The 47,104-nt window shown below is 41.5% G+C and carries 39 protein-coding genes and 1 pseudogene; 17 read left to right on the top strand and 23 right to left on the bottom strand.

Features of this window, described 5'->3' with window-relative positions:
• Window positions 1–30: 30 nt before the first annotated feature.
• Complete coding sequence (gene csrA / locus B3S93_RS13530) at window positions 31–186, top strand: carbon storage regulator CsrA (protein ID WP_292749073.1); 156 nt, start codon at window positions 31–33, stop codon at window positions 184–186.
• Window positions 187–250: 64 nt separating this feature from the next.
• On the opposite strand, the gene B3S93_RS13525 is transcribed toward csrA, so the two are convergent.
• Window positions 251–700 (bottom strand): NIF family HAD-type phosphatase, encoded by a 450-nt coding sequence (locus B3S93_RS13525; RefSeq protein WP_292398708.1) that lies wholly within the window; start codon window positions 698–700, stop codon window positions 251–253.
• A gap of 147 nt (window positions 701–847) precedes the next feature.
• Window positions 848–1,558: a restriction endonuclease subunit S gene (locus B3S93_RS13520; RefSeq protein WP_292398706.1), complete on the bottom strand. Its 711-nt coding sequence runs from the start codon at window positions 1,556–1,558 to the stop codon at window positions 848–850.
• Window positions 1,559–1,669: 111 nt separating this feature from the next.
• Here B3S93_RS13520 and B3S93_RS13515 point away from each other — a divergent pair, with 111 nt between their 5' ends.
• The 8 genes from B3S93_RS13515 (at window position 1,670) to B3S93_RS13480 (ending at window position 12,154) form a co-directional block, all read left to right on the top strand.
• Window positions 1,670–2,365 carry a TnsA endonuclease N-terminal domain-containing protein gene (locus B3S93_RS13515; protein ID WP_292398704.1) on the top strand — a complete coding sequence of 232 codons (696 nt, stop codon included), beginning with the start codon at window positions 1,670–1,672 and terminating at the stop codon, window positions 2,363–2,365.
• Window positions 2,362–4,281 (top strand): integrase catalytic domain-containing protein, encoded by a 1,920-nt coding sequence (locus B3S93_RS13510; RefSeq protein ID WP_292398701.1) that lies wholly within the window; start codon window positions 2,362–2,364, stop codon window positions 4,279–4,281. The genes B3S93_RS13515 and B3S93_RS13510 overlap by 4 nt, the downstream gene beginning before the upstream one ends.
• The gene (locus B3S93_RS13505; protein WP_292398698.1) at window positions 4,274–5,251 is read left to right on the top strand and encodes a TniB family NTP-binding protein; all 978 of its coding nucleotides are present in this window, start codon (window positions 4,274–4,276) and stop codon (window positions 5,249–5,251) included. Before B3S93_RS13510 ends, B3S93_RS13505 begins: the two co-directional genes overlap by 8 nt.
• The gene (locus tag B3S93_RS13500; RefSeq protein WP_292398695.1) at window positions 5,252–7,330 is read left to right on the top strand and encodes a TniQ family protein; all 2,079 of its coding nucleotides are present in this window, start codon (window positions 5,252–5,254) and stop codon (window positions 7,328–7,330) included.
• A gap of 50 nt (window positions 7,331–7,380) precedes the next feature.
• Window positions 7,381–7,899, top strand: a complete 519-nt coding sequence (locus tag B3S93_RS13495; protein ID WP_292398692.1) for a hypothetical protein — start codon at window positions 7,381–7,383, stop codon at window positions 7,897–7,899.
• A 390-nt stretch (window positions 7,900–8,289) separates the two neighbouring features.
• Complete coding sequence (locus B3S93_RS13490) at window positions 8,290–8,916, top strand: (2Fe-2S)-binding protein (protein WP_292398689.1); 627 nt, start codon at window positions 8,290–8,292, stop codon at window positions 8,914–8,916.
• A gap of 9 nt (window positions 8,917–8,925) precedes the next feature.
• On the top strand, window positions 8,926–9,912 hold the full coding sequence (locus B3S93_RS13485; RefSeq protein ID WP_292398687.1) for an FAD binding domain-containing protein: 987 nt from the start codon (window positions 8,926–8,928) through the stop codon (window positions 9,910–9,912).
• A gap of 25 nt (window positions 9,913–9,937) precedes the next feature.
• Window positions 9,938–12,154, top strand: a complete 2,217-nt coding sequence (locus tag B3S93_RS13480) for a xanthine dehydrogenase family protein molybdopterin-binding subunit (RefSeq protein WP_292398684.1) — start codon at window positions 9,938–9,940, stop codon at window positions 12,152–12,154.
• A gap of 117 nt (window positions 12,155–12,271) precedes the next feature.
• Here the strand turns inward: B3S93_RS13480 and B3S93_RS13475 are convergent, their stop codons facing one another.
• The 11 genes from B3S93_RS13475 to B3S93_RS13430 all read right to left on the bottom strand — a co-directional run bounded on the left by B3S93_RS13475 (window position 12,272) and on the right by B3S93_RS13430 (window position 26,870).
• On the bottom strand, window positions 12,272–13,075 hold the full coding sequence (locus tag B3S93_RS13475; protein WP_292398681.1) for an HNH endonuclease: 804 nt from the start codon (window positions 13,073–13,075) through the stop codon (window positions 12,272–12,274).
• Window positions 13,076–13,307: 232 nt separating this feature from the next.
• Window positions 13,308–13,814, bottom strand: coding sequence for a hypothetical protein (locus B3S93_RS13470; protein WP_292398678.1), 507 nt, complete (start codon window positions 13,812–13,814; stop codon window positions 13,308–13,310).
• 103 nt (window positions 13,815–13,917) lie between these two features.
• The gene (locus B3S93_RS13465; RefSeq protein WP_292398675.1) at window positions 13,918–14,502 is read right to left on the bottom strand and encodes a hypothetical protein; all 585 of its coding nucleotides are present in this window, start codon (window positions 14,500–14,502) and stop codon (window positions 13,918–13,920) included.
• An 84-nt stretch (window positions 14,503–14,586) separates the two neighbouring features.
• Window positions 14,587–15,453, bottom strand: coding sequence for a hypothetical protein (locus B3S93_RS13460; protein ID WP_292398672.1), 867 nt, complete (start codon window positions 15,451–15,453; stop codon window positions 14,587–14,589).
• Window positions 15,454–15,579: 126 nt separating this feature from the next.
• Window positions 15,580–16,467: a DUF2971 domain-containing protein gene (locus tag B3S93_RS13455; RefSeq protein WP_292398670.1), complete on the bottom strand. Its 888-nt coding sequence runs from the start codon at window positions 16,465–16,467 to the stop codon at window positions 15,580–15,582.
• Window positions 16,468–16,572: 105 nt separating this feature from the next.
• A complete protein-coding gene (locus B3S93_RS13450) occupies window positions 16,573–18,045 on the bottom strand; it encodes a DUF5677 domain-containing protein (protein WP_292398667.1) in 1,473 nt (490 codons plus the stop codon).
• A gap of 826 nt (window positions 18,046–18,871) precedes the next feature.
• Window positions 18,872–19,333, bottom strand: coding sequence for a very short patch repair endonuclease (locus B3S93_RS15640; RefSeq protein WP_366928625.1), 462 nt, complete (start codon window positions 19,331–19,333; stop codon window positions 18,872–18,874).
• 18 nt (window positions 19,334–19,351) lie between these two features.
• Complete coding sequence (locus B3S93_RS13445; protein ID WP_292398664.1) at window positions 19,352–21,265, bottom strand: AIPR family protein; 1,914 nt, start codon at window positions 21,263–21,265, stop codon at window positions 19,352–19,354.
• Window positions 21,265–22,230, bottom strand: a complete 966-nt coding sequence (locus B3S93_RS13440; protein WP_292398661.1) for a PD-(D/E)XK motif protein — start codon at window positions 22,228–22,230, stop codon at window positions 21,265–21,267. Before B3S93_RS13440 ends, B3S93_RS13445 begins: the two co-directional genes overlap by 1 nt.
• Entirely contained in the window at window positions 22,230–25,346 is a 3,117-nt protein-coding gene (locus B3S93_RS13435; protein ID WP_292398657.1) for a Z1 domain-containing protein, read from the bottom strand. The genes B3S93_RS13440 and B3S93_RS13435 overlap by 1 nt, the downstream gene beginning before the upstream one ends.
• The gene (locus B3S93_RS13430) at window positions 25,347–26,870 is read right to left on the bottom strand and encodes an ATP-binding protein (RefSeq protein WP_292398654.1); all 1,524 of its coding nucleotides are present in this window, start codon (window positions 26,868–26,870) and stop codon (window positions 25,347–25,349) included.
• 184 nt (window positions 26,871–27,054) lie between these two features.
• Here B3S93_RS13430 and B3S93_RS13425 point away from each other — a divergent pair, with 184 nt between their 5' ends.
• From B3S93_RS13425 to B3S93_RS13410, 4 genes are all read left to right on the top strand, one after another.
• The gene (locus B3S93_RS13425; protein ID WP_292398651.1) at window positions 27,055–28,599 is read left to right on the top strand and encodes a DNA cytosine methyltransferase; all 1,545 of its coding nucleotides are present in this window, start codon (window positions 27,055–27,057) and stop codon (window positions 28,597–28,599) included.
• Between the two features lie 79 nt (window positions 28,600–28,678).
• Window positions 28,679–28,903 (top strand): hypothetical protein, encoded by a 225-nt coding sequence (locus B3S93_RS13420; RefSeq protein WP_292398649.1) that lies wholly within the window; start codon window positions 28,679–28,681, stop codon window positions 28,901–28,903.
• Window positions 28,904–28,989: 86 nt separating this feature from the next.
• The gene (locus tag B3S93_RS13415) at window positions 28,990–29,550 is read left to right on the top strand and encodes an HAD family hydrolase (protein WP_292398646.1); all 561 of its coding nucleotides are present in this window, start codon (window positions 28,990–28,992) and stop codon (window positions 29,548–29,550) included.
• A 245-nt stretch (window positions 29,551–29,795) separates the two neighbouring features.
• Window positions 29,796–30,806 (top strand): hypothetical protein, encoded by a 1,011-nt coding sequence (locus B3S93_RS13410; protein ID WP_292398643.1) that lies wholly within the window; start codon window positions 29,796–29,798, stop codon window positions 30,804–30,806.
• 740 nt (window positions 30,807–31,546) lie between these two features.
• Here the strand turns inward: B3S93_RS13410 and B3S93_RS13405 are convergent.
• The 6 genes from B3S93_RS13405 to B3S93_RS13380 all read right to left on the bottom strand — a co-directional run bounded on the left by B3S93_RS13405 (window position 31,547) and on the right by B3S93_RS13380 (window position 39,176).
• Entirely contained in the window at window positions 31,547–33,886 is a 2,340-nt protein-coding gene (locus B3S93_RS13405; RefSeq protein WP_292398640.1) for a heavy metal translocating P-type ATPase, read from the bottom strand.
• Window positions 33,887–33,918: 32 nt separating this feature from the next.
• The gene (locus B3S93_RS13400; protein WP_284722615.1) at window positions 33,919–35,271 is read right to left on the bottom strand and encodes an APC family permease; all 1,353 of its coding nucleotides are present in this window, start codon (window positions 35,269–35,271) and stop codon (window positions 33,919–33,921) included.
• A 253-nt stretch (window positions 35,272–35,524) separates the two neighbouring features.
• Entirely contained in the window at window positions 35,525–36,070 is a 546-nt protein-coding gene (locus B3S93_RS13395; protein WP_284722614.1) for a c-type cytochrome, read from the bottom strand.
• Between the two features lie 29 nt (window positions 36,071–36,099).
• On the bottom strand, window positions 36,100–36,369 hold the full coding sequence (locus tag B3S93_RS13390; protein ID WP_226069897.1) for a hypothetical protein: 270 nt from the start codon (window positions 36,367–36,369) through the stop codon (window positions 36,100–36,102).
• Window positions 36,370–36,408: 39 nt separating this feature from the next.
• Window positions 36,409–37,374 (bottom strand): copper resistance protein B, encoded by a 966-nt coding sequence (locus B3S93_RS13385; RefSeq protein ID WP_292398633.1) that lies wholly within the window; start codon window positions 37,372–37,374, stop codon window positions 36,409–36,411.
• On the bottom strand, window positions 37,371–39,176 hold the full coding sequence (locus tag B3S93_RS13380) for a copper resistance system multicopper oxidase (RefSeq protein ID WP_292398630.1): 1,806 nt from the start codon (window positions 39,174–39,176) through the stop codon (window positions 37,371–37,373). Before B3S93_RS13380 ends, B3S93_RS13385 begins: the two co-directional genes overlap by 4 nt.
• Before the next feature lie 154 nt (window positions 39,177–39,330).
• Here B3S93_RS13380 and B3S93_RS13375 point away from each other — a divergent pair, with 154 nt between their 5' ends.
• The 3 genes from B3S93_RS13375 (at window position 39,331) to B3S93_RS13365 (ending at window position 43,088) form a co-directional block, all read left to right on the top strand.
• The gene (locus B3S93_RS13375; RefSeq protein ID WP_284722611.1) at window positions 39,331–40,023 is read left to right on the top strand and encodes a heavy metal response regulator transcription factor; all 693 of its coding nucleotides are present in this window, start codon (window positions 39,331–39,333) and stop codon (window positions 40,021–40,023) included.
• On the top strand, window positions 40,010–41,419 hold the full coding sequence (locus B3S93_RS13370) for a heavy metal sensor histidine kinase (RefSeq protein WP_284722610.1): 1,410 nt from the start codon (window positions 40,010–40,012) through the stop codon (window positions 41,417–41,419). Before B3S93_RS13375 ends, B3S93_RS13370 begins: the two co-directional genes overlap by 14 nt.
• A 391-nt stretch (window positions 41,420–41,810) precedes the next feature.
• On the top strand, window positions 41,811–43,088 hold the full coding sequence (locus tag B3S93_RS13365; RefSeq protein WP_136554454.1) for a hypothetical protein: 1,278 nt from the start codon (window positions 41,811–41,813) through the stop codon (window positions 43,086–43,088).
• A 506-nt stretch (window positions 43,089–43,594) separates the two neighbouring features.
• Here B3S93_RS13365 and B3S93_RS13360 read toward each other — a convergent pair.
• The gene (locus B3S93_RS13360) at window positions 43,595–44,071 is read right to left on the bottom strand and encodes a hypothetical protein (RefSeq protein ID WP_292749054.1); all 477 of its coding nucleotides are present in this window, start codon (window positions 44,069–44,071) and stop codon (window positions 43,595–43,597) included.
• A 115-nt stretch (window positions 44,072–44,186) separates the two neighbouring features.
• On the opposite strand from B3S93_RS13360, the pseudogene B3S93_RS15635 reads away from it, so the two are divergent.
• A pseudogene (locus B3S93_RS15635) lies at window positions 44,187–44,306 on the top strand (hypothetical protein); the annotation flags it as partial.
• A 55-nt stretch (window positions 44,307–44,361) separates the two neighbouring features.
• On the opposite strand, the gene B3S93_RS13355 reads toward B3S93_RS15635, so the two are convergent.
• From B3S93_RS13355 to B3S93_RS13345, 3 genes are all read right to left on the bottom strand, one after another.
• Entirely contained in the window at window positions 44,362–46,080 is a 1,719-nt protein-coding gene (locus tag B3S93_RS13355; RefSeq protein WP_292749049.1) for a sensor domain-containing protein, read from the bottom strand.
• The gene (locus B3S93_RS13350; protein WP_292749048.1) at window positions 46,014–46,424 is read right to left on the bottom strand and encodes a PAS domain-containing protein; all 411 of its coding nucleotides are present in this window, start codon (window positions 46,422–46,424) and stop codon (window positions 46,014–46,016) included. The genes B3S93_RS13355 and B3S93_RS13350 overlap by 67 nt, the downstream gene beginning before the upstream one ends.
• A gap of 186 nt (window positions 46,425–46,610) precedes the next feature.
• A complete protein-coding gene (locus B3S93_RS13345) occupies window positions 46,611–47,045 on the bottom strand; it encodes a hypothetical protein (RefSeq protein WP_292749045.1) in 435 nt (144 codons plus the stop codon).
• Between the last annotated feature and the right edge of the window lie 59 nt (window positions 47,046–47,104).

Below are 47,104 nucleotides of genomic sequence, written 5' to 3'. Positions count from 1 at the left end.
ACACAGAAATCAGGACAGGCTCCTCGTCGTGTGGGTGAATCGCTTGTTATCGGTGATGATATAAACATCATCGTACTTGACGTGAAAGGCAATCAGGTGCGTATTGGCATTGAGGCGCCGGATGATGTTTCTATCCACCGTGAGGAAATTTATCTAAAAATAAAATCAGATGAAACTGGAAGTTGATATCGCGTCATTATTCTGGGACAGGCAGTGATATTAGCAGTCATTCATCACTTTAATTTAAAATTTACGACATAATTTTCTGCTTGAGGAGTTCGAGTACCCGTTCAAACTCGGTATCAGACAAATCTGGTGCTTCATGAGTATATGGATCAAGATATTGATTGATTTTAATAAGCCGATGCTTCTGACTTGATTTTATATATGGCGGGTAGTCATCGACAATAATGACTTTGCTGATGTCATCATCGACAAATCGTAAATCTTTATGCTCACCAACCCACTCAATGTAACGAATTGAGGAAAACCATTGCGGTGCAAAATTATCTTGCACTAACCTGGTAGCAACCTCTCTGAAACGAGTTTCATCTACAGTAGTGAAAATACATATATTTTCTCTGCCAAAGAGAGCTTCGCACTCCTCTATAAATCGCATTAGACCAGGTCGAGGGAATTGACTCACTGCGTTTGTGATGAGGACTCCCTCTAGATCTAATGCTAGTATCAAGTCAGCCATTAATTTTCACTATATTTTATGCAAATGTTCAACAAATATTATCTCTTGCAAGCCCCCATGTTTCGATGCTTAAGCATTGCCAAAGCCAGATTAATTTAGATCTTCCATAATTCATTATTTTCCCAGATAGATGCATGTACTTAATTCTCAGATACGATTTGAGTTTCGTTTATTTTCAGCTTTATCGGCCGATTCAAGTTTCATAAGCTTGAGCAATGCATAAAGTTGCTCCGTTTGAATTATGAATTCATTATTATCGACACTCATCAGTTGAGTAAGAATTTGCTCAGATCCGTCTAGTTTTCCTTCAAAAACTAAATCGAAGGCCTTCAGGAGTTGAGATCGACAAAATTGTATATGTCTCATCCTGTCTTCTAAACCGTCCATGATTTGAACCAACATCCGCTGCTGTTCAACAGGGGGGACAAATACTTTTAAATTACCCAGATCGGTTTTCGTAATATGCCTTTTCGTTTCGCCTCTGGCGTTTTGAACAAAATAATTCTGTGCATATTCTCCATTTAACCCCTTTGCCACAAAATGACTATCGATTTCTTTCTTGGGATGTATTACAAAAAACTGATGTGTGGCGACCGCTTTATCTTTTAATCCATCAATTGCTATTGCTTTATTTTGCTTACCCTTTGCTAAAAACAAAATGTCATTATTTTGAAGTAATTTATGTGTGCGTAATGGAATATTGGCTTTTTTGACATTTTCCCAATGGATCTTATCAACTTCATTGCCAACGTCCGCCATTGACACCACAGATATCCCATCCTTCTCAACTTTTACCCCCTCCTTAAACCCTCGTCCTGACGTGATTTCACCTAATTCTTCTAAATTTTTTTCATTCATAACGGTTTATCCATATCTAATTTAGTTTATGCTGGATTCTATATAGAGCTTACAGGGATTGACAAAATAGTCAATTCCAGTTAACATGATACGTCTCTAGTGGAGATATACATGGTGAAAAATGAATTAAAGCAGTTAATTGAAGAAGCATATGCACGCCGCCGAAAATTTGGCATTTATCAAGGGGTTCGTAAATTTACTCATGGTGAAATGTGTAAAAACGTGTGGTTCATGCACAGTATTAAAAATCAGGCCAACATTGCCTGTGAATCTGATTTAGAAAAACAACTTTGCATGAGCATGGAGTTTGAAAAAAACGTTCAAAGCTACAGACCACAACCTTTTAAGCTGAAATTCGACGACTTTTCATACACTCCTGATTTTATTGTCAAATGTGAATCGGGGCTTTATAAAATCAGAGAAGCAAAACGACAATCTGAAGCAGAATCATCAAAATATAAAGAAAAGTTTGAAGAGGTAACTCACTACTGTGCCCAACATGGGGTGGACTTTGAAATTTTTACAGAAAATGACATTCACAAAAGCGTTTTAAAAACTCAAAGTTTTCTCTATCACCTGATGCGGGGCAAAACCGTCAATCCAAAGACGATTCAGGCGTGTTATCAAGCGTTACAGAAACATAACATTAAAACGGCAAGGCTTTCAGAGGTCCGTCGTTTTGTAGAGTCGCTAGGTTTTGAGTCAGTTGTCATTATTCAACTTATTTCTCGGGGGTTACTGACCAGCAATTTAGCCCCACATTCCTTAAAAAATGCTTATGTAAGCTTGGTTGGAGGTGATGTATGAATTTTGCCTCAATCAGCAACCTGCCGGCAATAGGTCATGAATTCACTTTTCAAGGGGATAAATTTACCGTTGGTTATGTGTCCGGCAGATTGGTCAGATTTACTTCTGTCGCGGGTGGCCGCGAGCATAAAGTCAAATTCGAAGCTTTTTTGGAAATGATGGAATCAAAAGACTTTATTCATGAGAATAAAGATTATCAGGACTCTTATGTAGGTCTCAGCAAAAGAGATATTGCCAAGCGCAATAGTGTATTTAAGTTAATTCGTTTTGTAGAGAGCCATACTGACACGCCATGCTCACAAACCAAGATCAAACCACTGTTAGATAAATATGGTCAAAAATACAATGTAAAAGTCATGTCAGCTTCAAATTTTGCTCGTACCTATAAGCGTTATACCGAGGCTGGTTACAATGTGAATGCCCTTGCCCCAAACCACAAAGCCAAAGGCAATCGGAAGCATCAGTTCTCTAAACAACAAGAGAAAATCATTTCTAAAGTTTTAAAGGAAAACTATTTTAAGCGAAACGGAGAAACCCTAAAAGAAACATACCAGATTTTTCGCGACGAAATGATGGACTCGGAAGAATTTCAACATGCTCCCGCCAGTTTTAAAAGAGCCAGTTATGCCTCATTCAGACGAAGAGCTATGGCCTATGACATTTCATATCGGCTTATCTCACGTCATGGGCCAAAAAAGGCTAAAGGCATGCTTCGGGCCGCTGGAATTAAACATGAAACCGGTTTTCCGCTTGAATTTGTTGAAGCCGATGGCCATGTTGTTGATTGTATGATTGTTGATGAAGAGACAGGTGAAGTGCTGGGACGTCCGTTTTTAACCCTTTTTATTGACCGCGCCACCCGGACTGTACTCTCTTTTCATTTATCACTCAGGGCATTTTGTTTTGATACGCTGTTAGTAACTTTCAAAGACGCCCTCAGACAAGATAATGGTCTGCCTGGTGGGCGTATTAGCAGTGTGATTGTAGATAATGGCAGTGACTATAAAACTAAAGCGTTTCGTTCTGCCGTCCTGTCGGTTGGCTGTGATTTAAAGCCCTGTCGTATACAAGAGCCAAATTCTAAACCGTTTGTTGAGAGTGTGTTTCGTACATTTAACTTAAGATGTTTTCATACCCTCGATGGCACCACATTTTCAAATCCAGAACAGCGGGGTGATTATGACTCAGCGAATGAAGCCATTTACACTTTAGACGATCTGAATCAGATCTTTAGATCGGTTGTAGACGATTATCATCAAACTATTCACACACAATTAGAACAAGCCCCTCTGCTGGCCTGGCAAGACTGGATCGATGATATCAAAGGGTTTGTCAATGAAGTAACACCTCAAGAAATCAATACGCAGCTTCGAGATGTTAAACATCTTTCCATCAATAAAGGCACCGTGCGGTTTCACCATCTCACCTACAAATCTCATGATCTGAGTGGGATTGAACAGACTTTAAAGCTTCTCAAGCGAACAACTAATGTCCATGTGTATATCGATAACAGTAATCTCAGTCATGTTTATGTCGAAAATCCTCTGGATCCGAAGGCACCATTAATTAAAGCTGTTTCGACAGAGCCGGAACGTACCAAGGATCTCACGATGTACGATTATATGCGTGAGCGTGAAGCAATCAAACTGAAGAAAGAAGAGCAGGAACAAAGACTGAAGGAGCTGGGAGCTGAAGAAAAATCTCGTGCTAACAGAAAACTTCGTAAACGGATCAAAGACAATGCTTCACTACGTAAACAAAGGCACAGCGAAAACCTCAAAAAACGTAAATCGGCTGCCCAACAAACTATTGATGTAACGCCTGCTCCAGCACTTATCCCCACTGCTGCTAAAAAACCAAGCAACGATATTACTGGCAGCTTTGAAAATATGACATGGGGAGAAGGCGATGAATAATAGTGAAATTGATTTCAAGGTAAATCAAATCCGCGAACTGAATATAAAGCATTCTTCTTTGGCAGATGCACTGGAGACAATTAAAACTGCTTACACGTCAGTTAAAACGCAGCGGTCTATGAATATGGGGAAAATACCCATTACTTATAAGCCCATTTGCGGAGTGATCTCAGGTCCTACTGGCGTTGGTAAAACAACGTTATGTAACTTTGTTAAAACCAATTTACCTTCCAAAGTTGTAACCAAAAATAATCTTCATAAAAAAATTATTCCCTGCATCTATGTAAGTATCGCCAATATGTCGACACCAAAATCTGTCACTGGTCGCATATTAGAAGAATTTGATCAAGAAGTCCCAAATCGTGCTACTGAACATCAAATGCTAAGACAGTTAAAAGAGCTTTTTACAACGTGTGAAACCAACATAGTTCTTCTGGATGAAATTCACGACATTGTCACAGGGACAGGCCTTACTAAAGTGATGAAGTGGCTCAAAAGCTTGGTTAACGAGACCAAAGCAGCCATTTTTTTGGCCGGAACTGAAAATTCTGAAGCTATCGTAGATGCGGACCCAGAGCTCAAAACACGTTTTAAAATGCGAATGAGACTGCATTACATGCGATTTGATCTTGATAACCCGGATTCAGAATTTGAAATGTATATCCGAAAATTACTTTCAGATATTGAAGAAATTCTGGAATTTTCATCGGTCTTTACCCCAAGTCAATCCGAGCTCGCACGGCTTTATTTAACAACCGACGGTAATCTGGAAAATATCTCTACATTGATGATTGAAGCGTCTAGAAAAGCATTTAAAGCTGAGCAGACATCGCTTACGTTTGAAAATATCGGTGAGGGCTTTCATAAAACGGGACTGACTTTACCGGTTCGATATCAAAACTCAATAAGTCCTTTTGAGCTCAGCGATAAGGACGTTAAGAAATTTATTCGACATCTGGGGAGTAAATAAATGAAATTACTCGCCACCTGTATACCTTATCGTGATGAATCCGCCTATGGTCTTTTGCATCGAGCCGCAAAAGCTAACGGTTTTCTTAGCACTAAAGACTTTCTGCTTTCACAAACAACAAAAACGTCTTTATTCAGTGCTGTTTCGAGCCAAGACTGCCTGTTAAATAGTGCCGTTTATGGAAACATTGAGACTGATTTTGTTTATAGGCCAACTCGCCATGAGAAACCGACCATTCGTTTTCGTAAAGTTCATATCGATAGATCCCTTTTACGGATTGCTGAACGATATGTATGTTCTCAATGCGTGGAAGAAACCGGATATTCACCCTACCTTTGGGATTATGGTCTAGTCACGGCTTGTACCCAGCACAAAACAAGATTAGCTTCGCAATGTCTTCATTGCCAAAAGCCCTTTTCCTGGAATGAGACAACGCCATTAGGATGTGACTGCGATGGCGCTATGCGTCACATTAACCTCTCCGATGAGGAAATAGCCAGTCAGATCAAACTCACGGCGTGGCTTAAAAGTGGTGCTCAGCAAAAAATTACAGAAGTTGAATCAATATACTTCTGTCTTGAGCAAATTTACCGAGTGATCGGGAAAAAAGTCACTCACACGAAATTGGTCACACTGAGCATCAAAGCGTTAAGTGATGAAGACCCCTTTTTAGATGAGATTTTAAATCGTATAAATCAAAGTAAATTACCTAACCGGATAAAGCTCTTCCCTCTCTTGGCCTGTCTCAACCAAAAGACTAAGCAACTCGGTGAAAAATTATTGGGCCAGGCCCTTCCCATGCCTATTTTGAATTCACTTTCACTTCCACGGATTAATCTCTCTGCTACAGAGACAGCCGGCATACTCAATATATCAACGGGTCAGCTTTCACAGTTTTTTGAAAAGAATATTCTTGCTCATCACAGGACTTCGCCGACGGGTAAAAAAATGATTAAGCTTGCTGATGTCTACACGTTATTGCAGCAGCTATCGTTCATAAAAAAAGAGCCAAGCCACAAAAGTCTTTGTATCAATGAAGTGGTAAAAAATCCCAATTATCATCTGCCGCTGTCAAATCTTGTATCAGACCTACTCAATGGAAGAAATGTCATAACATCGTTTGATGTTGAACAAGGCTTAACAGGTCTGAGACTCAGCTCGGTAAAAATGTCCGCTGAACTTTCTCAATACACCGAAGATTTTATGTCCATTCAGGAAGCGGCTGACACGTTTAAACATTCAAAACATCATATTAGTAATCTTCTTGATACAGAATTTCTTCCCTCAACTAAAGCGATGGGAAACACTAATAAAATCCTTATTCGAAGACAGGATATGATTGATTTTGATAAAAAATATATTATTGGCCCCGAGCTTGCCAATAATGCGAGTTTAAGACCCACCGCTTTTTGCTTGAAAGTAATCGCATATGGAATAAAAGCATTAGCAGGGCCTTCTGTTGATGGGAGCAAAATTTACCTCTTTCGTAGAGAGGACATCCGTAAACTTGATTTAAACGCCGTCGAAAGAGCCACCGTTAGTCATTTACCCATGCGTACTGGCCGTCCTAAACTGACAGATAATCGCAATAGCGATGCCGTTACCCTCAATAAAATTAAAGCAGAGCTAAAAATCGATACTTACCTTTTGAGGAAATTACTCGGAAAACGCATCTTAAAAAAACATCAGGGGCTTGGCCATAAAGCTCTAGTCACAAAAGAGTCGTACGACAGGTTGAAGTATTTGCTCGACAAACGTTACTACATCAAACTCGAGGAAGTGCTGAAAAAACTCAATATAAAAAAAAATGTCTTTGTAATGAAATTTGTCCAAACCAAACTATGTAGCATCGAAGATATTTTTATTGCGAAGGTCATCAAAAAAAGTGAGTTTCAAGAGATTGAAAAAATTCACCAGGAATATATAACCAGTGCTGAAGCGAATGCGCTTTATTTTAACTCGGCGAGCAAAATGAATAATATGCAGAAACAGGGATTAATCGCTCCTGCCATGCAACTCAAAGGCTGGACAACAAGTATTAATTTTTGGGATAGAAATGACGTTATAAAGCTTTTGTAATGGTCAATTTCTCTTACATTTCCTAAGAATTTGAGTGTGAAATATTGACCATGAGCCAATTACCAATTTTTTTAGACTTTGAAGCATCCAGCTTGAGTTATAAGAGCCATCCCATTGAAGTCGCTTGGTCAGACACAACAGGTAAGATTGTGAGCTTTCTCATTAAGCCAGAGCCAAGCTGGACGGACTGGGACGAATACGCTGAAAAGTCTATTCATCTAATCAGCCGTGAAAAACTCATTAATGAAGGCTTTCCAGCCGGTATGGTAATTGAAAAAATGACTCAGGCTCTTAATGATTCAAAAGTTTATACATCAGACGCTTCATTTGATTCGATGTGGTGTCAAAAGCTATTCGATTGTGACCCCATTTCTAAGTCTTTACCTTTCCAGTTTGGAGACTTCCATAGCTTGCTCGAAAATCACTTTGGTGTTGAGGGTATGCCTAGCAAATCAACGATGTTGATTACTCAAAAACGTGTTAGAAAGGATATCGGCATGCGTCATCGTGCTGCGGCTGATGTGCAGTATTTACGAGATCTATATATTTCTTTAATTTCTGGTTATTAGTAACAAAGCTAACCTTACCAATAATTTTTAGATCTTACGTCACTGCAAATAATCAGACGTGTCAAGTTATATATTGATACTGATTAAAGCGGTCTATTTGTATGTTGGTTATGCTAGGACTTTGGTGATTCCGTAATTCCTATACGCTTCGCTAGCAACACACACGCTCAGTATTGATATTAAGCAAGTAGAAATCCGTTTTAAAATGAAGCTATTACACAATTATAGGTTATCTAATTTAGTACGGTTGCATCGCCATAGTAGTTAGAGTAGAGTCAAGTATCACCTCTGAATATTGTGTTTGCCTGAAGCTCTCAGCGCTTTCGTACGTGTTACGTCAGGCATTAATCTTGAAAGCTGTTACAAAACAGCCCATCTGTGAGGTAATCAATGGCAGATAAACACGGCACTATTCCACATAGCAATCTGCACGGCGACAAGGCACATCATAAAGTCAGCCAAAACTCTGCCAGCAGCGCTACAGATACTCAGCAAACAGCATCGTTAGACCCTCCCCACTCTGCAGCGAACATCCCGGATGGTCAATATTCTATACAGTTCACTATTAACAGAACCCCTTGTAACCTAAATGTGACACCTAACATGATATTGCTAGATGTCCTACGTCATCAGCTAGATCTGACCGGCACTAAAAAAGGCTGTGACCATGGTCAGTGCGGGGCATGCACCATCCACGTGAATGGCCAGCCGATTAATTCATGTCTGAGCCTGGCCATTGCCCATGATGGTGATGAAATCACCACCATTGAAGGGCTCGAGCAAAACGGAAAATTACATCCTCTACAACAAGCATTTCTCGAACACGACGCTTATCAATGTGGTTATTGCACATCGGGTCAAATGATGATGGCACTAAGCGTCATTAATGATGCTGATATTGCTGAAGATGATGCCGCAGTTAGGGAAGCAATGAGTGGCAATATCTGTCGTTGCGGTGCTTACAAAAATATCCTCAGCGCCATTCAGTCAGCCCGCAAAGAGATGAAACAGGCTTAGGAGAAATCCATGCGTCATTTTAGTTATAGCCGTGCAGAAAGTATCGATCAGGCAGTAGCAACTTTCTCTGAAAACCAACATGCCTCGTTTCTGGCTGGTGGCACGAATTTACTGGATATGGTCAAGCTTGACCTGATACGTCCTGAGCTCATCATCGACGTGAACCGTTTAAATCTAAACCAGATTGAAGTACTTGAAGACCAACGACTCAAAATTGGAGCGATGGTCACTAACTCAATTTTAGCCAATCATGCTTGTATCAAAGATAAATACACCGTGCTTTCCGAAGCACTGCTGTCTGGAGCTTCCACCCAATTACGGAATAAAGCAACCACCGGCGGCAATGTTATGCAGCGGGTACGGTGTCCTTATTTTCGTGATAATACCTCGATGTGCAACAAGCGTGATCCCGGTTCAGGTTGTTCAGCGATTGATGGCTTCAACCGTTCTGTTCACGCTGTGTTGGGCACAAGCGATCAGTGTATCGCCAGTCACCCTTCTGACATGTGTGTGGCGATGGCAGCCATTGGGGCGAGCGTCACGGTAACCGGACCTTCAGGTGATCGCGACATCAACTTTCTCGACTTTCATCTGCTGCCAGGTGAGACTCCCTGGAAAGAGTTTGCCCTTAAAGAGGATGAACTGATTACTCATATAACCCTCGATGCACCTATCGAAGGCGCTAGATCAACCTACCTGAAATTACGCGACCGTTCGTCATATCAATTTGCTTTGGCTTCCAGTGCCGCCATAGTAGCGCTCAACGGTAATACAATCCAAGAGGTTCGACTCGCCCTGGGAGGCGTTGGCACCAAGCCATGGCGGGCATGGGAAGCTGAAAAAATGCTGCAAGGTCAACCAGCTAATATTGAGAACTTTGAGAAAGCCGCGCGCATCGCGATGCAAGAGGCTAAAGCCTATAAACATAACGCTTTCAAAATTCCTTTAGCACAGCAAGCGATAGTTCGCACGTTGCTCAATCTCACCGCAAATTAATGCAGAGTTTAGAGGTATTCTCACCATGAGCGAAATGATAATCGGCGCAGCTAAGCCGCGTATTGATGGCCCTGCTAAGTTAACGGGTCAGGCTAGATACTCTTCGGACAATAATCTTACTGGCATGGCTCACGCCTATGGGGTGTTCAGTACTATTGCCCACGGAAAAATAATTAACATCGACACAAGCTTAGCCAAACAATCACTCGGTGTGATCGATATCTTTCATCACGACAACTTCCCGGATTTGTATCACACACCGAGCATGATGGAACAAGAGAACAAAGTCGAAGAAATACGCCTGCCTTTTGAGGATAATCATATTTACTATGCCGGCCAATTTGTGGCGTTGGTAGTAGCAGACACCTTTGAAAATGCGCGTGCTGCCGCTTATAAGGTCAGGGTCGATTATCAAGCTTATTCGGCCATCGCCAATTTGGAACAAGGGCTTGAACACGGTGATTTGCAAATGCAGGAAAAAACGCAGCATAGCCGTGGCAATCCTGAGCAAGCCTATCAGACAGCCAAACACACTATTGATGCTACCTATAGAACACCGGTTGAAACACATAATCCGATGGAGATGCACGCGACCGTGGCGGCTTGGCAGGGTGATCACCTCACCATGTATGACACGACACAAGGCGTGGTGAATGCACGTAATGTCTACGCCAAAGTCTTTGGACTCTCCCCCGATCAAGTCACAGTACTGACACCATTTCTTGGCTCTGGATTTGGCGGCAAACTGTGGCCCTGGCCTAATGCCATTGCTGCAGCCGGGGCAGCCAGAGCGGTTGGTCAATCCGTAAAACTTGTGGTACCACGACAGGAGATGTTTACAACAACGGGGCATCGGCCTGAAACCCGGCAACGGCTTCGCCTAGCCACCAATGAGGATGGAAAACTTGTGTCGGTACGTCATGATTCTATATCCACCACATCGGTCATCAATAAGACGGGAAGTTACGTTGAATTGTGTGGTGGTATGACCAAAGCCCTGTACTCCTGTCAAAACCTAAGCGTTACCCATGGTATTACCTATGTCAATCGCGGCACGCCTACTTCTATGAGAGCACCTGGCGCCGCGTCCGGTTTATTTGCACTTGAATCCGCGATGGATGAGATGGCAAATACACTTGGCATGGATCCACTTGAATTCCGACTTCTTAATTATGCAAATCAGGATGAAAGTCAGGATCTGCCCTGGTCGAGCAACCACATTCGCGACGCGTACGCTCAGGCCGCCGAACAGTTTGGCTGGGCTAAACGTAATGCGAAGGTAGGTTCGATGCATGATGGAAATGAAATTATTGGCTGGGGCATGGACAGTTGTAATTGGGAGGCAATCCAATATGGATGTGATGCCCGTGTCGCCTTTCGTGAGGATGGCACCGTCTTCGCCTCCTGTGGGACTCAAGATATCGGCACCGGCACTTATACTATTGTTGCTCAAGTGCTGAGTGATTTAACGGGCTTACCGTTAGACAAGATTGAAGTCCAGTTGGGCGACTCCTCCTACCCATCGGGACCCATCTCAGGTGGATCCTGGGCCACGGCCACCACTCTGCCTGCGATTGCTAAGGCTGGACGCAAAGCAATTGAAACACTTAAAAAATACGCCATTTTGTCAGGTGGCAGTTTTCCGAAGGCCAAGACTGAGGATCTTATTTACGAACACGGACAACTTAGTGATAAAAAGGGCAAAACTGTTCACTTCATGGAAGTACTTAAAGCCCGTCGGCTCGCCAGTGCTGAAGGTGAAGCCCATACCAATGGAGCGCACACAGATAAATTTTCCTTTCGGTCTTTCGGTGCGCATTTTGTTGAAGTCCGTTGGGATCCGGGCATCTCACGTCTGCGTGTCAGCCGGGTAGTCAGTGCTATTGATGCCGGCCGGGCGATGAATAAATTGACCTCACGCAATCAAATCGAAGGTTCAATCGTCATGGGAATCGGTATGGCACTTTTTGAGCAGACCGAATATGACCCTCGGGATGGTCGTCCGGTAAATAATAATTTCGCCGAATATCTGGTGCCCGTTCATGCTGACCAACCGGAGATCGACGTTATTTTACTCGATTATCCAGACTACAATTTCAACGAGTTTGGTGCTCGTGGATTGGGTGAGATTGGCATTACTGGAATAGCGGCTGCGATAGCCAATGCTGTCTTTCATGCAACCGGCAAACGCATTCGAGAATTGCCCATTACTCTCGATAAGCTTATGGATATCGTGGCTTAATTAGATTTTAAATCTGCGATATCTCATGGATCCCTTAGATTGTGATTTTGAGGCATAACGCCCGTATTTACGGCGGGTTTGGAGCGCAGCGGAAATCAGTCCGACAACATGCGATTGTTAGCCATTTGGGGACAGAATTTTGACAATCTCATCATATCCAAGGCAACTACTCTTCATATGTATATGAACTGCCTTATGGCAGTTAGGGCAAAGGAGTGCTAAATCTTGTGGTTTGATGACGTATTTCGCTGAGTAAGTAGAAATTGGAGTCTTGTGGTGTGCCTCAATATACTTAACTCCATATTTATCATAAAAATTCATTGAACATATTTCGCAAATCCATGAACTAGCGTTTTTTGCCACAGCAACTACTGTCTTGCTTCTTTCTGCCATCAAGTGGGTTACGTAACGCCTCTCGCCCTCTTGATATAACACTTCGTTCTGATCATGGGTACCTTCCTCAAGCGGTTGGTCTTTTCGAATAAGAACAACGTATTTCTCTTCAATCTCTGAAACAGAGAAATCACCTTCGTAATGCCACCCATCCTTTGACTCCGTGAACAGAAGAATAGGATAAAGATGCTGAGGTTGCTTGATTAAAACATCGTTGGCCTTTTCCTGAAAATTCACCATCCCATTCCTTGCTTTAAATGAATAGTGAAATGCCGATTTTTCATCGTTAGACCAGCCATCCTCTTCATATGATCCAGGACGGGTTTTTATAATTACGGCTTTTACGGAAGGCAAACTCCCAATCCAGTTTATACCTTGTTGAGGTGTGTTGCCGATTACCAACTCAGGGCCCGACCAATATGGCGAGGACTCAACCTTGGAGTACTGGATTAAGTCAAATAGATTTCTCTTTGAAACTGTGGCTCCATATACAAGAGAAAATAAATCCTGTGGTTTACTTAATTCCATGTGCACACTCTAAGAATTGTAAGGGCTAACGTCTAACTTAGAGCGCCAGCGAAAATTTTGTCCTTGCGTGCTTGCGCTTGTTAGCCATTTTACATTTCGTAAATAAGGCTATGAACAAAGCTATCGAAAATTCTCAGGGATTCAATGACAACCGTTTCATTAAAGAAAATCTGGCATCCTCTTGATTCATGACCTCTTGGCGTAACTCAACACCTTCAATTTTCTCTAGCTTTCAATATGTGGACCTCGGTGAATCAGGTTCATAATCAATAAAACCATCCCTGTGTGCCACCGAATTACTTAGTACACCAAGCAGCTTAATATGCAGCCACTCTCGGGTGTTAAAAGTTTTTGCTAAACAAGCAATGTTAACAAGATAGTTTCTTGCTCTTTCTATCCCCTGACCATGAAAATCCTTCAAAGTAAGTTTTATCTTATCCGAATCATGTAACTCAGCGCAGAATTCGTTCAGGACTTTCTCAAAGTACCCATAAACCACAATCAATTGCGAATACCATTGAAGCATTGGAAGTGGCTCTGCCGTTTCAATCCAGAGATTATTTACATTGCTGAAAAAAGCAGCCTGCTCAAATTTATTTAAACCGCTTAACTCTCTATCCATCTCGTCTTCAAGCTGTCGAAGCTCTTCAGTAAGCTCGTTTTTAGATACCTCACAATGACGATAATATGTCGGAAGTTCCCATAATGACTTATAAAGAACATGACTTTGTCTGGGCAAAATTCCGTATCTCCATTCTGATGGCTAACACCGCAAACAGCGGCCGAACGATAGTGAGGTCCAGCACAAGCGTTTTTTGCTAGTGTTACGCTGCTTTGCCTTGTTATGCATTTGCTACACAACTATTAAATATCTGACCCTGTCTAGCAGCTGCAGGTCCTAAACTAGGATGTTCTGCTATTAGCTGATCTACGAGTTCTGAAGGCTCTGCAAATGGACTAAAGCCTATACCTTCCCACTCCGTCATGCTTGTTGGGGCCAGATTTTGAACCTCAGATTCCAGAGATGTCAGGTAGCTAAAATAGTTTTGGCTTCCATTATTTGGAATTTCCATAAACGTAATGCCACAGTATTTTCTGATGAAAAGTGTTCGGAGTTTCTTGGCGAGCTTTGCGTCATCTGAGTTTTGAGCACGTAGTGCAGACTCAGGATCTAATTTTTTGCAGTATCGCCACATTCTCCCTGTGCAATAAGCCTGTGAGAATTTGTGGCTACGACCTTCACTGCCAGTGACGTGTTTGTTTTCAACCCTAACTCGGAAACCTTCTGTGGCTTTCGGGGTGCAACCAATATAACGAATTTTACCTTCATGATCCCACAGTGCGTAGATACCAAATGAGTCAGGCAGTCCGATTAGAGGCTTTGGGTCGGCGGAAGTTAGTTTTCTAAATATATCTATGCTATCCATGCTAACTCTTTATACATAACGCCCGCAGCACGGGCAACGTTGAAGCGCAGCGAAAACTTTGTCCCTGCGCCTGCGATTGTTAGGCTATTTTACAAGCAGGCATTGTTTTACTTTATTTTCGGAACTTGTCTTAGCTCGCATTTCGTCCGGTGAAAAGTCATGCCAGTAAAGTTTACCTGCGGACGGGTCGAAAACCCATGGATGATCCAAGACTTCAAACTTGCCCAGCTCTCGACCGCGAAGGTAAATTTTTTGTTCCTCAAATGGCAGTTCAGGGGGCCAATAAACACCAAAGTGCCTTTGATTCATACTCTGATAAAGCTTTGTTAACTGTGGTGCCCCACCAATTTCCCTAAATTTTTTTGATGAAAGGACATCGAAGAAAGCTTCAGAAGGAGCCATATCGAGCTTGAATTCACTTCCTGTGTGTTTTTTTTCGCTTTCAAATATGCGACGAGTTACTTCGCTAACCGGGCCTTTATCACCTATTACTGCCAATAACTCACCATTGACCTTTTTTGCAGATCTTATTTCGAACCTTTTACGCATCGCATGGAAAACAATCCTGTTTATAATAAAGTTTTGTTTGCGAGCAGAGTAACCAGCAAAGATAAACACGCAATCAGGTACTTCCAACGAGGGGTCTGCGGCATCAGAAACAAAGCTAAGTGAGTCGTTTAACATACGTATTATTTTGTCCCGAGCATCAATAAAATCTATTACTCGCTCTCGCAAATTAACAAAAGACTCAACATAAGAAATAACTTGTGCAATTAAAGGATAACTCCATGCAGTATCACCAGCAAAAGCCATTACTGCATCAGTTCGACCTATTCCGAATACCTTAGGCCCATAGTCCCAGCACTTACCACCACTAAGTCTGCTATCTGACATTACCCATAATTCACGACCTGAATTTGTTTTTCTCGTCCAAGAGACCACAACCGTCATAAAATTCCTTACTTAAAAACCACACCGTCGAATGTCAGTATCCTAATCGCTGCCAACAGTGGCCGAGCGTAGCAAGGTCCAGCCCCGCAGGGGCTATGCTGTTTGGCATTGTTATACGCATTTTTATTAGCAAATATTAATTGTGTAAAGATTTTGCGCTCTATGAGCCGTTCGGATAGGAACCCCTGGGTAACTTTTATCGAGCACAGAGAGTAACTTTTCTCGAAAATCGTCGCTCATTCGCTCTCCCAAAATAATTTCCTTTATAGCATCGGTGGAAAATGACCGCATTATCGGTTCTTTATCACAACACCGCGTGGGCACCAGTAATCGTCTCTCGTGCTCATAGCTCCATTCAGAAGGTTTAACTGCAAAGACGTACTGCCAAATCTCTCGCATTTTTGCGACCGCTGCTGCGCCAGCCTTTTCGTAAGTAGTAATCCACCCTTTTTCATTCGTCTTACCTAAATACTTAATGCGGGTTTCGGTTTCCTCAATAGCTACCTGATGATACCACTCTTGATCGTGCGCAATAGCATACACAAAGCTATCCAGGGTAGGAGGCACGTTAATGTATTCCACATCGAGTAGATACGCTTGTGGCTCTGACTTTACTACAGCATCCTCGTCGAAAACGATGCAAAATCCGCGAAGACCATCCGCGTAATGTGACCACATAAGAAGATTTTCACGTTGAGATCCAAAACACGCGATACGGACCTCATCTCTCATTTCTTTGAACGGTGGTTGGTAGTTCTGACATTCATCAAAATATGCAATCAGGTCCTCATCATCAGGGGAGGTTCCCGACATACCCCACGCTGCTAATGCGGCAGCAAATCTCTCAGGTTCCTTTCCGGCATCAGGAATTCCATCATAGATATTGCTCCAGAATTCAAAAGGATCATTGTAAGCAGAGTAGTGCTGACAGAAAATCGCGCCATTCTCAAGGTTTGAGATGGAGTAATCAGAGGGCCAGCAGAATTTTAATAACTCTTTTTTTGGAAAATCCATTCTAATTCCGAGCTCAGAAAGTTACTATATTAGTTATCAAGACGCATAACGCCTCAAACACCGGCGGAGCGGAGCGACGTCCGCGTGCTTTGACTTGTTAGCTTTTTATTCATTTCCAACACCTGCATCAGGAATTCTGTGAGAAAATCCTGGATAAGATTTATCGAGGTCATCCAATATAGAATTAACCAACAGGCAAGCATCTGAAATTGTGTCGGGCAGTCTTTGTTGCTTCGGATACCGATGGAGTCTGTGAAGTGGGTTTCCGCATGTTTCGAAGCAGGATTCTCGAACCGGTCCCCATGTTCCATGTGAGTACCCAGAAGTCCATGAATAGTGCGCATCGTAAGCATCTTTTACGCCTGTTTTTTCGCTAATTTTCCTGAGATCCAAGCCGCTCCAGCTTCCTAGCTCGATGTTTAAAAACTCTTCCCAGTGGTCTTCGCCAGCTATCGCCTCAATGGTGATCTGGTTAATGTGCTTGGGTGGGTCCATTAACTCATCAAATCGCAAGGCATTTAATTTCGCTTGCCCCGCCCCATAAGCACGCCATTTCTTCCATAATTCAGGATCATCTTTATGCAACAAATACCTCAGTGAAATATGAGCTTCTAGGATTGTTCTGAGACCAAGCCTTCCCAGAATACCGGTTCCAATACCTATACCTAGCATTTCGTCGAGGACTTTTACTACATAAAGTGCTAGACCAAATACAGCATCGTGCCTCGCGTCAATAGCGGTTGTAGTGTGTGTCTGAGACCAGTGTGACTCGATTTCATTAAGGAGCGACGTTACATCAGCCCGAGAGACAAAAGGTGCTTCTGCAATTGTTGGTTCTTTTTCTTCCATAAGGGCTAAACAAGGCGAGTTTCTCCACGCTTCGTCCCAGAAAGCGTTTGGCCACGTCAAGTCTTTCTCTATAAGTGGATTTTCAGCCATTTCGGAGGCTCGAATGGATGGTCGTATTTTTCTTACATCACCTTCATACGGATAGCCAAACCATTCCTCTGCCATTACTCGTGGCACATGAAATTTCCCCGAAATTACCTGCGCCATCAATTTTAGCCAGCGACAGTCCGTAGCTTCTTGAGACTGATGCGGCAGATTGAAACCCACAGCATCCATCAAAATAGATATATCGGGTTCATCTTTAGGTAATAAATTAACCCATGTTTCCTTAGCAGGTAAGTTATCAAATAGACTTAAAACTACTAGCGCTGATGCGGTGGTTTTATTTTCTAAGATAAACCCTATGAATTGCTCTCTTAACGCTTCAGGGAGTTTTGAAATTCCAGTTAAAGAAATATCTGAAAACTGATCTTTTTCATCATGCTCACCGATGAATGAAAGTATTCTTCGGAATTCCTCAATAGCGTAATCTTGGTCATCAATCACTCGGATGATGGCAGCCCAAATCATTTCGGGAAGTCTCTCATTAGACCAAGACGAAAAAGTAACCTTATCAGCCACTACAGCAAAACCCGACTGTAACTGTTTCCCAACTTTTTTGTGATCTTGAAGATGAGTCCTATTTTTACCACTACGTGACTTCTTTCTCTTGTTTTGACTTTTTGGCATTCAATTTCAACTCATGTTGAAGTGCGACTCGGAAAGCTAGAGGTTTTATAAACGGCTCGCGGCTTTTTGCGCGTCCAGTGGAGGTCACGTTTTTTTTGTGGCCTCAACGATGTTTGATAAACTTGTTATATGTTTGGCAGGGTAAAATATAGGGGGCGGTGTCTCACCCCCTCAACCCACTACCTAAATCAGCAAGAGGATGGCGATTTTCAAAGCCATCATTACTAACTCAGGGTGTATTCTGATGGTCAATTCAATTGTCATGAATAATCCTCGAGTGTAGAACCAAAGTACAAGTGAGGAACGGCAACGCCGCGCAGCACAATGGCGATCTAGGACGTCATGCCTAGTCGGTGGATGATAGATGCCACCTAATCAGAGCCACTTTTGCCTACTTTTAAACTCTAAGAATCAGAAATTCTTCCCTACTTTTTGGACATGTAAAAGCATGTTAATCAGGCCATTGGCCTTATAATAATTATATCGTGCGGCCTGTAAATTCGGGCACAAGAATGTCAACCATTTAAACATTTGAATATATTAACGTTTTCATGGAAGCTAAGGACGTTAAATTTAAAAAAAGGCGCATAGCCCGATAATTCGTAATTAATCGGGCAAGTATGATAAGTTTGATTTGTCAGTATCAAGGATGAGGCAGCTTCCATAACCTAATTTCCATTCTTTAAATCCATTGCAGATTTTATGGTAGTGCGTAATTTACAGTCAGCGCTCCATTGTCTCGTATCTTTACTGGATTAAATATTTCATAGTTTTCAATGGTAAGCAACATCCTTCTGTTGTGTCTAAATAATTAGTAGCGATTCAATCAACTTAAATCATGACCAACAAACTCACAAAATTCTTCATTTGTAATAATCCATGATGATATTCTATGTGTTAATAAATCTATTTCTTGTCTGTATTTACCCTTAATCGAACATTCCCAGATAATCATGACCCTCCAACCCATGTTTCTGAGTATTTTTATATTTTTCAAGTCACGCTGAATATTGATTCTTATTTTCTCCTCCCAAAAGTCACTTTTAGACTTTGGCCAGTGAAATAAATGGCACTTATGACCATGCCAAAAACAGCCATTAACAAATATAACCAAGTTGTGTTTGGGGAGAACAATATCAGGTTTTCCCGGGAGATCTTTCCGATGAATCCTGTATCTAAATCCACGTTTGTGTACCAACCTTCGAATTATTAACTCGGGTTTTGTGTCTTTAGCTCTAATGCGAGACATGTTTTTGGAACGAGTTTTTATATCAAAGACATCTGCCACAATTAAAACCAGTGCTCTTTATGTGTTGATAGAAGCAAGACTGTATGTATATTTTTCAAATATCTTCAAGCTATTATCGGATGAGAGAAATGATTTTATTTCCATTGAGTTCTTAATGTTTGACCATAACTCAGGCTTTTTAGAATATTCACCATAGTCCTCACTGGTCGAATATTTCTTAATCAACTCATTCACCAATATCATTAACTCACGAAAATACTCTACTAAATCATCCTCAAGGCCTTCCCTCTTCCATATCCTTGAAAGGTCAAACCTGATTCCATTTTTTGCTCCATCAGTATTCACGTAGACAACTGCGAGGGTATAAGGAATAACAGCGGAGCGAAGCTGTCCCATTGCGTTCACGCCTACACCATAATTTTTTTCCAGTTCTTTAAATATAATGATTTTAGCTATTGTTGATTCATAGAAGTCACGGTCAATTTCAACTGATTTTAAGTCTCCTTCTTCAGGAGAGATATCTTCTATAAAGTGCCTGAATATCTTCTCGCCTCCCTTTTTGACTAAATAAGGAATTTCATTCCAGGAGCAGTAGTATTTAGCCAGCATTTCTTTTGTAAATTTTTTGTTCGGCGGAAATTCTTTCTTGATTCTATTGCCGTTGCTACCTGCGATTCTAACCTTCGTGTTGAACTCACCTTTGGCTCTCTCAAAAAACCATTTTGTTCCACTCGGCGTAATCACGCTCTCACTGAGTGACTTGAACTTGATGAGTTGAGGGTTCCTTGCCCTGAGGTCAACTTTTGAGACTCTAGACTGGGAGTTTGAGTATTCACTTATATTTGCAATCAAGTCATCAAGTTCCGAGTCTTCAGATTCATTGATGACATTAATCTTCGCCATTACTTTTACTTTACTGACATCAAGGCCTTCTTTTCTTGAGAAGTAAATTGCAGCCGTTGTTTGCCCACCATTTACTATTTGAAGATCGGTTAATGACTCAATTTGAAATTGTTTCTTACTGTAGGAAGTTTTTGCATCAGTTGCCGTAATTGTCAGGCCATTGTTATAAGCAATAAATTTTTCAGGCTCAACCCGGATAGTCCGCTTTATTCCTTTATTGACGTCGCCAGTGAACTGAAGGAAGGAGCGAACATTTTTTTCGAGAAGTCTTGTACTGTAAGTTTTGTACAAGTCTGCCAGCACATCCGCTTTCAAAACACATAGATAAGATTGAAAGTATTTCTCCTCAGTGGCTACGATCACATCGAGAGCATATCCAAAAGTTTTTCTGAAATTGACTTCCAATGCCTCTCGGTTGCCTTTGGATACAATTGCGTTGAATATGAAGTTCAGATCGATGACGCGTGTCACAAACAATAACTCTTTAGAACACTTCTTACCGCTGGAGTCTTTATAGGAAAATATGGTGGATGAATCAGGGAAATGGATTTTACGGGGCTGTGTAGTCTGTCCCTTGAAGGAAACAGTTGCCGTTAGCGATATCAGGAAAATTTCTATGACATCGAACTGTTCTATACCTTGTTGGGATGAGAGTTTTGAAGTTAATACTTTTACAGGGTCAGAATCCTGAAGCTGATGATTCAAATCTCCTTTTATAGCGCTTGCAACAAACCTCGTAGCTCGTTTGAACTGACTTTCATAGATGTCTTTCTGGGAAACACAAAGTAAACTATCGTCCGTACATTCATCTATCGTGTCTTCGTCAATAAGAAATAACTGGAGCCGCTCTCCAGACTCATTGACATTGAATGCATTGAGTTTTTGTTTTTCATTTTGGTTGAGAATGTAGCTATCATTAAAGTCTTCTGAATCAATCAGTTTTGCTTCAGCCATGTAGGGAAGCGTTTCTTCCAAGATCATTCTCTGATTGATAAATCCCTCTTCATCCTTAGAGTCATCGAGGAGACCTTTTCTGATTGAAAAATATTCTTCTAATTCTGCTTCCATTAAAACTTTTCACTGGAAATCAGGAAAGCACTCAAGGTCGATGTATTCAGGCTGTATTGTATGTTCACTATCGAGTCTGGCAGTTCAGACTTAACTAACCTCGGAAAGCCATTCATAAGACAATTGTATATATCTTTCTCGACAACCTTGAATCTATAGTTATCGTAATCACCGATGTTTTTTAGGCTAAGTTTTTTTTGCTTCAATGTCTCAAACAATATTGAAGGATCACCCAGCTTATTTGCTACCTGTTGCCTGATCTCACTCACGAGGTCACTGAGTGCCTCTCCATTTACATAATCTCCTTCGAGAGAAACAACAATAAGCTCAAGTGGTTTATCCAATACACTTTCAAGCTGGAACTCACTGGAGATTCTAACATCCAGTTTTTTATTGTCTTTTGTCTTAACTTCAATGTCTTTTTCATCAAAAGAAAAATCATGAATCTCATCATATGGCCCTACCCAAGCAGATAGCACGTGATTGATTTCTATGGCTTCGGTATTTTCGAGCAGTCCTTTCAGTATGAAAAGCTCACCAAACAATCCCTTCACTACCTCATTACTGAGTCTTTCAGATCTCTCGTCATGAAAGAATTCACTCCACTTATGGAATGTTTCAACGAAGCTCCTTGAGCTAACTATTGGGTCAGACTCATCTTTTAAACGATGATAGAGTGAGATAACAAGATCGTTGAAAAGATCATAATAAATAGGATCGGTAAGCTTCAAAACGATGCAACTCAAGCTTGAGTAGGGCTCCAATGTTAAGTTTCTGCGTTTAATGCTTTCAAAGTTAACCATATGTTCCATAGGCAACTCGAGGATCAGCGACCTATCAAGCCCAGAACTAATAGCAATGCTAAGTTCGGGAATACAGCTAGAATCAATCCTCCTTAATACATAATCTGATGAGCCATCATGATTCAGTGAAATCCATTTTTGTTCAAGTTCCAGACTATCCATTAGTGCTCCAAAACTTCCTGATAATCATCGTAAAGATCATCATCAAATAACTGGTCATCTATTTCCGGTTCCTCATGGTGAATACTCTGAAGATATGTTCCGCCAATGTCATCCCCAATTACTGGTATACCTACTGCGTAACCTATTAGAGGTATATTGTCCGAATCGATGGTTTGTTTAAGCTCCGTTAACTCGACTATTGGCTTCTGGTCATTTTCAAATACAAGAGCTAAATCTATTAGATAAATGACTAATACCCCCTCATCATCAGACATCATACGGCGGTACGCTTTTTCTGGTACGTTCAACTTGTCTTTCTTTGAAGCTATTTCAGTTTCACTCAAACCAGGGTTTTTCAGTCTATATTCTTTGGCCCAATTATCCTTGAAAGCTTGAGTAGCCTTGTTAATCTGCTCTTTTGATAGCCTTAACTGGAAATCTCTACCACCCGTGACGATATTGGCACTATTCCCACCTGCGGCGAATATATGATCGTTAATCAAACTCTCACGCCATCTGGGCGATTTCTCACTTGGCCCTTCACGACGCACTCTAGTAATGGTGTGTTCTATTCCAAGTTCATTTAAATCCAACTCTCTGGCATCACCAGATGCCCTTATTGCTATTGACCAGTTTCTCAGTTTATTTTTTTGATTACAAAGTTTGATATAGACTTTCAACTCTTCGAAGTAGTTTTCATCTGTAAATGCGTTTGGTAGATCTAAAAAATCATATAACTCCTTAACACCATCTGGTCTATATTCCAGAAACTCTAATTTCCCCTTTTCACTGTAAATGGGTCTAAAAGAATCGCTGTGCTTTTTGACCAGAGTCTTAAAGCCCTCCCATGCTGTCTCAATACGACTTTTTTCTATTACAAACTTAGTGGACTGCTTAAGGTGATCTGAGTAAGACCAACGAACCTCTTTTGAATTTTTTAATATTGATGGTCTTGTAATTTTTAGTGCGCCTGGATGTTTCAAAACTCTCAGAGCGAATTTGCTTGGTGTGTTTGATGGATCTAGATTCATCTCAATAAATCTTTGCTCCAGGTCTTCAATCGTGGCGGTAGTCTGATCAAACTTCTCCAAGCTTTCTTTGTTAGAGAAGAGCTTGCAACAATCGATATAACCGGGTCTGTAGCCGAACCATCGCCCCATCTGTAAAAGAGTGTCTGCAAAGTTGGTGTTTCTGACAAAGTAATTAACTGTTAGCCCCTCGAGTGTGAACCCCCTTGAGAGTCTATTACCACCGATTGCAATATATACCTTCTCATTAAAGTCTTTATCTGATTCATCAGGATAGATGAGTTGATCTTTATCACTACTGTTAACTGCCTTGGTCTGAATGTCAGAAACAACTTTAATCAGCAATGGCTTTACATCAGAAAAAGTCTTTGGTTCCAAAAAGGGATCTTCATAATCATCAGGAAGATATGACCTGATATTTTCCACAACATAAGCGTAATGTTTGTACCAACACTTTTCGAAAAGGCCATATATTGAATTTTTTGAGTTTGGCTGATCATTGTCCAGTCTTTCCTTCAACTCATCGACATATGTTTCCACAAGCTTTTTTGTCTTAGATTGCCAGGTAGTAAATCTGGATATATGAATAAGCATGGTGTTATGCGGCTGGTACAGCTTCGAACCAGTCATTAAACTTTTTCTACTCACCCTAATTGCAGTCGATAAGACAAAACACATTATCGCTTCTTTGAGAGACTCAGGTAGATACTCCGGGAATTGATCATACTTAGTTGTGGCACGGGTATCTTTACCTGTTTCTGTTGTCAGATTTATTCCATCTTTTGTCACTCTGGAAGGAAATGCATCTTCATGGTCTTTTATAGGGGCAGCCACTAACGGTTCAATTTTTTTTACGTCATCTAGTCGTGTCTCAAAAAAATGTTTGGCTCCAATATAATTTGGCGGAGGAAACAAAAGCTCAATGAATTCATTCGGGAAGAGGCTATCAACCTGGCTGAATGGGTGTTCTTCTCCTTTGTCTTTCAGAACCCATTTAGCATCTGTAGCTTCATTTCGATCCTGTAAAACATTTCCAAAAGGTGTTGCTGTATATCCTAAATATGTTTTTTTATCGAATAGACCTAACAAAGCCCTTATGTGTCCATTAATAGTCGATGAATATTCGCGACCTTTCGCGCCAAGGTTGTTGAGTGAAGCATTGTCGGCCTCATCATCAATAACAAGCAATGGAATTGATATTTTATCTTTGTTCTTGTGCAAGTAACTCTGAAGCCATAAAAGCAAATTTTTTAATACATCCGTATTTTTTTTGCATATAAGAATGTTTCTACTATTGAGTGAAAAATCTGCTTCTTTGATAGTCTTCTTAAAGTCTGTCTCTCTTGATGTGGGAACAACAATTTGATGAACATGAGGATAATCACCCTGCTGGCCAAATGACGCACATGCTCCAACACCAATGAAAGCTCCATTTTCGAATTTCCCCTCCACTTCCTTTTCAATCCGCTTTTGGGTTTGAACCCTAAGATCTTCCATAATCCCTGAGAGAACTATAATCAGGTCGTAGCCAACATCTACAGCACTATTGATTACGGCATTGAAATTCGATGTCTTTCCTGACTGAACACTGCCAACAACCAGTCCTCTGACATAGAATGGATCCTGTGACTTTGGATCCCCCATTTTTTTGAGTATTTCAAGACTGGACCTCTCTGTTTCTTTGATGAGATCTCTTGTTCTGCCAATCCTTCTTAAATATTCTAGATATCTTGTCCTGTATGTCTTAGCTCCATCCACATTCCAACCAGTTTTTCTTATTCTTTCGTCATCAAGCCAGATTTTATATTCCCCATCTCCAGTCAGTGAAACACTTGGGGTAGTCATTCCCCTTTGGTTCTCGTGTTTGCACTCTCTTTTAGCTATGTCGAATAAGTGATCAAACTTTTCTTCCGTGAGGGGCTGTAGCACCATAATTTCTTCTAATTTTTTTAGTGCAAATCGTGCTTTAGACTTTAAAACATCCGTGTCAAAAAAATCTTTATGAACATGACCAACTTCATTTTTTTGAGCCTCAAACCAAGACTCAAGAAACATTTTGATTTGTTTAATTACTTCACTGTTTGTCATTTAATTCAGTTCCTCCATGATATCAACGGGTAATGTATCCAATTCAAATCCGAGCATAGGCAAAATCTGTTCTTTAATGAAGTTGCTATCGAATCCATTTTTTTTGAAGTCCTTTATCATTATCAAAATGTCTTTATCTGATAGACCGTCATCCTCAATAACCCCAGAAAACTTTTCTCGATCATGAGATTTCCTGATTGTATTAATAGTGCTGTTTATCATTCTTAACAGCGATCTAAATTTCGAGAGCTGGTCGTGTGGCATTTCTTTCTCTAGAGATTGTATGAGATGAAATTTATGATTTATCTCAAGCAACATGCCTCTGTTGGATGCTTTTTTGGTGAACAGGTCTTCTGTTTCTGCTTTTGTTCTCTCAGGGAATATTTTTACTCGACGGTTGTAATATTCACGCTCAGCCTGAAGCTTCAATTCTTCTATGTAGTCCTCTATTCCTTTTCTGAGATCATGAGGAATTATGACCTGGGACTTAGCCACGTTGAGATGCAGAAGATGATCACATGAGTTGCCAATGTCTATTCTCAGCCTGGCTAATTGCAAACGGGGAGCTTTTCTTATTAAACCGTTCCAACCACCGAATAGGATGATTCTGTTCAGCCGGTATATATAAATACCTTCCATGTCCATCAATCCCTTGTGCTTTGTCGTCCAGTTAGTGTTGTCCTGTCTGACTTCATCAATTGCCCTAGATGGAAGAACAAATCCCTCTACTTTTATTGATCCCTCACCAAAACTGCGTTGTTTAAATTCGATAGATCTAAACCCATGCTCATTTACTGGAAAAGGGTTAAAAGGTTCTAGCTGGTTATTATTTATTCTGATTTTTAATACCTTGGATTTATCTTCCATAAACCTGTGAAAAACCAACTGCAAGTGTTCAGAAGTAACTTCGGTCAGTTCTTTTTGAAGAGCTTTATCCGGTGCCTTACCCTCAAGGTAGTTTTCAAATTTATAAAGTCCGGACCAAATAATAATTGTATTTGGCATAAAATCGTCATGAGCATTGAGAAATTCATCACTAAGTAGTTGGTAAGTGCTGATGAGCTCCTGTATTTGAAGTTCTGAATTTACTTGAATTTTCCATCCACTTTTTTTTAAAAGTTCAACATCCCATGTTCTGGCATGATACTTATCTTCGCCTTTATTCCTTGAAAGAACTGTAAATCTTCGAGTTTGTGAAAAGGAGGCCGTTTTCAGGCCAAGACCAAACCGCCCAAGATCTGAGTCGCTGCGTTTAGCTTCAGGGGAAGAACTGGGAAATTGCATACTCTGCTTGAGAGTATTCTCTTCCATACCATTACCGTTATCTGCTAAATAAAGAGTGAAAGGTTGTTTATTGGTATCAACCAGTATTTCAACCTTGTTTGCACCTGCAGTAATTGAATTATCAATCAAGTCAGCCAAAGCTGACTCCAGACTGTAACCTTGTTCGGCAATCGATTTGATTAGATCCTGCGGATTTGGAACCGCATCTTCTGTATCTTCAATGATTTCCATTTCAGTCATTAAATTATCCCATGCGAGTCAGGCAAATTATGCTGAGACTCATTTTTTAGTAGCAGATGATGGCATCTGAGGTTATCAATAAAAATTGCTGGGTACTAGAAGAATTTCAGGCTTGCCGGGGAATAGATGTTCAAATTTGTTTTTAACCTGGTATCCTGTCATCAATTTAATCGAGTACTCTTCAATGGATACCCCAATAAAAATAATCGATCTATTCGCTGGACCCGGAGGTTTAGGTGAGGGCTTCTCATCGCTCAGGGATAATAAAGGAGACCCTTTTTTCAAAATTGCCCTATCCATCGAAAAGGAAAAAAGTGCTTACAAAACACTAACATTGAGAGCATTTTACAGGCAATTTCCTCCAACTAGTGTTCCGCCTGAATATTACGATTTTCTTCACGGCAAATTGGGTAATGATCCATTCGAGCAACTGTTCAATATCCCTGAGCTAAAGAAATATGCTAAGTATGCAACTGATGAGGCAAAATGCCTGACTCTGGGCAAAGATAATGACGAAATTCATACATTAATCAGCAAAGCGCTTGGCCAAGATAGTCAACCCTGGGTTTTAATTGGCGGACCTCCTTGTCAAGCATATTCAATGGTTGGTCGTTCAAGGAACAAGGGAAATTCTCTCTACTCAGCTGAGTCCGATCACAGAAGCTTTCTTTACCTGGAGTATTTAAAAGTAATATCAAAATTTCAACCTACAGTTTTCGTTATGGAAAATGTCAAGGGCATGCTCTCAGCAAAAATCAATGGGGAAAAAATAATTGACGATATCCTTAAGGATCTGAAAAAACCAACTTCCCGTATCGAGTCCAATGATTCAGATATAGAGTATGAGATTTTCTCTTTATCAAAAGAAGTAAGTGGTGAACCTGAACCTTCCGACTTTCTTATTAAATCAGAGGATTATGGGATACCTCAGGCCAGACACAGGGTTATTCTTCTGGGTGTACGTAAAGATTATCTGATTGAATTAAAGCCGGAAATTCTTAAAAAGTCTCCGGACAAAATAGTGAGTGTGAGAGATGTGATTTGTGATTTGCCTCGTGTCAGGAGTGGATTATCCAGAGAAGAAGATACTAATGAAACATGGATACGTGCGATTAATCAAAGCATCAAACCTGTCTTGGAAGAACTTGAAAATACGAAGCAATTTTTAATTGCAGAAGAGATAAAGAAATCATTACAAAAAATGACTGGAAAGCCTTTATCAAGGGGGCAAAACTGGGCTCAAAAATCAATAAGTAATAAGGAGCCAAAAAAGCTACTTGCTTGGTACCAAGATCCTTCCTACAAGAAGTTAGTTTGTAATCACGATACTCGCACCCATATCAGAGATGATCTTATTAGGTATCTATTTTGTTCCGCATATGGTCGTTGTGAATCTGTTACCCCAAACGCAACAAAGTTTCCTGAATCACTTGCACCGAAACATAAAAATTGGAGTTCCGGCAATTTTTCTGACAGGTTCAGGGTTCAGATTGCTGATAAACCATCAAAAACCATCATGAGCCACATTGCTAAGGATGGACACTATTACATCCATTATGATCCAAGCCAAAGTCGTTCTCTAACAGTCCGCGAAGCAGCCAGATTACAAACATTTCCTGACAACTACTTTTTTGTTGGAAACAGAACTGAGCAATATGTTCAAGTTGGGAACGCAGTCCCCCCATATTTAGCTATACAAATCGCGAAAATTGTCTCAAAACTGTTTTAAAATAATGCATGAAGATTAATTTGGGTGTTTTATCTAAAAGGTATACTTGGGTTATTGTTTAAGAATGGTGATTAACTCAATGCCAAACAGAAGTTCATATAACAAAAAACCCAAGAATAAGTTTAAAAAACTGTCAAAATCTCAAATTCAAAATCAGATTGCCAATTTGAGGTCAAAAAGAACACCAGGTGATAATGTTTATGAAATTGATAAAATGATTAAAAAGCTGGAAGACCAACTACTTCGCCGCAGAAGGCCCAGAGCTAAATTTATATCTGGTGGTGCCACAGGTTTGAAAAAATAATAATCCGAATGGTAAGTCCTGATATTTCTTGACTGAATTAAGTCGCAGTTAAAACATGTTTCACTACTACATCGAAATGGATAGACATGGATGCTATTGATGCGGTTTGCTTTGATGCTTTTGGCACGTTGATTCACTTTGCGGGAAGGCGCGTTAATCCTTACAGGCACCTTATAACCGCAACCGGTGAAAAATTACCGCTTCTCATCAGCAATCAAAGTATCGATATTTTTGCCAGACAGCATGGTCTAGATCATTTAATTCCAGTGATGCGTAAAGAACTTGAAAATGAAATATCCGGATTGCAGCTCTTTAATGATGTTGAAGACGTTATCCAACAATTAAGAAGCTGCAATAAAAAAATAGCAGTGTGCTCAAATCTCGCTGCCGAGTATGGGCCAGTGGTTAGAACAATGCTGCCTGACATGGACGCCTACGTATTCAGTTTTGAAGTAGGAGAAGTTAAGCCAGCACCGGCAATATATCAGTCTGTTTGCAAATCGCTCAATGTGAAACCTAGTAAGATCCTATTTGTGGGAGACAGTAAAAGATGCGACTTTATAGGGCCTGCCAATTTTGGCATGAAATCGTTCTGGCTTAGACGGATTAAAGGACAAGCATTATCAATGCAGATTTTTCAGTCATAAAATTCAATTGATCGAAATGCCACTTGCATACTGCCGGATCATTTGGACGATTGATTCACTAAAGTTCTTCCGGGAGCTTCCGATAACTAGAAGAGTCTTTTGAAGGAGGAACAAGGATGGACATCAGTCACCTATCGCAATCGGCAAGTCAACAAGGGGTGTACTCGAATGGTTATCAGTGAGATGTCAACCAACTTTGGCTTTCAAAGCACGCAGAAGCGGCCATTGTCCGCCACGCTTAAAAAATGGGTGCATACCTTGATGCAAAGGTTCGTTCAAATCACGTATATGTATTTAGTGGAGGCATTGTTGTGATATCTACCATAAGCAGCCAGCCACTTGGAGTGCAAAATAAATACGCTAGTTTGGAAAAAACGGGATCTGGAGTCGAAGAGAAACCTATCAAGGACAGTGCTGGTCCTGAAAATAGTAATAACGACGTTACTATTTCAGATGCTGGCAGGAAAGCACTAGAGGCGTCCAGGGGCGGTCAATCCCCTAGCTATTACGAACAGTTTATGCCGACCTATGACGGATTTACAGCTGCTAATATTGCATTAGGTGTCAAAGAGCCTGGTCGTGATACATTTTCTGCTGGAAAAGATTTTAGCCAGGTTGCGATAGATGCACGCGCTAGTATGGATAATAATTATGAGCGCCTGGAGTCGATTGGAAAGTCATATCCGCCAAATAACGCACCCGCAGAAAGCAGAAATTCGTTACTGGGTGAGCTTGATAGGCGAGCACTCTATGCTGTTGCAAGTAATCAAGGCGAAATGTTCACAAAAGATGAGCAGGCCATAGCTCGTAATAAAATGAATCAACAACAGGGGCTTGCCATGGGACTTTACAGCGGTCCGACGAGCGAAAAGGATCAGTTTTCCGACCCTTTTGTTGGGAATATGGCGTCTAAGTTCAAAGCTGGGATAGAATTTTTAGATGCTGTAGGCAATGAGGAAAAAGGGACCTCTTTTGAATATGCGCACCAGCGCGCGGGCGTTCAAAAAGCATATGAAAGTGCGTCAATCAAAAACGGAGAGATACCAGAGGATTTTATGTCAGATAGTCCTCTTATAATGTTGTTATATGAAGCTATGGATGCAGCAGAGAAGTTTGGATCAAAAAGTATTACAGAGGGTCAAATTCTGAACGCGGAGGATATACGAAAACAGTCTTGGTTTAGTGGTTACGAGAATAGGTTGGATGATTCTATAAACGCCACCAGAGAGCTATACGTACCCAACTTCACTAAATAAATAGCCGAAAAGACAATATCTTATAAATAATTCACTGTGCAATGTATATCTACGTTACACAGTGAATTAATTTTAGTAAGATCAGTTTAAAAAAATTTATTCTACGGTAAATCGTACAGAATACTCACCAGTAATAAAGTTTTGTAGAATTACTTGTGATTCACAATCCGATGCAGGCTCAGCTCCATCTGAGAACTGGTATAGAGATCCGACTTTAATTACCGACCAGTTAAATCTGCAGCTTTGATAAGTGAAAGCACCTGCATCAACGGTGCCGGGGGTTTCTGATACAACAACGCTGGTTAAGTGATTGTTATTAAATTGAATCGAATATAGATGTATTCATGTCCTTACGATATATAGCTAACGTTTGCCATCAGCCGCGCGACCTTTTCGCTTCGGCTGGTTGGCTTCGTTGGGCGGTAGGCCACGCTTCTTCCAGCATTGAGAGTCCAGAATTATTATCATCTTGGATAACTTTTCGCTTAACCATTTGCCGATAAAGATCAACAATCTCAACTATATCCTTTTCCGATAGTACGCCATCGGAAACAGCGCGCCTCAACGTTTGTAGAACCTTTGGACCAAGAAGCCGAGACCGAACATTTGATAGACGCTCGATAAGGAAAAATGCTTCAGGATTCGATATTTCTTTTATATGTTTATGTTCAAACTAGACCTTAAGCACTTAATTTAAGTTTCGAGCAATCGCTGGTCATAAAACTAATCTGAACTATTCCTTATAATTTAACAAGCCGCAACCTAAGTGCATTCATGATTACGCTCACAGATGAAAGTGACATGGCTGCGGCTGCAAAGATTGGGGAAAGCAGTATGCCGAAAAATGGATACAGAACACCAGCGGCAATCGGCACCCCGGCAATGTTGTAAATGAAAGCAAAAAACAGGTTTTGTCTAATATTTCTCATGGTCGCTAATGACAACCGGCGTGCTTCGACAATACCCATCAGGTCACCTCGCAACAACGTAATACCGGCACTTTCAATAGCTACGTCTGTGCCGGTTCCCATGGCAATACCTACATCTGCCGTTGCCAGGGCAGGTGCATCATTGACCCCGTCGCCTGCCATTACCACAATCCGGCCTTCATCTTTAAGGCGCTGAATAATCTTGCCCTTGTCTTCCGGCAGGACTTCCGCTTCTACTTCATCAATATTCAGCTTGTGGGCAACTGCTTCAGCCGAGGTACGATTATCACCGGTCAGCATGACCACGCGGATACCCTCTTTTTGAAGTGCCAAAATAGCCGCTTTGGAAGTTTCTTTAACCGGATCAGCAATAGCAAGTAAGCCAGCAACGGTGCCATCCACAGCAGCAAAAATCACTGTAGCCCCATCCCTGCGAAGCGCCTCAGCTTCATTTTCAAAGTCTGTAATATCAACTGCTTCTGCTTCCATAAGCAGACGATTACCTAATAACACCCGCTTGCCATCAATCGAACCTGTGACCCCTTTACCGTTAGGAGAATCGAAGTCTTCAGCATCGGGCAACTTGAGGTCCATTGCCTTGGCTTTTTCTAAAATAGCGTGGGCTAACGGATGTTCACTGCCTTTTTCAATACCACCCGCAAAACGCATCAGGTCTTCTTCGCTTAGTCCATTCGCTGTAACAAGCTTGGTGACCTGAGGCTTTCCTTCAGTCAGTGTGCCGGTTTTATCTACCACCACCGTATCCACTTTTTCCATGCGCTCCAAAGCTTCTGCATCCCGAATGAGAACACCGCTTTGAGCACCCCGACCGACACCAACCATGATGGACATAGGGGTTGCCAGACCTAACGCACAGGGACAGGCAATAATTAACACGCTAACAGCTGCAATCAGCCCAAAAGCCATAGGTGGTACTGGACCCAAAAATGACCAAGCGATAAAAGCGATAACTGCTATGACGATGACGACCGGTACAAACCATCCCGCCACCTTGTCTGCTAATCCCTGGATTGGTGCACGGCTGCGCTGGGCGTTAGCCACCATCTGTACTATTTGGGAGAGCATCGTATCTCGGCCGACCTTGTCGGCTCGCATTACAAAGCTGCCTTGCTGATTAATACTGCCACCGATCACTTGATCGCCAGTTGTCTTCGTGACCGCCAACGGCTCACCGGTCACCATGGATTCATCTACATTAGATTTGCCCTCAAGCACCTCGCCATCCAGCGGCACCTTGTCTCCCGGGCGAACCCGAAGCCGGTCACCTACTTTAACCTTATCCAACGACACATCAGAATCAGTCCCGTCATCGTTCAGCTTTCTAGCGGTCGCTGGCGCGAGATCAAGTAAAGCCTTAATAGCACCTGAAGTCTTCTCTCGCGCTCTCAATTCCAGTACCTGTCCCAACAGTACCAAAACAACGATGACTGCAGCTGCCTCGAAATATACAGCAACAGAACCATCCGCCTGACGAAAGGCATCTGGAAAAATCTGCGGCATCAGGGTTGCCACCAGACTGTAGATCAGCGCTACGCCCGTACCAATGGCAATCAAAGTAAACATATTCAGATTGCGACTAATGACGGATTTCCAGCCTCTGACAAAAAATGGCCAGCCACACCAGAGAACTACAGGCGTTGCCAGTATCAGCTGAATCCAGTTAGATAACTGCGGCGCTACAATATGATCTAGTCCGGTCAGATGTCCGCCCATTTCAAGCACCAGCACTGGTAACGCCAGAACTAGGCCGATCCAGAACCGGCGAGTCATATCCGTGAGCTCTTCAGATGGTCCATCATTCAAATTGACTTGCTCAGGTTCAAGGGCCATACCACAAATAGGGCAATCCCCCGGCCCCTGCTGCCGGATTTCTGGATGCATGGGACAGGTATACATCGTGCCCGGTGTTGCCGGCTGTTCTGGCTGTTGCTGGTCATTGAGATATTGCTGCGGATTTTGGTCAAACTTGGACTTGCAGTGTGACGAGCAGAAAAACCAGCTTTGAGAGTCATACTGGCTTTGGTGCTTTGCCGTGTCAGGCACCACGGTCATGCCACAAACCGGATCTTTTACAGTATGAACGTCATGTACCGGATGGTCTTGATGATGAGCATGCTGGTATTCAGACATAGTCATTGTATCCTTTTCGAGAATTTCAGATTTCAGTCACTGTGCTCATGCGATTTATTCTGGCTAAATGATCCAGACTTAACTGTATGTTTAAGAAAAACCTGCTCAACAACTGCGATAACAATCATCGTAGCAACTGCCACCCCAATCACAAACGGATCTGTATTCAGTTTTACCCAGACAAAGCCCCCTAACGCGAGCAAATCTAAAATAATCGCTGTCGTTGGCACCCATCTATTGGATTTTATATCATCACGCAAATAACGTAGCACGCCCCAATGAATGGCAATGTCCATAATGAGGTAAAACACAATACCCAGTGCAGCAATTCGTGACAGATCAAAAAATGCCGTCAGGATAAGTCCCAAAGCGACAGTGTAGACCAACGTATGCTTTTGAATACTACCCGGCATACCGAAATGTCGATGCGGAACCAGTTTCATTTCCGTCAACATTGCCAGCATTCTTGAAACGGCAAAAATGCTGGCCAGAATACCGCCAGCAGTCGCCATCATGGCAATAGCAACCGTAAACCACACACCATATTCACCCAATGCCGGGCGCGCAGCCGCAGCAAGGGAATAGTCTTGTGTTTTGATGATTTCTGCCAACGATAAATTACTCGCCACAGCAAAACCGACCAAGCCATAAATGACCACACAGGCCGCGATAGAAATAACAATTGCGCGACCTACGTTACGTTTAGGATCTTTTACCTCAGAACCGCTGTTGGTAATGGTGGTGAACCCCTTAAAGGCCAGTATTCCCAGTGCCGTTGCACCAAGAAAGTTACCCATGGTTCCCGCTTCTCCCGGACTTGAAAAGTCAACTGAGATACTGTCTGCGATCCACACACCCACCAGCCCGAAAATAAGGATGCCGACAATTTTTAAAACACCAATGAAAGAGGCCGCACTTTGAATCAGGCGATTGCCTGAAAGATTAATGACAAAGGCAGCTAATATCAGTGAAACGCCGAGAATAGGCACCATGATACCGCTATCATCACCACCAAAAAGTTGCATGGTATAGGAACCAAAAGTACGTGCTAAAAAGCTCTGTGCGATCACCATTGAGAAGTACATCAGTAAAGCATTGAAAGCTGTTGGCAACCTGTCGCCATAAGCTTTGTACAGATACATACCAATGCCACCTGCAGAGGGATAAGCGTTGGAGATCTTGATGTAGGAATAAGCGCTAAAGCTGACAATGACTGCAGCAGCAAGAAATGCCAGCGGGAACAACGTACCGGTCATCTCAGCCATTTGCCCAGTCAATGCAAATATACCAGCACCAATCATAACACCTGTTCCCAGCATAACCGTTCCAGCCAAAGTTAAACTACCTTCCTTATACTGGGGTGTTCTGTCTTCCTGATTATCCATGAATCCTCCGTTTTTATTGCCAACTAAAGGTCTGCGAATAAACTTAAAACTCAATTTGGAGCTATTATTTTAGGCAGCATTAACAATTTATTACTTTGATTCAGGCCAACCTTACATCTTAGCTTAACAAAAGACTCATTCTCATTATGAGCCTAAATATCCTGCAGGTTATCGAACAAAAAACATGATTCATATTTAAAGCTATCGATCCGCGAATTTTAAGGAGAGCATTACTAATTGACGATATGCGTAATTACTCAGTAAGGTTTGCTGTCAATATTTGATATTGTGCAGGTGTCAGTTCAGGTAATCGTTTTAGGAAAGCAACCAGATTCCATATTTGTTCATCAGTATGCCCTGGGCCCCAGGCAGGCATACCCGACCCTTTAATACCGTGTTTAATGATCCAAAAATATTGCCTGTCTTGGCCTTTTGATTCACCATGCCCTGAATGTTTCATTGTTAAGTTAGGAGGCTTCGGATAAAGGCCTTTGGTAAAATCTGTCTCGTTTTTGTCTGGCGCAAGATGGCAACTCGCACACATTGCGGCATAATCTGAACCGCCTCGCAGTAAACGTGCTGGCGTATCCAGATCTAAGGGTACTTCAATGTCTTGAGCCGCCCGACTAATTGAACGCTCGCGTAAAGTTTCCAGCACCCAAAAAGTAAGCTTGGTATGCTGATTATCTGCACCCATCGGGTAGAGACCTGAGTAGATAAACGCTATCCCTGTCAGCACCATCAACCCAGCTGCAACAGAAAGACACTTGATACATCGCACAAAACCAAAAGACACCATGTTTATTCCTTAATTTTAGTCATCCATTACTACTTGTGTTTGTGTTTAGCTGGCTCTTTTACCTCTGCCTCATCATGTCCGTCTGATGACATTTTCGTATCTTTACCCATACATTTTTGCATCATGGCCTGCATAACGGGATCATTCATATTCATTTTTGAATGATCCATCTCTTTCATCGCAGCACAGTCCGGTGTCTGCTTCTCATTCATATGCTCTTTTGGATCATGTGCCTGCGCAGTCAAAGTCAGCACCAGAGCTGGTAAAGCAATTAAATATAACAATAAATGACGTTTCATACGGCGACTCCTTAGTCGAGGTAAAACTATATAGAGAGATTAAAACCAGAACCTAATACCAGCAACATAGATAGTGTCGCTGTCATCATTACCATTTAGTTGGGCCAAATCTGCAGTTTCTCCAAACTTCTCGGTCCACTCAATACCGATGTAGGGTGCGAATTGACGTGAGAATTCGTAACGAAGTCTCATACCGATCGCAACATCAGACAGGCCACTGCCTATACCATTAACTTCATCTTTTTTACCATAGGCAGTCAGCTCTGCACGGGGCTGTAAAATCAGGCGTTGCGTAAGCAGCAGTTCATATTCAGCTTCTACTGATATTGCAGATCGACCACTCTCTCCAAGATAGGCAGTCATATCTAATTCAAACCAGTAGGGGGCGAGTCCTTGAACACCAAAAGCCAGCCATTGACGATTGTCGCCTTCATCGTACTGATCAAATCTCACGCCCAACTGAGTATCAAAAAAAGCACTGATAGCATGCGTCCACAATAAATCCGATTGGCTTTCATCTAACTTGCCATCGACCACGTCACCTTCAAGCTTGGCCGTAAATCGATTGTAGGTGCTGCCATACCAGCCCTGAAGGTCAAATATGACAGCATCATTATCTGCATCATATTCCAGTCGATCAGCTAAAAAAGATCCGAAATAATGTTCATCCATTAATTTCAGAACGCGTTTCTCTGAGAATGCATAAGGACCCTTAGTCAGTGTAAAACCATCTGAATAGGCATGTGGATCCCTTGCGTCTGATGGTGGTTGATTACTCCCCATATTCATCTCTGAATGATCCATGCCTTCCATATCATCTTTCGGCATTTGAGAGTGATCCATGCCTTCCATGTCATCTTTCTGCGTTAATGTTCTCTGTTCTGTCATAACCTCATGCTTTTTGATGACATCATCAGTCTGCGCCCACAGGGGGGAAATGATTAGAGACATTGAACAAGCAATAATGATCTGCCCAATTGCAGGAGCGATAGAATAATTTTTCATGACACCACCACTTCACGAAACATGCCTGCATCCATATGGAAAAGTAAGTGACAATGCCATGCCCATCGACCCAGGTCATGAGGTGTTGTCAAAAAACTGATTCGTTGGGCAGGTTGTACAGGTATCGTGTGGCGACGAACTAGCACATTGCCCTGATCATCTTCTAAATCACTCCACATGCCATGTAAATGCATAGGATGGGTCATCATAGTGTCGTTTTGCAAAATGACACGTATACGTTGATTGTGCGGCAGATTCACTGGTGTACTTTTACCAAATTCAAGTCCATCGAAAGACCAACTGTACCGTTCCATATTTCCGGTAAGATGTAGTTCGATTTCCTGATCTGGTGGTCGTTTATCGTTTAATACCCCATCTACAGATCGAAGATCTGATAAGGTCAGCACTCTTCGTCCATTATCTCTTAAGCCAATACCAGGATCGTCTAAGTTTGTGCGAGGCATATCGACACGAGCGTCGACTGAAGGTCCGTACTCTGTACTGGCATGTCTAACCTGCTGAGATGGTATGGCAAGTGAATCATTTTGCTTGCCATGTTGGCTGTGATCCATCGCCATTTCACCATGATTCATTTCTGAATGGTTCATATTGCCGTTTGCCGAACCATGCTCCATTTCGCCCATCATATCGGTCATAGTGAGCCATTGAACCGGATCAAGTTCAGGTATGTCGCCGGTAAGGCCTTCCTTAATAGCGAGCGTTCCCAGCGCATAACCAGTGCGTTCCATACTCTGAGCAAAAACGGTATGTACATCATGTTGTGGTTCAACAATGACATCATAGGTTTCACCGGGACCAAAGCGAAACTCATCCACGCTTACGGGTTGTACATTCTGACCATCAACCTGAATTACTGTCATTTTCAGTTCGGGAATACGAATATCATAGAATGTATTACCAGCGCCGTTAATGAACCTTAACCTTATCGTCTCCCCCGGCTGAAAAAGCCCTGTCCAGTTACCAACAGGTGTTGTCCCATTCATAAGATAAGTTAATGTTGCCGAGGATAAATCGGCCAGATCAGTCGGGTTCATCCGCATCTGGTTCCACATTTGTCGTTTTTCAAATGCGCCTTTGAATCCCAGTTTTGAGACATCATTGAAAAATGATGATACGGTCGGCTGATTATAGTTGTATACATCCCCCTGAACTTTCAGCTTAGAGAACACGGACATAGGATCTTCATCAGTCCAATCAGAAAGCAACATTACGTAGTCACGATCTGCTGATATATGGTCCTTTGCCGAATCAGATTGCATTTCACGGGGCTCAATAATCAGTGCACCGTACATACCGGTCATTTCCTGAAAACCACTGTGAGAGTGATACCAGTACGTGCCGCTTTGCTTAAGTTTGAATTGGTAGACGAAAGTCTCGCCGGGTTCTATGCCACCAAAGCTGATGCCGGGTACTCCATCCATCTGGTATGGCAAGATAATGCCATGCCAGTGAATGGATGTTGGCACTTTCAGCCTGTTGGTTACCCGAATAGTAACGTCATCTCCCTCTCGTAAACGAAGTGTTGGCGCAGGAATGGAGCCATTTATGGTTGTCGCTACTCGTGTCACACCTGTGAAATTAACAAGTGATTCAGCAACAGTTAAATCAATAACCTGCCCTGTCAAAACGGGAGCCGTGCCTCGGGTCGCTTGTTTGTTGGGATAACTTTCGGCGTTTAGCAGCATTGGAAAGGAAGCCAGCACACCGCCAGCTGCGATACCCTGCACAAATCGACGACGATTGGGATTAAAATTAAGGACAGGTTGAATTGGTAACTTCAATGTGGGTGCTCCAATTAAAACTTTCTATAAATGTTAATCCGCTGACTCTGTCATCTGGATGACCCGAACATTACAAAAATGTAATCCTTATGTAATTCTATGGTGCTTGTTGGTCTTTTAACCTTAGAAATGAATTAATTAACGGAGAACCTGCATGCGATTACTGCTGGTTGAGGATGAGATCAAAACAGGCAACTACTTACAGAAGGGGTTAACTGAAGCAGGATTTCAGGTCAATCTTGTTCGAAATGGCCTAGATGGTCATCATTTGGCAATGACAGAAGCATTTGATTTAATCGTTCTGGATGTTATGTTGCCGGATGTTGACGGTTGGCGCATTTTGCAGTCGTTACGTGAGGCCGAGCGCCACACACCAGTGTTGTTCCTAACGGCACGTGATTCTGTGGATGATCGTGTAAAAGGACTGGAATTAGGCGCCGATGATTATTTGGTTAAACCTTTTGCTTTTGCCGAACTGCTAGCCCGGATCCGAACATTATTGCGTCGTGGCGCTGTTCCAACCTTTTCTGAGCTACTCAAAGTTGCAGATCTCACGCTGGATTTGCCAAAACATCGTGTTGCGCGATCAGGTAAAAAAATCACCCTGAGTCACAAAGAGTTCTGCCTATTGGAGTTGCTGATTCGCCGCCAAGGAGAAGTACTCCCGCGCTCTTTTATCGCCTCTCAAGTATGGGACATGAATTTTGATTCTGATACCAACGTTATAGATGTGGCTATACGTCGTCTACGTGCCAAAATTGATGACGATTTTGAACCAAAACTTATCCACACGATTCGTGGCATGGGTTACAAACTTGACGTTGAGCCCATTGATGAACCCTTTTAATCATAAATCTCTTTCGCTTGCTGCAAGGGTAATGCTTTTCGTTGGCGCATCAATAGGTTTGAGCCTATTTATAATCGGCAACCTTGTGCTTGACGCTGTGGAACATCACTTTGTGGAACAAGATGCAGGTGAGCTTGCTGAAGTGAACAAGGCAGTGGTGAACGTGTTGCGAGCGCATTACAACAATCCATCACAGCTACGTAAAGCCCTATCCAGTGCTGTTTCTGGACATCATGGCGTCTATTATCAAGTACACGATCAGCAAGGTAGTATGGTTTTTGAAAGTGCTGGCGCAAACCTATCAGTACTAAAAAATAGCCTTCATCAGGTTTCAGAAATCAATGCCAGTGACCTTCGAGTCTGGCATGAGGACAACAAGAACTTTCGGGGTGTTCTCACGCACAATTCGATAGCGGGTCAAAACTACTTGGTTCTTACCGCCATTGATATTGATTTTCACCTTCAATTTTTGCATGAATTTCGTCTAGACTTATGGTCAATGATGATCCTTGCTTGGCTTATGACCCTATTGGCTGCTTGGTATGGCGTCCATAAAGCACATGAGCCAATAAGAAGGCTTTCGAACAAAATGGGTGATATACAAGCAGATCGTCTAGATATGCGAATTGCCCCCTCCGTTGTCCCTTCGGAATTAAAAGACTTGGTGTCTTCATTCAACCACATGATAAGTCGACTTGAAGAAAGCTTTAATCAGCTTTCACATTTTTCAGCTGATATTGCGCATGAGCTACGGACACCACTCACAAACCTCATCACCCAGACGCAAGTTGGCTTAGGCAAATCCAGAACGCTCGAAGAATACCGTGAATTACTTTACTCAAACTTAGAAGAACAAGAACGTTTAGCAAAGATGATTAATGACATGTTGTGGTTAGCAAAAAGGGACCATGGTTTAATCAAACTTGAACAAACACCGCTGGATTTATCCGATGAAGTCAGTAAATTATTTGGCTTTTTTGAAGCTTTAGCAGAGGACAAAAATATAGTACTAAGCTTGGAAGGCCAGGTGCAGCAAATTCAAGGCGATAAAGCCATGTTACGCAGAGCAATTTCTAATCTACTTTCCAACGCCATTCGTTATACGAAATCTGGGGGATCAGTACTAGTTCGACTGAAAAATTTCTCAGACAACGAGGTTTCCCTGACAGTTGAGAATCCTGGGCCTGAAATTCCAGTTGAACATTTGCCATATCTCTTTGACCGTTTTTATCGAGCAAATCCTTCTAGGTCAAGACAAGGTGAAGGTGCCGGTCTTGGTCTCGCCATTGCTCGTTCGATTATTGATGCCCATGGTGGGCGGGTAGAAGTCACATCTAAAAGTGATAAGACTGCATTCATCATCTATTTACCCACGACGATTAAAGCTATTCAATGATGGTTGGGATATGTCGGTGGTTATTCCTATCAGCGACATTAAATATAATGTGATTAACAATTTCAGATACTAGATAAAGCTTCACGCAGCTTCAACACTTTTACTTATTGGAGTGGCATTTTTTTACCGTTTGTAGAGCATACGAACTATATTCTGCCCTACCTGCCTTTGTTAATTATTCTTTTGTGTTCACGATTTCCTTTGCTTATTACAAGGATTATGGAAGCCTCAGGCAGAATGTTCATCCTGTTTAACTATAGAGGACGTCCAACAAAGGGGCTTTAAGCAGGCTGGTAAAGATTGCAATAACGGTCACTAATCAAACTAAACACCTATGATTTAAAGTTAACCGTTGGACATTAATATAACGTTTTCCGACAGAGGAGAATCAATGAAAAAAATCGATAGTTCTCAAGAGCAGACAAGATCACAACGGCTAAACCATCACTGTACCTGCGTTACTCTAGATTGGTCAGCGATTATTCGCGATCTCAACAACCAATTGGGTGATAACGCTGAAGGCATCCTGTCTACTTCGGGCATGCGCCAATTCTTCTCAAATGCCGCGATTTTTGTTCCAAGTTCTGATCTTGAACAAATGCAGGCGATTGTTAAGGCAATCGAATCCGCTGCTTCACTTGCAGAATATCAGCAACAGATCATGTCTTGGGCACCTGAGAGTGCACGGCATAATCCCGGTCCAGTAGGCGCTTTTATGGGCTATGATTTCCACCTCAGTGAGGATGGTCCTCGTCTTATCGAAATCAATACCAATGCCGGTGGCGCTTTTCTTAATGCCATCCTGACTCGCGCCCAACTAAAATGTTGTAGCGGCAATACACAGGCGTCTTGGGCAAAAGATTTCGATGAAGCAGTCATTGCGCAATTTATAAGTGAATGGCGGGCCCAGAGAGGTAGCGGACAACCTGAGCGAATTGCAATCATCGACGATGCACCGGAAGAACAACATCTCTATCCGGAGTTCAAACTCGCGCAACAGCTATTCATCCAACATGGCATTGATGCCGTCATACTTTCACCAACGGATCTCAAATACGAATCAGGAGTCTTGTATGGTGATAACCAGAAAATCGATTTGGTTTACAACCGTCTGGTCGACTTTGGACTAGATGCACCTGAACATGCTGCTTTGCGTTTTGCTTGGTTAGAATGTGGAGCAGTTATCACCCCGAATCCTTATACACACGCCCTATTTGCTGATAAGCGAAACTTGGCCTTAATGTCAGATCAGCAGACTCTACTAGATTGGGGGTTAAGTACTGAAAATGCTGAACTTTTAAAAAAGGGTATTCCCCACACCATTCAGGTTACCGCCCATGATGAGCAATCACTCTGGCAACAACGGCGGCAGTGGTTTTTTAAACCGGTGGCAGGTCATGGCAGCAAGGGTGTCTATCGCGGCAGCAAGCTGACCAAAAGCACATTTGCACGTATTCTTGAAAGTGATTATGTTGCACAGGCCTATGTGCCACCCTCAGAACGTGTTGTGATGGTTGATAACGAACGTGAAATGCTTAAGGTTGATGTGCGATTGTATACTTACCGAGGGGAATTATTACTTGCTGCAGCAAGACTTTATCGAGGTCAAGCTACCAACTTACGTACACCGGGTGGTGGATTTGCACCTCTACTTTTGCAGCAAAGTTAGAAGAATGTGAATCAACATCTCGGCGTAATTGTTTATCGAGCCGCATCACCAGCCGGAAGAGTTTATCGCCCTCATAAATCAGCCCCAGATCCTGACCGCCAATGACCATTTGCTAGGCATTTTGTAAGGTTGCAATGTCCAGTCCCAGCAGGGTCAGATGTTCTCGCTGCGGATTAATTGATAACATCGGCAAACTGGTCACTTGTTCCATGCGCACATCTTTAGCGCCACTAATCTGTGCAACTGCTGCGGATGAAACGTACTCAGAGTCAGAACTATCTAGGAGGCAGACTCCGCCAGATAAAATATTTAAGTTAATAGTCGTTTTTATATGTGGTTTTTGTTTATTAGGATATACAGGTGGTATTTGTGTATTCCCCAACACCGAAGTACTAGTCCTCACACATTAAATTCTTATTAAATTTATGACTGTGTCTGTTGAGCTAAGCGACGGAGCTTTCATGCAAGTAATAATTTACTTCGGGACTGTGTTAAATCAGGTATTGCTATGTTTGTGGAGAAACAACAGTTAATTTGAGATTAATCTCACCACGGCTGTACATCTGAGTTAACGCATCAAAATAAATTTTCTTTAGTGAAGGAGTTGTGCATGTTAACAATTTATTCCAATAAGACGAATAAAGATAAGTCATTGGATGTAATTCCAAAATATCTTTCACTTTAATATGAACGGGGCCATCCTCAAAATCGAGTATAAATGTAGCTAACAGAGGGGATGAAGTATCCATATAAAGCTTAAGATTGGTTAAATTTGTATTTTCGTTCGCCAAAATTTCAATCACTGGTAAAGGGGCAGCTGACAAAAATTGGTCTAAAAATTGGAATTCTTTCTCACCGGCCTCATTAATACATTGTTCATTAAGTTTTTCTGGCTCAACTAACTCTGTAAGGCAAGAGTTATTTAAGACCTGAGAGAGTAGCCTTGTTTTATCCTTACCTAAATAGTCATCTGGGTTTCCCACAAATTCACGGACACATAGTTAAATTGTGGGAACCGCCAAGGTATTTGCTGAGTCCGGCTTAACCTCTACTTTTAACTGCGGTTAATAATGGGGGGGATTACATGTAGCTGAAGGTGTTGAAGATGCGGAAACGATGCATTTATTGAAAAATGAAGGGTGCGATCGCGTCCAAGGCTACTACATATCGATTCCACTGACTGAAAGTGAATTTATCAAATTCGATTATAGAATTTAAGTTGTTTGATAACATACTTTGTCGAGCAGTAAAGACATAAATCTTAACAATTTTTTTATGAGGCAGGCATCAACTTTTCAAAACTCTCTGCATCTAAAGGTGGGGAAACATAGGTCCCTTGCATCAAATCCACTCCGATTTGTTTTAAGAGTTTGTATTGCTGCTCAGTTTCAATTCCCTCGGCCACCACTTTTATATCAAGTTTTTTGGCAATTTTCGTCACACCCTCAATTAAAATATACTCAGCGGAATCAAGATGTATACCATGCACTAAAGCTTTATTAAGTTTGATATAGCCGACATTAAATTCTTTCAAATTACTAAATGCTGAATAGCTTGTACCAAAATCGTCTAATGCGATAGCAAAACCAAACTTCTGATAATCGTCCAATTTATTCTTATGAAGTTTGGTAAAACTCATAAAATTTTCTTCAGTAATTTCTATAATCACATTCTTGGCAGATAGACCAAATAACCGAATGAGCTCATACAACTCTTGTAGGTTATTTCGAAGGCTCTTGAACTCCAGTGGTGATTTATTCAGCGTTATTTGGAAATCTTCTCCAAAAATTGATAACCATTTAGAGAGTTGTAGCAAAGCTTTTTTAGCAACACATTCATCAATTTTATGAATAATTCCATATTCTTCCGCTAGGTAAATGAAAGTTTCAGGACATAAAAGGCCATGTTTAGGATGCTGCCATCTGACTAACGCCTCTGCCTTAATTATTCTCTCTGATTCGACATCTATAATAGGTTGATAGAAAATCTGTATTTCATCTTCACAATCAATTTGTTGTAAATCACAAATTAAGGAATAATTACTCCTGCCAGTAGTCTGTTTGTCTGAAAATATGCTCAGCTGATTTTTACCAAGTGCTTTTGATTGATACATTGCATGGTCCGCTCTTCGCATTAATTCTTCTTTGGTTTGACCATGTTCGGGATAGATAGATACGCCAATACTAGCGGTAATAATGATTTGATGGTTATCAAGCAAATTATGTGACATTAATTCTGAGATGATTCTGTCACCTAAGCGATATATTTCACTTTCTATTTTCACAATAGGCAACAGAATGACAAATTCATCGCCGCCAAGACGGGCGATCATATCATTTTCCCTGATGATGCTATTGATAACGTTGGCTACATGTTTAATAACATCATCACCAACAGTATGGCCGTATGTATCATTAATTAATTTGAAGTTATCCAAATCAATAAACATGATGGCGAAATGTTCATTTTCTTTTAGTGAGCTCGCTATAACTTTCTCAAGCTGTTCTAAAAAGTATTTCCGATTAGGTATTTGAGTTAAGGCATCAAAATGTGCCTGACGCCATATTTTGTTCTGTGCCAAAACTATTTTGGTTGTATCTCTGGCAATAGATGATGCACCTATAATTTCATTTCGATAAATCATCGGTGAAATGGTTAATGAAACATTAATTAATTCGCCATCATGTCTCAGACGCTGGGTATCAAAATTTATGATCTGCTTACCCGCGATAATCTGTTTTAAAAATTCAGTTTCTTCATGAATTCTATGTTCCGGGTAGATTTTCAACATGGACTCACCGATCATATCGTGAGCTGAATAGCCAAATATTCTCTCTGCTGCTTTATTCCAACTGGTGATAACACCATTAAGATCTTTACTAATGATGGCGTCACTGGAACAATCAACAATTGATTTGAAATGACTCAGTTTTTTTCGCCTTCCAGTCGAGCTGTAATATCCCGAGCAATTTTGGATGCACCGATGACGCAACCTGCAGAGTTTTTTATAGGTGAGATAGTGATAGAGACATTGATATATTTCCCATTTTTGTTCACTCTTACAGACTCAAATTCTTCGACTAGTTCACCCGAATGAATGCGAGACATAATATCGGCTTCTTCATGAACTCGATCAGTTGGAAAAAGCGTCAAGATTGAGTGGCCAATAATCTCTGATTCGGTATAACCAAAAAGTCTTTCAGCAGCTTTATTCCAGCTTAGTATATTTCCTGATAAATCCTTACTAATAATGGCATCATAAGAATGCTTGACAATAAGGTCGAGTAATTGTGCCGAGTTTTCATTCAAATCAAGCCCATCATTGTTTGATTTCATTCATTATTCCACGCTGAATACATAATTTATTATAGGATGATTCGCCTTGTAAGATGCGACTACCAAGTTTAGCCAGAATCATTTAACTCGATTATTGAGCTCAAATGCACATTACATCCATTTAAATAATTTTGGTGCGGAAAATGTGAATATATGTACTTTTTATATCAAAAATGATTATTAGATCTAATTAATCACATAGGAGTTGGAGTGATTCCGCCCGAAGTTCAGATTCAGAAAATCATTACAGTGGACAAGCATCAAGGCTAATGCAATAGTTGCCTCAAACAGAACATTTTTTTCAAAATCATCAACTAACATTGAAATAAAATGACTGATATGAGGAGCTATAGCTAAATTTAAATCAGCAGCAAACTGGTGAGCGTCACGTTTGGTTAGAAAATGATACTTTTTAATTTTTGTGCCTACATTAAATGTCAGGCTCGTGCCAAGAAGACTTGCCTGACAGTCTACAAAGCTCATAAAACTATCTAAAGGAAATATTTCAGTTGTCCCGTGCTTGATAACGGTGAGCTGTTTAGGTTCTAGGGATAAACGATATCCACCTAAAACTATTCCAAATATGTTTGAACGGATTTGTTTTTTACTTCTTTTTGACATCTGATAATACCTGAATTGCTGGATAGTTTAATGGGACGAGCCTGTCCTGATTTCTGTGT

It is taken from the genome of Methylophaga sp. UBA3613 (genome assembly GCF_002375415.1).
Lineage (GTDB): Bacteria > Pseudomonadota > Gammaproteobacteria > Nitrosococcales > Methylophagaceae > Methylophaga.
The sequence above is the reverse complement of the archived record's forward strand: the minus strand, read 5'-3'. Positions and strand labels throughout refer to the sequence as shown.

What these genes read in the sequence shown, in the direction of transcription:
- B3S93_RS13435 (WP_292398657.1), bottom strand. Translation starts at nt 25,346, where the DNA reads ATGACAAACAGTGAAGTAATTAAACAAATCAAAATGTTTCTTGAGTCT.
- B3S93_RS13495 (WP_292398692.1), top strand. Translation starts at nt 7,381, where the DNA reads ATGAGCCAATTACCAATTTTTTTAGACTTTGAAGCATCCAGCTTGAGT.
- B3S93_RS13375 (WP_284722611.1), top strand. Translation starts at nt 39,331, where the DNA reads ATGCGATTACTGCTGGTTGAGGATGAGATCAAAACAGGCAACTACTTA.
- B3S93_RS13365 (WP_136554454.1), top strand. Translation starts at nt 41,811, where the DNA reads ATGAAAAAAATCGATAGTTCTCAAGAGCAGACAAGATCACAACGGCTA.
- B3S93_RS13520 (WP_292398706.1), bottom strand. Translation starts at nt 1,558, where the DNA reads ATGAATGAAAAAAATTTAGAAGAATTAGGTGAAATCACGTCAGGACGA.
- B3S93_RS13485 (WP_292398687.1), top strand. Translation starts at nt 8,926, where the DNA reads ATGCGTCATTTTAGTTATAGCCGTGCAGAAAGTATCGATCAGGCAGTA.
- B3S93_RS13460 (WP_292398672.1), bottom strand. Translation starts at nt 15,453, where the DNA reads ATGACGGTTGTGGTCTCTTGGACGAGAAAAACAAATTCAGGTCGTGAA.
- B3S93_RS13430 (WP_292398654.1), bottom strand. Translation starts at nt 26,870, where the DNA reads ATGACTGAAATGGAAATCATTGAAGATACAGAAGATGCGGTTCCAAAT.
- B3S93_RS13465 (WP_292398675.1), bottom strand. Translation starts at nt 14,502, where the DNA reads ATGGATAGCATAGATATATTTAGAAAACTAACTTCCGCCGACCCAAAG.
- B3S93_RS13425 (WP_292398651.1), top strand. Translation starts at nt 27,055, where the DNA reads ATGGATACCCCAATAAAAATAATCGATCTATTCGCTGGACCCGGAGGT.
- B3S93_RS13410 (WP_292398643.1), top strand. Translation starts at nt 29,796, where the DNA reads ATGGGTGCATACCTTGATGCAAAGGTTCGTTCAAATCACGTATATGTA.
- B3S93_RS13455 (WP_292398670.1), bottom strand. Translation starts at nt 16,467, where the DNA reads ATGGATTTTCCAAAAAAAGAGTTATTAAAATTCTGCTGGCCCTCTGAT.
- B3S93_RS13515 (WP_292398704.1), top strand. Translation starts at nt 1,670, where the DNA reads ATGGTGAAAAATGAATTAAAGCAGTTAATTGAAGAAGCATATGCACGC.
- B3S93_RS13510 (WP_292398701.1), top strand. Translation starts at nt 2,362, where the DNA reads ATGAATTTTGCCTCAATCAGCAACCTGCCGGCAATAGGTCATGAATTC.
- B3S93_RS13525 (WP_292398708.1), bottom strand. Translation starts at nt 700, where the DNA reads ATGGCTGACTTGATACTAGCATTAGATCTAGAGGGAGTCCTCATCACA.
- B3S93_RS13445 (WP_292398664.1), bottom strand. Translation starts at nt 21,265, where the DNA reads ATGGAAGCAGAATTAGAAGAATATTTTTCAATCAGAAAAGGTCTCCTC.
- B3S93_RS13405 (WP_292398640.1), bottom strand. Translation starts at nt 33,886, where the DNA reads ATGTCTGAATACCAGCATGCTCATCATCAAGACCATCCGGTACATGAC.
- B3S93_RS13400 (WP_284722615.1), bottom strand. Translation starts at nt 35,271, where the DNA reads ATGGATAATCAGGAAGACAGAACACCCCAGTATAAGGAAGGTAGTTTA.
- B3S93_RS13420 (WP_292398649.1), top strand. Translation starts at nt 28,679, where the DNA reads ATGCCAAACAGAAGTTCATATAACAAAAAACCCAAGAATAAGTTTAAA.
- B3S93_RS13395 (WP_284722614.1), bottom strand. Translation starts at nt 36,070, where the DNA reads ATGGTGTCTTTTGGTTTTGTGCGATGTATCAAGTGTCTTTCTGTTGCA.
- B3S93_RS13505 (WP_292398698.1), top strand. Translation starts at nt 4,274, where the DNA reads ATGAATAATAGTGAAATTGATTTCAAGGTAAATCAAATCCGCGAACTG.
- B3S93_RS13500 (WP_292398695.1), top strand. Translation starts at nt 5,252, where the DNA reads ATGAAATTACTCGCCACCTGTATACCTTATCGTGATGAATCCGCCTAT.
- B3S93_RS13390 (WP_226069897.1), bottom strand. Translation starts at nt 36,369, where the DNA reads ATGAAACGTCATTTATTGTTATATTTAATTGCTTTACCAGCTCTGGTG.
- B3S93_RS13450 (WP_292398667.1), bottom strand. Translation starts at nt 18,045, where the DNA reads ATGCCAAAAAGTCAAAACAAGAGAAAGAAGTCACGTAGTGGTAAAAAT.
- B3S93_RS13480 (WP_292398684.1), top strand. Translation starts at nt 9,938, where the DNA reads ATGAGCGAAATGATAATCGGCGCAGCTAAGCCGCGTATTGATGGCCCT.
- B3S93_RS13440 (WP_292398661.1), bottom strand. Translation starts at nt 22,230, where the DNA reads ATGGATAGTCTGGAACTTGAACAAAAATGGATTTCACTGAATCATGAT.
- B3S93_RS13370 (WP_284722610.1), top strand. Translation starts at nt 40,010, where the DNA reads ATGAACCCTTTTAATCATAAATCTCTTTCGCTTGCTGCAAGGGTAATG.
- B3S93_RS13350 (WP_292749048.1), bottom strand. Translation starts at nt 46,424, where the DNA reads ATGAAATCAAACAATGATGGGCTTGATTTGAATGAAAACTCGGCACAA.
- B3S93_RS13385 (WP_292398633.1), bottom strand. Translation starts at nt 37,374, where the DNA reads ATGAAAAATTATTCTATCGCTCCTGCAATTGGGCAGATCATTATTGCT.
- B3S93_RS13415 (WP_292398646.1), top strand. Translation starts at nt 28,990, where the DNA reads ATGGATGCTATTGATGCGGTTTGCTTTGATGCTTTTGGCACGTTGATT.
- B3S93_RS13475 (WP_292398681.1), bottom strand. Translation starts at nt 13,075, where the DNA reads ATGGAATTAAGTAAACCACAGGATTTATTTTCTCTTGTATATGGAGCC.
- B3S93_RS13490 (WP_292398689.1), top strand. Translation starts at nt 8,290, where the DNA reads ATGGCAGATAAACACGGCACTATTCCACATAGCAATCTGCACGGCGAC.
- B3S93_RS13345 (WP_292749045.1), bottom strand. Translation starts at nt 47,045, where the DNA reads ATGTCAAAAAGAAGTAAAAAACAAATCCGTTCAAACATATTTGGAATA.